Source organism: Belnapia mucosa (assembly GCF_016775475.1).
Taxonomy (GTDB): domain Bacteria; phylum Pseudomonadota; class Alphaproteobacteria; order Acetobacterales; family Acetobacteraceae; genus Belnapia; species Belnapia mucosa.
On the sequence record NZ_JAEUXJ010000006.1, the window covers coordinates 55313 to 111172 of the forward strand.

Annotated in this window: 49 protein-coding genes (2 of these 49 only partly in view); 20 read left to right on the forward strand and 29 right to left on the reverse strand. The window is 70.4% G+C overall.

Annotated features, from left to right (window positions below; genetic code table 11):
• From mtaB to JMJ55_RS15630, 3 genes are all read right to left on the reverse strand, one after another.
• On the reverse strand, window positions 1–1234 hold the 5' portion of the coding sequence (gene mtaB, locus JMJ55_RS15620) for a tRNA (N(6)-L-threonylcarbamoyladenosine(37)-C(2))-methylthiotransferase MtaB (RefSeq protein ID WP_328702663.1). 5 nt of this gene lie to the left of the window's left edge; only the first 1234 of its 1239 coding nucleotides appear in the window; its start codon is at window positions 1232–1234; the stop codon falls past the left edge of the window.
• Window positions 1231–2040 (reverse strand): diaminopimelate epimerase, encoded by an 810-nt coding sequence (gene dapF / locus JMJ55_RS15625; protein ID WP_202826510.1) that lies wholly within the window; start codon window positions 2038–2040, stop codon window positions 1231–1233. Before dapF ends, mtaB begins: the two co-directional genes overlap by 4 nt.
• Window positions 2041–2197: 157 nt before the next feature.
• Window positions 2198–3796: a helicase HerA-like domain-containing protein gene (locus JMJ55_RS15630; RefSeq protein WP_202826511.1), complete on the reverse strand. Its 1599-nt coding sequence runs from the start codon at window positions 3794–3796 to the stop codon at window positions 2198–2200.
• Window positions 3797–3950: 154 nt separating this feature from the next.
• Here JMJ55_RS15630 and rpmI point away from each other — a divergent pair, with 154 nt between their 5' ends.
• The 6 genes from rpmI to JMJ55_RS15660 all read left to right on the forward strand — a co-directional run bounded on the left by rpmI (window position 3951) and on the right by JMJ55_RS15660 (window position 11141).
• A complete protein-coding gene (rpmI, locus tag JMJ55_RS15635) occupies window positions 3951–4157 on the forward strand; it encodes a 50S ribosomal protein L35 (RefSeq protein ID WP_043335968.1) in 207 nt (68 codons plus the stop codon).
• A gap of 13 nt (window positions 4158–4170) precedes the next feature.
• Window positions 4171–4548: a 50S ribosomal protein L20 gene (gene rplT, locus JMJ55_RS15640; protein WP_202826512.1), complete on the forward strand. Its 378-nt coding sequence runs from the start codon at window positions 4171–4173 to the stop codon at window positions 4546–4548.
• Window positions 4549–4627: 79 nt separating this feature from the next.
• Window positions 4628–5710 carry a phenylalanine--tRNA ligase subunit alpha gene (gene pheS, locus JMJ55_RS15645; protein WP_202826513.1) on the forward strand — a complete coding sequence of 361 codons (1083 nt, stop codon included), beginning with the start codon at window positions 4628–4630 and terminating at the stop codon, window positions 5708–5710.
• A 1-nt stretch (window position 5711) separates the two neighbouring features.
• A complete protein-coding gene (gene pheT / locus JMJ55_RS15650; RefSeq protein WP_202826514.1) occupies window positions 5712–8183 on the forward strand; it encodes a phenylalanine--tRNA ligase subunit beta in 2472 nt (823 codons plus the stop codon).
• A 97-nt stretch (window positions 8184–8280) separates the two neighbouring features.
• Window positions 8281–10086: a translation elongation factor 4 gene (gene lepA / locus JMJ55_RS15655; protein WP_202826515.1), complete on the forward strand. Its 1806-nt coding sequence runs from the start codon at window positions 8281–8283 to the stop codon at window positions 10084–10086.
• 80 nt (window positions 10087–10166) lie between these two features.
• On the forward strand, window positions 10167–11141 hold the full coding sequence (locus JMJ55_RS15660; RefSeq protein ID WP_328702664.1) for a tripartite tricarboxylate transporter substrate binding protein BugD: 975 nt from the start codon (window positions 10167–10169) through the stop codon (window positions 11139–11141).
• Here JMJ55_RS15660 and JMJ55_RS15665 read toward each other — a convergent pair.
• The gene (locus JMJ55_RS15665; RefSeq protein ID WP_202826516.1) at window positions 11138–12040 is read right to left on the reverse strand and encodes a LysR family transcriptional regulator; all 903 of its coding nucleotides are present in this window, start codon (window positions 12038–12040) and stop codon (window positions 11138–11140) included. The genes JMJ55_RS15660 and JMJ55_RS15665 overlap by 4 nt on opposite strands.
• Window positions 12041–12178: 138 nt before the next feature.
• Here JMJ55_RS15665 and JMJ55_RS15670 point away from each other — a divergent pair, with 138 nt between their 5' ends.
• Window positions 12179–13384: an MFS transporter gene (locus JMJ55_RS15670; RefSeq protein WP_202826517.1), complete on the forward strand. Its 1206-nt coding sequence runs from the start codon at window positions 12179–12181 to the stop codon at window positions 13382–13384.
• On the opposite strand, the gene JMJ55_RS15675 is transcribed toward JMJ55_RS15670, so the two are convergent.
• On the reverse strand, window positions 13381–14250 hold the full coding sequence (locus tag JMJ55_RS15675) for an HpcH/HpaI aldolase/citrate lyase family protein (protein WP_202826518.1): 870 nt from the start codon (window positions 14248–14250) through the stop codon (window positions 13381–13383). The two genes, JMJ55_RS15670 and JMJ55_RS15675, sit on opposite strands and share 4 nt — an antisense overlap.
• 282 nt (window positions 14251–14532) lie before the next feature.
• Window positions 14533–15642, reverse strand: a complete 1110-nt coding sequence (locus JMJ55_RS15680) for a hypothetical protein (protein ID WP_202826519.1) — start codon at window positions 15640–15642, stop codon at window positions 14533–14535.
• Window positions 15643–16331: 689 nt separating this feature from the next.
• Between JMJ55_RS15680 and JMJ55_RS15685 the strand changes: the two genes are divergently transcribed.
• Complete coding sequence (locus JMJ55_RS15685) at window positions 16332–16976, forward strand: GntR family transcriptional regulator (RefSeq protein WP_202826520.1); 645 nt, start codon at window positions 16332–16334, stop codon at window positions 16974–16976.
• Here the strand turns inward: JMJ55_RS15685 and JMJ55_RS15690 are convergent.
• Complete coding sequence (locus tag JMJ55_RS15690) at window positions 16973–17701, reverse strand: transporter substrate-binding domain-containing protein (protein ID WP_202826521.1); 729 nt, start codon at window positions 17699–17701, stop codon at window positions 16973–16975. The genes JMJ55_RS15685 and JMJ55_RS15690 overlap by 4 nt on opposite strands.
• A 94-nt stretch (window positions 17702–17795) precedes the next feature.
• Here JMJ55_RS15690 and tcuA point away from each other — a divergent pair, with 94 nt between their 5' ends.
• Complete coding sequence (gene tcuA / locus JMJ55_RS15695) at window positions 17796–19313, forward strand: FAD-dependent tricarballylate dehydrogenase TcuA (RefSeq protein ID WP_202826522.1); 1518 nt, start codon at window positions 17796–17798, stop codon at window positions 19311–19313.
• Here the strand turns inward: tcuA and JMJ55_RS15700 are convergent.
• Entirely contained in the window at window positions 19300–20274 is a 975-nt protein-coding gene (locus tag JMJ55_RS15700; RefSeq protein ID WP_202826523.1) for a Bug family tripartite tricarboxylate transporter substrate binding protein, read from the reverse strand. The two genes, tcuA and JMJ55_RS15700, sit on opposite strands and share 14 nt — an antisense overlap.
• Window positions 20275–20411: 137 nt before the next feature.
• On the opposite strand from JMJ55_RS15700, the gene JMJ55_RS15705 reads away from it, so the two are divergent.
• A complete protein-coding gene (locus JMJ55_RS15705; protein ID WP_202826524.1) occupies window positions 20412–21137 on the forward strand; it encodes a hypothetical protein in 726 nt (241 codons plus the stop codon).
• A gap of 6 nt (window positions 21138–21143) precedes the next feature.
• Here JMJ55_RS15705 and JMJ55_RS15710 read toward each other — a convergent pair whose 3' ends face one another.
• On the reverse strand, window positions 21144–21980 hold the full coding sequence (locus JMJ55_RS15710) for a flagellin (protein WP_202826525.1): 837 nt from the start codon (window positions 21978–21980) through the stop codon (window positions 21144–21146).
• A 176-nt stretch (window positions 21981–22156) separates the two neighbouring features.
• Here JMJ55_RS15710 and rfbC point away from each other — a divergent pair, with 176 nt between their 5' ends.
• The 4 genes from rfbC to JMJ55_RS15730 all read left to right on the forward strand — a co-directional run bounded on the left by rfbC (window position 22157) and on the right by JMJ55_RS15730 (window position 25410).
• Window positions 22157–22747 carry a dTDP-4-dehydrorhamnose 3,5-epimerase gene (gene rfbC, locus JMJ55_RS15715; protein ID WP_202826526.1) on the forward strand — a complete coding sequence of 197 codons (591 nt, stop codon included), beginning with the start codon at window positions 22157–22159 and terminating at the stop codon, window positions 22745–22747.
• Between the two features lie 85 nt (window positions 22748–22832).
• Complete coding sequence (gene kdsA / locus JMJ55_RS15720; RefSeq protein ID WP_202826527.1) at window positions 22833–23675, forward strand: 3-deoxy-8-phosphooctulonate synthase; 843 nt, start codon at window positions 22833–22835, stop codon at window positions 23673–23675.
• A complete protein-coding gene (locus tag JMJ55_RS15725; protein WP_202826528.1) occupies window positions 23672–24418 on the forward strand; it encodes a 3-deoxy-manno-octulosonate cytidylyltransferase in 747 nt (248 codons plus the stop codon). The genes kdsA and JMJ55_RS15725 overlap by 4 nt, the downstream gene beginning before the upstream one ends.
• Entirely contained in the window at window positions 24415–25410 is a 996-nt protein-coding gene (locus JMJ55_RS15730; RefSeq protein ID WP_202826529.1) for a KpsF/GutQ family sugar-phosphate isomerase, read from the forward strand. Before JMJ55_RS15725 ends, JMJ55_RS15730 begins: the two co-directional genes overlap by 4 nt.
• Here JMJ55_RS15730 and JMJ55_RS15735 read toward each other — a convergent pair.
• Both JMJ55_RS15735 and JMJ55_RS15740 read right to left on the reverse strand, forming a co-directional pair.
• Complete coding sequence (locus JMJ55_RS15735) at window positions 25328–26599, reverse strand: O-antigen ligase family protein (RefSeq protein WP_202826530.1); 1272 nt, start codon at window positions 26597–26599, stop codon at window positions 25328–25330. The genes JMJ55_RS15730 and JMJ55_RS15735 overlap by 83 nt on opposite strands.
• Complete coding sequence (locus JMJ55_RS15740) at window positions 26596–27990, reverse strand: aspartate aminotransferase family protein (protein ID WP_202826531.1); 1395 nt, start codon at window positions 27988–27990, stop codon at window positions 26596–26598. The genes JMJ55_RS15735 and JMJ55_RS15740 overlap by 4 nt, the downstream gene beginning before the upstream one ends.
• Before the next feature lie 102 nt (window positions 27991–28092).
• Between JMJ55_RS15740 and JMJ55_RS15745 the strand changes: the two genes are divergently transcribed.
• Window positions 28093–30402, forward strand: coding sequence for a molybdopterin-dependent oxidoreductase (locus tag JMJ55_RS15745; RefSeq protein ID WP_202826532.1), 2310 nt, complete (start codon window positions 28093–28095; stop codon window positions 30400–30402).
• Window positions 30399–31931 (forward strand): PhoX family protein, encoded by a 1533-nt coding sequence (locus JMJ55_RS15750; RefSeq protein ID WP_202826533.1) that lies wholly within the window; start codon window positions 30399–30401, stop codon window positions 31929–31931. The genes JMJ55_RS15745 and JMJ55_RS15750 overlap by 4 nt, the downstream gene beginning before the upstream one ends.
• Here the strand turns inward: JMJ55_RS15750 and JMJ55_RS15755 are convergent.
• The 9 genes from JMJ55_RS15755 to JMJ55_RS15795 all read right to left on the reverse strand — a co-directional run bounded on the left by JMJ55_RS15755 (window position 31928) and on the right by JMJ55_RS15795 (window position 40745).
• Entirely contained in the window at window positions 31928–32254 is a 327-nt protein-coding gene (locus JMJ55_RS15755; protein WP_202826534.1) for a hypothetical protein, read from the reverse strand. The genes JMJ55_RS15750 and JMJ55_RS15755 overlap by 4 nt on opposite strands.
• 150 nt (window positions 32255–32404) lie before the next feature.
• Window positions 32405–33220, reverse strand: a complete 816-nt coding sequence (locus tag JMJ55_RS15760) for an energy transducer TonB (RefSeq protein ID WP_202826535.1) — start codon at window positions 33218–33220, stop codon at window positions 32405–32407.
• Window positions 33217–33648: a biopolymer transporter ExbD gene (locus JMJ55_RS15765; RefSeq protein WP_202826536.1), complete on the reverse strand. Its 432-nt coding sequence runs from the start codon at window positions 33646–33648 to the stop codon at window positions 33217–33219. Before JMJ55_RS15765 ends, JMJ55_RS15760 begins: the two co-directional genes overlap by 4 nt.
• Window positions 33645–34355, reverse strand: coding sequence for a MotA/TolQ/ExbB proton channel family protein (locus tag JMJ55_RS15770; protein WP_202826537.1), 711 nt, complete (start codon window positions 34353–34355; stop codon window positions 33645–33647). Before JMJ55_RS15770 ends, JMJ55_RS15765 begins: the two co-directional genes overlap by 4 nt.
• Complete coding sequence (locus JMJ55_RS15775; RefSeq protein WP_202826538.1) at window positions 34352–35467, reverse strand: PepSY-associated TM helix domain-containing protein; 1116 nt, start codon at window positions 35465–35467, stop codon at window positions 34352–34354. The genes JMJ55_RS15770 and JMJ55_RS15775 overlap by 4 nt, the downstream gene beginning before the upstream one ends.
• Entirely contained in the window at window positions 35464–36147 is a 684-nt protein-coding gene (locus JMJ55_RS15780) for a Fe2+-dependent dioxygenase (protein WP_202826539.1), read from the reverse strand. Before JMJ55_RS15780 ends, JMJ55_RS15775 begins: the two co-directional genes overlap by 4 nt.
• 2 nt (window positions 36148–36149) lie before the next feature.
• On the reverse strand, window positions 36150–38282 hold the full coding sequence (locus tag JMJ55_RS15785) for a TonB-dependent receptor (protein WP_202826540.1): 2133 nt from the start codon (window positions 38280–38282) through the stop codon (window positions 36150–36152).
• A 77-nt stretch (window positions 38283–38359) separates the two neighbouring features.
• A complete protein-coding gene (locus tag JMJ55_RS15790) occupies window positions 38360–40024 on the reverse strand; it encodes a peptide ABC transporter substrate-binding protein (protein ID WP_328702666.1) in 1665 nt (554 codons plus the stop codon).
• A 4-nt stretch (window positions 40025–40028) separates the two neighbouring features.
• The gene (locus JMJ55_RS15795; RefSeq protein ID WP_202826541.1) at window positions 40029–40745 is read right to left on the reverse strand and encodes an orotate phosphoribosyltransferase; all 717 of its coding nucleotides are present in this window, start codon (window positions 40743–40745) and stop codon (window positions 40029–40031) included.
• A gap of 60 nt (window positions 40746–40805) precedes the next feature.
• On the opposite strand from JMJ55_RS15795, the gene JMJ55_RS15800 reads away from it, so the two are divergent.
• Window positions 40806–41771: a mitochondrial fission ELM1 family protein gene (locus JMJ55_RS15800; protein ID WP_202826542.1), complete on the forward strand. Its 966-nt coding sequence runs from the start codon at window positions 40806–40808 to the stop codon at window positions 41769–41771.
• A gap of 5 nt (window positions 41772–41776) precedes the next feature.
• Window positions 41777–42739, forward strand: coding sequence for a protein-methionine-sulfoxide reductase heme-binding subunit MsrQ (locus JMJ55_RS15805; protein WP_236033760.1), 963 nt, complete (start codon window positions 41777–41779; stop codon window positions 42737–42739).
• On the opposite strand, the gene JMJ55_RS15810 is transcribed toward JMJ55_RS15805, so the two are convergent.
• The gene (locus JMJ55_RS15810; RefSeq protein WP_202826543.1) at window positions 42642–43631 is read right to left on the reverse strand and encodes a phosphoribosylaminoimidazolesuccinocarboxamide synthase; all 990 of its coding nucleotides are present in this window, start codon (window positions 43629–43631) and stop codon (window positions 42642–42644) included. The two genes, JMJ55_RS15805 and JMJ55_RS15810, sit on opposite strands and share 98 nt — an antisense overlap.
• A gap of 97 nt (window positions 43632–43728) precedes the next feature.
• Between JMJ55_RS15810 and JMJ55_RS15815 the strand changes: the two genes are divergently transcribed.
• Window positions 43729–44805 (forward strand): tartrate dehydrogenase, encoded by a 1077-nt coding sequence (locus tag JMJ55_RS15815; RefSeq protein ID WP_202826544.1) that lies wholly within the window; start codon window positions 43729–43731, stop codon window positions 44803–44805.
• 160 nt (window positions 44806–44965) lie between these two features.
• Window positions 44966–45214, forward strand: a complete 249-nt coding sequence (locus JMJ55_RS15820) for a hypothetical protein (RefSeq protein WP_202826545.1) — start codon at window positions 44966–44968, stop codon at window positions 45212–45214.
• Window positions 45215–45217: 3 nt separating this feature from the next.
• Here JMJ55_RS15820 and cuyB read toward each other — a convergent pair whose 3' ends face one another.
• From cuyB to dprA, 8 genes are all read right to left on the reverse strand, one after another.
• Window positions 45218–45913, reverse strand: a complete 696-nt coding sequence (gene cuyB / locus JMJ55_RS15825) for a cysteate racemase (RefSeq protein WP_202826546.1) — start codon at window positions 45911–45913, stop codon at window positions 45218–45220.
• A 17-nt stretch (window positions 45914–45930) separates the two neighbouring features.
• The gene (locus tag JMJ55_RS15830; protein WP_236033761.1) at window positions 45931–46488 is read right to left on the reverse strand and encodes a hypothetical protein; all 558 of its coding nucleotides are present in this window, start codon (window positions 46486–46488) and stop codon (window positions 45931–45933) included.
• 266 nt (window positions 46489–46754) lie between these two features.
• Window positions 46755–48074: a citrate synthase gene (gene gltA, locus JMJ55_RS15835; RefSeq protein ID WP_202826548.1), complete on the reverse strand. Its 1320-nt coding sequence runs from the start codon at window positions 48072–48074 to the stop codon at window positions 46755–46757.
• Window positions 48075–48201: 127 nt separating this feature from the next.
• On the reverse strand, window positions 48202–48762 hold the full coding sequence (locus JMJ55_RS15840; RefSeq protein ID WP_202826549.1) for a thermonuclease family protein: 561 nt from the start codon (window positions 48760–48762) through the stop codon (window positions 48202–48204).
• Between the two features lie 44 nt (window positions 48763–48806).
• A complete protein-coding gene (locus JMJ55_RS15845; RefSeq protein WP_202826550.1) occupies window positions 48807–50234 on the reverse strand; it encodes a S41 family peptidase in 1428 nt (475 codons plus the stop codon).
• Between the two features lie 71 nt (window positions 50235–50305).
• A complete protein-coding gene (locus JMJ55_RS15850) occupies window positions 50306–52426 on the reverse strand; it encodes a ribonuclease R family protein (protein ID WP_202826551.1) in 2121 nt (706 codons plus the stop codon).
• On the reverse strand, window positions 52426–55203 hold the full coding sequence (gene topA, locus JMJ55_RS15855; protein ID WP_202826552.1) for a type I DNA topoisomerase: 2778 nt from the start codon (window positions 55201–55203) through the stop codon (window positions 52426–52428). The genes JMJ55_RS15850 and topA overlap by 1 nt, the downstream gene beginning before the upstream one ends.
• A 68-nt stretch (window positions 55204–55271) precedes the next feature.
• Window positions 55272–55860, reverse strand: partial view of a DNA-processing protein DprA gene (gene dprA / locus JMJ55_RS15860; protein WP_202826553.1) — the 3' portion only. The gene runs 515 nt beyond the window's last position; 589 of the gene's 1104 nt are visible here — the last part of the coding sequence; its start codon lies off the right edge, out of view; the stop codon is at window positions 55272–55274.

Sequence of the window (55860 nt, forward strand, 5' to 3'; positions counted from 1 at the left end):
CCGCCTCGGCCAGCAGGCCATTGGCATCGGCGCCGGTGACGCGGAGGCGCCGCAGTGCCCCCGGCTCGGCGCGGCCGCCGGTCAGGCGCAGCGGGGCGAAATGCGCGGTGTGGCCGCGATCCTCACGCTCGAACAGCACCGCTTCCTCCTGCCCCAGCCTGGCGGCGTAGAAGCGCGCCGCCCCTGCCGCACCCGCCGCCCGCAGCCGGGCGGCACGGATCTTCCGCACCGGCACCGGCACTTGCGGCATCCGGGCTGCCGGAGTCCCGGGACGCTCCGAATAGGGAAAGACATGCAGGAAGGCGAGTTCCATCTCCGCGACGCAATCGAGCATTTCGGCGAATTGCGCCTCGGTTTCGGTCGGGAAGCCGGCGATGAGGTCGGCGCCGAAGGCGATCTCCGGCCGCAGCGCCCGGGCGCGGCGGACCACCGCCAGCGCATCCGCCCGGAGATGGCGGCGCTTCATGCGCTTCAGGATCAGGTCGGCGCCATGCTGCATCGAGAGATGCAGATGCGGCATCAGCCGCGGCTCCTCGGCGATGAGGCGCCAGAGGTCGTCATCGATCTCGACCGGATCGAGGGAGGAGAGGCGGAGGCGCGGCAGCTCCGGCACCAGGGCCAGCAGGCGGCGGATCATCTGGCCGAGGCGGGGCTGGCCTGGGAGGTCCGGCCCGTAGCTGGTGATGTCGACGCCGGTGAGGACGACTTCCTTGTAGCCATGCGCGACGAGGGCCCGGACCTGCTCGACGATGGCGCCGATCGGGACGGAGCGGGAGGGGCCGCGGCCATAGGGGATGACGCAGAAGGTGCAGCGGTGGTCGCAGCCCTGCTGGACCTGGACGAAGGCGCGGGCGCGGCCGGCGAACTCCGTCACCAGATGGGCGGCGGTCTCGGTCGCGGCCATGATGTCCGTCACCGGGGCGGGCGGGGCATCAAGCGCCCAGGCCTCGGGCTTCAGCTTCTCCGCATTGCCGATGACGCGGGTAACGCCGGGCAGGCAGGCCCAATTCTCCGGCGCGATCTGGGCGGCGCACCCGGTGACGATGATCGGCGTGCCCGGGTTCTCGCGCGCGGCGCGGCGGATGGCCTGGCGGGCCTGGCGCTCGGCCTCGGCGGTGACGGCGCAGGTATTGACGATGATGCCGCGCTGCCCGGCCTTGCCGGCGAGGTCGCGCATCGCCTCCGACTCATAGGTGTTGAGGCGGCAGCCGAAGGTGAGGAGTTCGACAGTCACAGCGGCAGCGCGTCGAGGTCGATGGTGCCGGTGAAGGCGGTGGCGACGGGGCCGGTCATCAGCACATGGCCGTCCGCGCGCCATTCGATATGCAGGTCGCCGCCGGGCAAGGTCACGGTGGCGGCCCGGCCGGTGAGGCCGCGGCGGGCGGCATTCACCAGCGCGGCGCAGGCGCCGGAGCCGCAGGCCAGCGTCAGCCCGGCGCCGCGTTCCCAGACCGTGAGGCGGATATGCTCCGGGTTCAGCACCTGGACGAAGCCGATATTGGCCCGCTGCGGGAAGAGCGGGTCGTGCTCCAGCCGGGGGCCGAGCGTCCCGACCGGGATGGCGTCGAGATCGGGGACGAAGACCGTCGCATGGGGATTGCCCATGGAACAGGCGGCGGCGTCCTCCAGCGGCAGGTGGAGCGTATCCATGGCGCGGGCCAGCGGGACATCCTGCCAGCCGAGCCTGGCGGGGCCCATATCGGCCCGCCAGACCTCGCCGAGCCGCTCCACCGGCAGGTCGCCGCTGATGGTGCGGACCACCACGCGGTCGGCGCCGGTCTCCCCGGCGACGAGGGAGGCGATGCAGCGGGTGGCATTGCCGCAGGCGCCGGCCTCGGACCCGTCCGGGTTGCGGATGCGCATGAAGACATCGGCGCCGTCGGTGCCGGGCTCCAGCAGGATGAATTGGTCGCAGCCGATGCCCCGCCGCCGGTCGGCGATGGCGGCGGCGCGGGCGGGCGTGATCGGCAGCGCGGCCCGGCGGGCATCCAGCACGACGAAGTCGTTGCCGAGCCCGTGCATCTTGCGGAAGGAGGTCATGACGGGGGAGATATGCCCTGTCGGTGGCGCGGTTCCAACCCTGGGCGGGTTCGATCCGGCCAAACCTCCGCCCGAACGTCATGGCCGGGCTTGATTCGGCCATCCCGGCAGCGGCGCCGAGGTGCCCGGGTCAAGCCCGGGCACGACCTAGAGGCGGCTACCGCTTCAGGATGGAGCCCAGCACGCCGCGCAGCACGGCATTGCTGATCTGCCGCCCGACCGAGCTGCCGATGCTGCGGGCGGCGGATTTCGCCATGGATTCCGCCACGCCCTCTCGCTTGCCGCCGCGGCCGGTGAGGATGTCGCCCAGGATCTCGCCCATGCCACCACTGCCCTGCTGGCGGGGCGGGATCTGCGGGATCCGGCCGCCGCGGGCGGGGGCCGGGGCGGGCAGGGGCGGTAGGGAGGTGGCGCCACCCCAGGGATTGCTGTCGCGGGTCGGGGCCGGGCCGCTGCGCCAGGGGCCGGAGGCGGGGGCGGCGGTGGCGCGGCCCTGCAGCCGCTCATAGGCGGAGTCGCGGTCGATCGCCTGGTCGTAGCGGCCGGCGAGCGGGCTTGCCTTCAGCACCGCGGCGCGCTCCTCGGGCGTGATGGCGCCGATGCGGCCGCGGGGGGGAATGATGCGGGCGCGCTCCACCGGGCTCGGCGTGCCGTCCTCCTGCAGGGTGGAAACCAGCGCCTCGCCGACGCCGAGATGGGTGATCGCCTCCTCGACGCGGAGCTTCGGATTGGGGCGGAAGGTCTCGGCGGCGGCGCGGACGGCCTTCTGCTCGGCGGGGGTGAAGGCGCGGAGCGCGTGCTGGACCCGGTTGCCGAGCTGGCCGAGCACGGTCGCCGGGAGGTCGAGGGGGTTCTGCGTGACGAAATAGATGCCCACCCCCTTGGAGCGGATCAGCCGCACCACCGTCTCCACCTTCTCGACCAGCGCCTTCGGGGCGTCGCGGAACAAGAGGTGGGCCTCATCGAAGAAGAAGACGAGCTTCGGCTTCGGGAGGTCGCCGACCTCCGGCAGCTCCTCGAAGAGCTCGGAGAGCAGCCAGAGCAGGAAAGTGGCATAGAGGCGGGGGGAGGCGATCAGCTTGTCGGCGGCCAGCACGTTGATGGCGCCGCGGCCATCCGGCGTCAGCAGCATGAGGTCGGCCAGCGACAGCGCCGGCTCCCCGAAGAACTGCTCGCCGCCCGCCTGCTCCAGCATCAGCAACCGGCGCTGGATGGTGCCGATGGTCGCCTTGCTGACATTGCCATAGGTGGCGCCCAGCTCGCTGGCGCGCTCGGCGACATGCGTCAGGATGGCGCGGAGGTCCTTGAAGTCGAGCAGCAGCAGGCCTTCGTCATCGGCCAGCTTGAAGGCGATGGTGAGCACGCCCTCCTGCGTCTCGTTCAGCTCCAGCATGCGGGCCAGCAGCAGGGGCCCCATCTCGGCGACCGTCGCGCGCAGCGGCTGGCCCTGCTGGCCGAAAACGTCCCAGAGGATGGCGGGCGAGGGCTCATAGGCGAAATCCGCCTCGCCCAGCTCAAGCGCCCGCTGTTCCAGCTTCGGGTTGGGGCGGCCGGGCTGGGCGAGGCCGGCCAGGTCGCCCTTGATATCGGCGCAGAAGACCGGGACGCCGGCGCGGGAGAAGCCCTCGGCCAGGGTCTGCAGGGTGACGGTCTTGCCGGTGCCGGTGGCGCCGGCGACCAGCCCGTGGCGGTTCGCGCGGGAGAGGAGAAGGGTGCAGGGGCGCTCGCCGGCCCCGATCAGGATATGATCCGCCATGGACAGGTTATAGGGCAGGCGGCCGGCGCTTGCATCCCGGGCGGCGCGCCGCTATACGCCGCCCCTCTTTCCGCGCGACGGGCCTGGTGGGCATGCCCGTCCGCGGCTTCGCGCGCCCTCGCGGCGCGCATCCCGACCGGACAAGGAGGTCCAAATGCCCAAGATGAAGACGAAGTCTTCTGTGAAGAAGCGCTTCAAAGTGACGGCCACGGGCAAGGTGCTCGCCGGCCCCGGCAAGAAGCGGCACATGCTCCGCAACCGCTCCTCCAAGGTGAAGCGGCAGAACACCGGGACCCAGGTGCTGCGGCACCAGGACGGTCTGACGGTGATGCAATGGGCGCCCTATGGGCTGGTCCGGTAAGGGGGGCTGATCCATGGCACGCGTCAAGCGGGGCGTCACCGCGCACGCCCGTCACAAGAAGGTCCTCAAGCTCGCCAAGGGCTATGTCGGCCGGTCTTCCACGAATTTCCGTCCCGCGCTGGAGCGGGTCGAGAAGGCGCTGCAATACGCCTATCGCGACCGCCGCAACAAGAAGCGTGACTTCCGCGGCCTCTGGATCCAGCGGATCAACGCGGCGGTGCGCGAGCACGGGCTGACCTATTCCCAGTTCATCGCCGGCATCAAGGCGGCGGGGATCGAGCTCGACCGCAAGGTGATGGCGGCCATCGCCTTCGATGATCCGACGAGCTTTGCGGCGCTGGTCGAGAAGGCCCGCGCGGCGCGTCCGGCCCCGGCGACGCCGGCGGCCTGATTTCCTCCCCTCGGGGAGAATTTGCGCAAGGGGCCGCTCCCGGAAGGGTGCGGCCTTTTGTCTGTTTGGGACCTGACGCATGAGCGATGACCTCGAGACCCTTCGGGGCGAGACCGCCGAAGCCCTCGCCGCCGCCGCCGATCTCCGCGCCTGGGATGCGGTGCGGGTCGGCACGCTCGGCAAGAGCGGGCGGCTGACCGGGCTGCTGAAGGGGCTCGGCGCTGTGCCTGCCGAGGCACGCAAGGAGCGTGGGGCGGCGCTCAACCGGCTGAAGGCAGAGCTGGAATCGGCGATCGAGACGCGGCGCGCGGCGCTGGAGGCGGCGGCGCTGGAGGCGCGGCTGGCCGCCGAGCGGCTGGACGTGACCCTGCCGCCGCGGCCGCATCCGCCGGGCGGGGCTGGGGAGGGCGGCATCCACCCCATCAGCCGGACCATCGAGGAGCTGACGGCGATCTTCGGCGCCATGGGCTTCCGGGTGGCGGAGGGGCCGGATATCGAGAGCGACTGGCTGAATTTCTCGGCCCTCAACATCCCGGACCACCATCCGGCCCGGCAGGACCACGACACCTTCTACCTGCCCGCCGGTACCGATGGCCGGCGGCCGGTGCTGCGCACCCATACCTCGCCGGTGCAGGCGCGGACCATGCTCGGGCAGGAGCCGCCGATCCGCGTCATCGTCCCCGGCCGCACCTGGCGCGCCGACCATGACGCGACGCATAGCCCGATGTTCCACCAGGTGGAGGGGCTGGTGATCGATCGCGGGATCACCCTCGGCCATCTCAAGGGCTGCCTGATCGATTTCCTTCGCGCCTTCTTCGGCATCTCCGACCTGCCGGTGCGCTTCCGCGCCTCCTACTTCCCCTTCACCGAGCCCTCGATGGAGGTCGATATCGGCTGGAATCGGAAGACCGGCGAACTCGGCAAGGGCGGCGACTGGCTGGAGATCCTGGGGAGCGGGATGGTGCATCCGCGGGTCCTGGCCAATTGCGGCATCGATGCGCGGGAGTGGCAGGGCTTCGCTTTCGGCATGGGGATCGAGCGCATCACCATGCTGAAGCACGGCATGCCGGACCTGCGCCCCTTCTACGAGAGCGACCTGCGCTGGCTGCGCCACTACGCGGCCGACCCGCTCTCGCCCCCGTCCCTCACGGAGGGTGTGTGAGATGAAGTTCACCCTGTCCTGGCTGCGCGCGCATCTCGAGACCGAGGCGCCGCTGGCGGATATCCTCGCCACGCTGAACACCATCGGGCTCGAGGTCGAGGGGGTGGAGGATCGCGGCGCCGCGCTCGCCTCCTTCCGCATTGCCCATGTCGTCGAGGCCGTGCAGCACCCGAATGCGGACCGGCTTCGCGCGCTGAAGGTGGATACGGGCGACGGCAAGCTGCTCTCCGTCGTCTGCGGCGCGCCGAATGCGCGGGCGGGGATGAAGGGCGTCGTCGCGCTGCCGGGGGCCTTCATCCCGGGCACGGGGATCACGCTCAAGAAGGGCGAGATCCGCGGCGTCGCCTCCGAGGCGATGATGCTTTCGGCGCGCGAGATGGGGCTCGGCGACGACCATTCAGGGATCGTCGACCTGCCGGAGGATGCGCCACTCGGCGAGAGCTATGTGCGCTGGGCGGGGATGGACGACCCGATCATCGAGATCAGCGTCACGCCGAACCGGGGCGATGCGCTCTCCGTCCATGGCGTGGCGCGGGACTTGGCGGCGGCGGGGCTCGGGCGGCTGAAGCCGCTGGGCGAGCCGCGGATCGAGGGCGTCTATCCCTCGCCGCTGCGCTGGGAGATCGCCGATCCGCGCGCCTGCGACTATGTCATCGGCCGGGCCATCCGCGGGGTGCGGAACGGGCCTTCGCCGAAATGGCTGCAGGACCTGCTGGTGGCGATCGGGCTGCGGCCGATCAATGCCCTGGTCGATGTAACCAACCTCTACACCCATGGCCTCGGCCGCCCGCTGCATGTCTTCGACGTGGCGAAGGTGCGGGGCCGGATGCTGACGCTGCGGATGGCGCAGGAAGGCGAGAGCCTGGTCGCGCTGAACGGCAAGACCTATGCGCTGACGCCGGAGGATGGCGTGATCGCCGATGAGGCAGGGCCGGAATCCCTCGGCGGCATCATCGGCGGCGAGCATTCGGGCTGCGACGAGGGCACGACCGAGGTCTTCATCGAATGCGCCCTGTTCGACCCGGTGCGCATCGCGCTCTCCGGCCGGCGGCACGACATCCGCACCGATGCGCGGGCGCGGTTCGAGCGCGGCGTGGACCCGGCCCTGCCGGCGCATGCCCTCGACCTTGCCACCTGGACCATGCAGGAGCTCTGCGGCGGCGAGGCGAGCGAGGTCTCGGCGGCCGGTACGCCGCCGGCCTGGCAGCGCAGCGCGACGCTGCGCTTCGCGCGGCTGGCCGGCCTCGGTGGCGCCGAGGTGGCGCCGGATGAGGCGGTGGGCATCCTGGAACGCCTCGGCTTCACGGTGGAATCGCGGGATGCCGAGCGGGTGACGGTCGCGGTGCCGCCCTGGCGGAACGACATCGCGGCCAAGGGGGCGCTGGACCAGGCGCCCAGCCTGCCGGCCGAGCGCGCCCGCGCCGCGGCCGAGGGCTGCGCCGAGGTGGAGCCCGAGGCCGACCTGGTCGAGGAGGTGCTGCGCATCCGTGGGCTCGATCAGGTGCCGCCGGTCTCCCTGCCGGTCGCCGGGATCGTGCCGCCGCCGGCGCTGAGCCCGAAACAGGCCCGGGCGGCGCTGGCGCGGCGGGTGCTGGCGGCGCGGGGGATGCTGGACTGCGTCAGCTTCGGCTTCCTGGAGGCGAAGGTCGCGTCGCTCTTCGGGGAGACGCCGGCCGTGTTGCGGCTGGAGAACCCGATCGCCGCCGATCTCGACCAGATGCGCCCGACGCCGGTCGCTAGCCTGTTGCAGGCGGCGGCGCGCAACGCGGCGCGGGGATATCCGGATGTGGCGCTGGCCGAGCTGGGCGCCGCCTATTGCGATGCCTCGCCGGAGGGCCAGTTGCAGGTCGCCGCCGGCGTGCGGACCGGGCATACGCCGCGGCATTGGGCCGAGGCCTCGCGCGGCATCGATGCGATGGACGCGAAGGGGGATGCGCTGGCCGTGCTGGCGGCGCTCGGGGTGCCGATGGCGGCCGTGAGCGTCACCGCCGATGCGCCGGGCTTCTACCATCCCGGCCGGAGCGGCGTGCTGCGGCAGGGGCCGAAGACGGTGCTCGCCACTTTCGGGGAGATTCATCCCCGGGTCGCGGCGGCGCTCGACCTGACGGGGCCGGCGGTCGCCTTCGAGGTCTTCCTCGATGCCATCCCGGAGCCCAAGCGCCGCAAGAAGGGGGCGCCGGACCTGCCGGCCTTCCAGCCGGTGCGGCGGGACTTCGCCTTCCTCGTCGATGCCGGGGTTTCGGCCGAGGCGGTGCTGCGGGCGGCGCGCGGGGCGGACAAGGCGCTCATCGCCGAGGTGGTGCTGTTCGACCGCTATGCCGGGGAGAAGCTGCCGGAGGGGAAGGTGAGCCTCGCCATCCAGGCCGTGCTGCAGCCGCGCGAGGCGACGCTGACCGATGCCGAGATCGAGGCGGCGGCGGCGAAGATCGTGGCCGCGGTCGGCAAGGCGACGGGGGCCACCTTGCGCGGCTGAACCGGGGCCGGCCAATCCAGTGCTTTGACTTGGCCGGCTCCTGCCTTATCTGCAACTGCAAGAGGCCGGGCATCCCTGAACCGGCCGCCGGAATCCCATGCCCGATACTCCGCTCGCCCGTATCCGCAACTTCTCGATCATCGCCCATATCGACCACGGGAAGTCGACGCTCGCCGACCGGCTGATCCAGGCCACCGGCACCGTCACCGCGCGGGAGATGAAGGAACAGCTCCTCGACAACATGGAGCTGGAGCGGGAGCGGGGCATCACCATCAAGGCGCAGACCGTGCGCCTCGCCTACAAGGCGAAGGATGGGGAGACCTATATCCTCAACCTGATGGATACGCCCGGCCATGTGGACTTCGCCTATGAGGTCAGCCGGAGCCTCGCCGCCTGCGAAGGCTCGCTGCTCGTGGTCGATGCCTCGCAGGGCGTGGAGGCGCAGACCCTGGCGAATGTCTACCAGGCGATCGATGCCAACCACGAGATCGTGCCGGTCCTGAACAAGATTGACCTGCCGGCCGCCGAGCCCGAGCGGGTGAAGCAGCAGATCGAGGACGTCATCGGCATCGACGCCTCGGATGCGGTCGAGATCAGCGCCAAGACCGGCCTCAACATCGAGGGCGTGCTGGAGGCGATCGTGACGCGCCTGCCGCCGCCCACCGGCGATGCCGCGAAGACGACGACGGCGCTGCTGGTCGACAGCTGGTACGACGCCTATCTCGGCGTCGTCGTGCTGGTGCGGGTGAGGGACGGGCACCTGCGCAAGGGCCAGCGCATCCGCATGATGTCGAACGGCGCGGTGCATACCATCGAGCAGGTCGGCGTCTTCACCCCGAAGATGATCGCCGCCGAGAGCCTCGGGCCGGGCGAGATGGGCTATGTGACGGCGGCCATCAAGACGGTGGCGGACACCAATGTCGGCGACACCATCACCGATGACCGCAACCCGGCCGCCGAGGCGCTGCCGGGCTTCAAGCCGAGCATCCCGGTGGTGTGGTGCGGGCTCTACCCGGTCGATGCCGACGACTTCGAGAAGCTGCGCGAGAGCGTCGGCAAGCTGCGGCTGAACGACAGCAGCTTCCACTACGAGATGGAGACCTCGGCGGCGCTGGGCCTCGGCTATCGCTGCGGCTTCCTCGGCCTCCTGCACCTCGAGATCGTGCAGGAGCGGCTGTCGCGCGAGTTCGATCTCGACCTGATCGCGACCGCCCCCTCCGTCGTCTACAAGCTGAAGCGGACGAACGGGGAGGAGTTCGACCTGCACAATCCGGCCGACATGCCGGACCCGAGCGTGATCGCGGAAATCCAGGAGCCCTGGATCAAGGCGACCATCATGGTGCCGGATGAATATCTCGGGCCCGTGCTGACGCTCTGCAACGAGCGCCGTGGCCGGCAGGTGGAGCTGACCTATGTCGGCACCCGCGCCATGGCGGTCTACCGGTTGCCGCTGAACGAGGTGGTCTTCGATTTCTACGACCGGCTCAAATCGCTCAGCCGCGGCTATGCCAGCTTCGACTACCAGGTCGATGGCTACGAGGCCGGCGACCTGGTGAAGATCTCCATCCTGGTGAATGCCGAGCCGGTCGATGCGCTGTCCTTCATGGCGCATCGCAGCCAGGCCGACCGGCGCGGCCGGCAGATCTGCGAGCGGCTGAAGGAGCTGATCCCGCGCCAACTCTTCAAGATCCCGATCCAGGCGGCGATCGGCGGCCGGGTGATCGCGCGCGAAACCATCTCCGCCATGTCGAAGGACGTGACCGCGAAATGCTATGGCGGCGATATCAGCCGCAAGCGGAAGCTCCTCGACAAGCAGAAGGAGGGCAAGAAGCGCATGCGGCAGTTCGGCAAGGTCGAGATTCCGCAAAGCGCATTCATCGCCGCCCTCAAGATGGACGCCTGACGCAAATGGGGCTTGCTCTCTGACGGCGGGGTAATCTAAGCGGCGCGATTGGAACGTCGCCGCACCGGGAGGATCCCGCCTTGAACCATATTGCCCGCCGCGCCCTGATGGCGCTGTCGCTGCTTGCCGCCGGCCCGGCCGCGGCGCAGCAATTCCCCAGCCGCACCATCACCGTCATCGTCCCCTTCGCCGCCGGTGGGCCGACCGACACCGTCGCCCGGCTGGTGGCCGAGAGCATGGGCCGCGACCTCGGCCAGACCGTGGTGGTGGAGAATGCCGGCGGGGCCGGGGGCACGATCGGGTCCCAGCGCGTTGCCCAGGCGCGGCCGGATGGCCACACGCTGCTGCTGCATCATATCGGCATGGCGACGGCGCCGACGCTCTATCGCCGCCTCGCCTATGACCCGGTGGGCGGGTTCGAGCCGATCGGCCTCATCACCGAAGTGCCGATGACGCTGGTGGCGAAGAAGGATTTCCCGGCGAACAACCTCGCCGAGGCCATCGCCGTGATCCGGCGGGAGCGCGAGGGGCTGAACTACGCCAATGCCGGCATCGGCGCCGCCAGCCATCTCTGTGGCCTGCTGCTGATGAAGGCGGTGGATGCGCCGATGACGACGGTGCCCTTCCGCGGCACCGGCCCGGCGATGCAGGAAATCCTCTCCGGCCGCATCGACCTGATGTGCGACCAGACCACCAACACCACCGAGCAGATCAATTCCGGTGCGCTGAAGGTCTTCTCCGTCACCACCGAGAGCCGCATCCCGGCCCTGCCGAATGTGCCGACCTCGGCCGAGGCGGGGCTGCCGGAATTCCAGGTGAGCGTCTGGCACGGCCTCTATGCGCCGAAGGGCACGCCAGCGGCGGTGGTGCAGCGGCTGTCCCAGTCGCTGCAGGTGGCGCTCCGCGATGAACGGGTGGTGGCGCGCTTTGCCGAGCTCGGCACCACGCCGGTGGCGCAGGACCGGGCGACGCCGGAAGCGCACCGGACCTTCTGGCAGGCCGATATCGCCAAGTGGCGGCCGATCATCCAGGCGGCGGGGCAGTACGCGGACTAATCCTCGCCCCGGAGATAGGCCTGCATCCGGGGCAGCATGAAGTCGAGGAAGACGCGGACCCGCTGCGGCAGCAGCGGGCCGCCGAGGTGGAGGGCGTGGATCTCCTCCTCATCGCCAGTATCGGGGAAAAGCTCCACCAGCCGGCCGGCGGCGATGTCGTCACGGACATGAAAATCGGCGAGGCGAGCGAGGCCGACACCCGCGACCGCCAGGCGGCGGACCGTCTCGCCATTATTGGCGAGCAGCGTGCCGGTCACCAGCCGGCCGAGGATGCGGCCGCCCTCGCGGCTCGGCCAGACCGGGGCGCTGCGGCGGAAATTGAAGGCGAGGCAGTTATGCGCGCCGAGATCGGCGAGGTTCTCCGGCCTGCCGTGGCGCGCCAGATAGGCAGGTGAGGCGACGATCTTCCGCCGCGCCACCCCGATCCGCCGTGCGACGAGGCTGGAATCGGGCAGGGGGCCGATGCGGATGGCGACATCGGTGCGGTCCAGATAGAGGTCGACGATCTCGTCCGAGAGCGAGAGGTCGACGACGATCCGTGGATAGGCCTCCCAGAATGCCGGTAGCAGCGGCTCCAGCGCGAGGGTGCCGAAGGTGACGGAAGCGTTCACCCGGATCGTGCCGCCGGGATGGCCGGCGCCCTGCGCCAGCTCTCGCTCGAAGGCCTCGAGATCGGCCAGCAGCCCGCCGCCCCGTTCGTAGAGGAGCCGCCCTTCCTCCGTGAGCAGGAGGTGGCGCGTCGAGCGCTCGATCAGCTTCACGCCGAGCCGGGCCTCCATGCGGGCGATCAGCTTGCTGATTGTGGAAGGCGTCATCAGCAGCTGGCGGGCGGCCTCGGAGAAGCTGCCGGCTTCCACCACGCGCAGGAAGACCTGCAGCTCCCCGATCCGGTTGTCCATGCGCCGCTGTCCCTGCCGACCGGGGCGGAGCATGCGGCATCTGTGAAATGCATTCACGGCTGATGTGGCGGCGGGGCGGGTTATCCCGGGTGCTGCGCTGCACCATCCTCTGGGCAACGCTCACAGGAGACTTCCCTCATGTCCGTAACCGAAGCCGGCGCCGCGCCGCCGGACAGGAATTGGCGCGCCTCGACCTGGCCCCTGCTCGCGCTTGCCGTCGGTGCCTTCGGCATCGGCACCACCGAATTCGCCCCGATGGGGCTGCTGCCGGTCATCGCCACCGGGGTTGGCGTCTCCATCCCGACCGCCGGGCTGCTGGTCAGCGCCTATGCGGTCGGCGTCATGCTCGGCGCGCCGGTGATGACGCTGGCGCTCGGCCGGCTGCGCCGGCGCAATGCGCTGATCCTGCTGATGGGCATCTTCACCATCGGCAACCTGCTCTCGGCCATCGCGCCGGACTACTGGACGCTGCTGGCCGCGCGGATCGTCACCAGCATGAACCACGGCGCCTTCTTCGGCCTCGGCGCCACGGTGGCAGCGAGCGTGGTGCCGAAGGACCGGCAGGCGAGCGCGGTGGCGACGATGTTCATGGGCCTGACCATCGCCAATATCGGCGGCGTGCCGGCCGCGACCTGGCTCGGCCAGCACCTCGGCTGGCGCCTGTCCTTCGCCGGCACGGCGGGTTTGGGCATCCTCGCCATGGGCGCGCTCTTCCTCGCGCTGCCGCGGGGGGAGGTGGGACGGATGCCCGATATCCGGCGCGAACTCGGGGTGCTCCTCCGCCCCGCTGTGCTGCTGGCCATGGCGACGACGGTGATGGGCTCGGCGGCGATGTTCGCCCTCTATACCTATGTGGCGCCGGCGCTCGAGACCTTGGCCGGGGCCTCACCCGCTTTCGTCACCCTGGCGCTGGTGCTGATCGGCATCGGCTTCAGCATCGGCAACTGGCTCGGCGGGCGGCTGGCGGACTGGTCGCTGGATGGGGCGACCATGATCTTCCTCGGCGCCCTGGCCGCGATCATGGCGGTGCTGCCGCTGCTGCTGACGAGCCATCTGGGCGCGGCGATCGGCCTGCTAGCCTGGGGCACCGCGACCTTCGCCATCGTGCCGCCGGTGCAGATGCGGGTGATGCAGGCGGCGGCCGAGGCGCCGGGCCTGGCTTCCTCGGTCAATATCGGGGCCTTCAACCTCGGCAATGCGCTGGGGGCCGCGGTCGGCGGCGGGGTGATCTCGCTCGGCCTCGGCTATGGGGCGGTGGCCATGGCCGGCGCGGCGCTGGCCCTGGCCGGGCTGCTGCTGGTCCTCGCGGCCTCCGGCCGGCGCAAGGCGGCGGCGGTGGCCTAGGCGGAGCGGGCGCGGGCCAGCAGGCGCCGCGCCCGCTCCACCACCGGCTCGTCGATCATCTCGCCCTCGAAGGCGACGGCGCCGAGGCCCTCGGCCACCGCCGTCTCGAAGGCGGAAACCATGCGGTTGGCGCGGGCGATGGCCTCCAGGCTGTCGCCATATTCCTCATTGATGACCGGCACCTGGGAGGGGTGGACGCAACTCGCGCAGGCGAAGCCGAGCTTACGGGAGCGGCGGAGCATGGCGCGGTAGCCCTCCGGGTCGGACAGCCCGGCCACCGTGCCGATGAAGCCGAGCGGCAGGATGCCCGCCGCCCGGGCCGCCAGGACCGCCATCATCTTCGGCACATAGAGCGCATCGGGGGAGGGTTCGGCGCCGAGATCGGTCGCCAGATCCTCGCCCCCGGCGCCGAGCGCGACCAGGCGCGGATCGGCCTTGGCGATCGCCTCCATCGCGGACAGGGCCTCGGCGGTCTCGACCAGGCCGATGCAGCGGGTCCAGCCGAGCGGCACGCCATGCGCCGCCTCGCTTTCGGCGATCAGCTCGCTCAGCAGGCGGACATGCTCCGGCCCCATCAGCTTGGTCAGCACCAGCGCATCGGCGCCGGCGGCGATGGCGGCATCGATATCCTGCACCGCCATCCGCAGCGGGCGGTTGATGCGGACGCAGGCCTCGGACCCGCCCTGCTTCACCCGGGGGATGGCGCCGGCCAGCGCGGCGCGGGCAGCGGGCTTCTCGGCCGGCGCCACCGCATCCTCGAGGTCGAGGATGATCGCGTCCGCGCCGCGGGTATGGGCCTTGGCGATGAAGCTCTCCCGCGTCGCCGGGACATAGAGCAGGGACCGCCAGGTAGGGAGGGTGCGCATGCGCCGATGCTCCGCCGCTAGGGCCCGTTAGACAAGGCCGGAGGTTGAGGGCTGGCGAGGGATTTTTTGGCTCCTGGCAGATAGGTGGCGCAGCCGATGCTGATTGCATCGGCAAGCCGCCTGACGCAGCAGGGGGGAAAAGACCCGACGGGACCGACCCGACCGGCTTTGTCTGGCGCGTCGCCCCTCGCCACGACCAGACCACCGAAAGCTACTTTAGCTTTGCCACTCGATCCTCAATTCTTCTCTGGGTCAGGCTATCCGCGCGGCTTAGATCGGGACTTACTCGTCTTGGAAGCGAACTTCGAACTTCGGCGCAAGGACCCGAATAGTCCCAAATTCCAGACGGCCCTCCCGGCCTAATTGAATACGAATAAATCTTGTCGGATTTTCCAAATTTTCGTTAGATGCAGGCAGGAAACTGATCTTATCCAATGATTGTTCGATAATAATGTCTGTGTCGTGAATTTCTTTACCTTGACTATCAAGGAGTTCGATTTTTTTGACAAAATAGCCGGCCGCCAAATCTAACAAAACCCAAGGTTTATTTTCAGAACTGGTGCGAATGACAGGTTTGCCAACAACAGAGTCTGGGAGCTCGGCCCGACGCTGGTCAGTGGATGGGATTGCCCAACTGCTAACTTTAGGCACGAGGCTCGCCGCCACATTTCGCACGCGAGCCGTCTCTAACACGGGCCAATGCCGCGCGAAATTCCCACTCATACAACCTAGACCGAGACGTTCTATAGCGTCCAGCAACGCTGGAATCGCATGCCGCATCATGCGAACATCGAGATGACAACCATCACACAACGCGGATTCAACAGTTGCTCCCGATGAATCGACACATTCCTCGAAAATAGATGCAACTTCGACGCTTAGCCGTTTTGCAGCTTCGCGCTTAAGAGCCTCAGTGAAGCAGAAGGCTGCGTAGTTTCGCTCATACATACTCCCGATGGCTGGAAGGCGAGGATTAAAGCTAATCTTCCCGGTTTCTGGCGTCGAGGGCGGAGGCCCCCAGAGAACGATCGGTATCTCCCAATTGCTTTTTATCCAGTCGATGAATTCCATGTATCGAGCAATGGTCAAATCAACAGCTTGATCGATTGAAATTTTGTTGCTTAGCGCGCTTTTTACTACATGCACGCGGCAGTCGATTTCACCGAAACACAACACCAGGGCGGCATACTTACCCACATCCGCTTTCAATTTCGTTGTCAACGGCACGGCGTTTCGGCGATGCGGCTCGCCGTTTACAAAAAGCATGTGGGCAGTCGCTGGGCCGATATGCAAGACATCAACACCGACAAAAGCTGTGCCTTTGTTAGCTACGCCATTCCGGCCGCGCCAGAATGCAGAATGGCTGTCGCCAGCCACCAAAATACGCTTCATCTTAACCTCCATAACGCTGTAGTGTATGTTGCTAACTGGTAGAGGTCCCACTTTACCAATAAAACCTCCGCTTGAGAAGATTTGACTCAATGGCAATGTTCGAGATTTCGGATAGGTACCGCATTGATAACACTTGCTGCCGGGAGTGACGTTTGATTCGCGGTTCCTAATTGCGAGGATCCTGAAGGTGGCTCAGTTCTACCGCACGGACAGGGTGCCTGCGATCGTCTCGCCCTTGTTATTGAACAAGCTGCGCGGGACGGCCTGAACGAACGATCAGCCGGTGCTGGATGTGATGGTCTATGTGCTCGGTAGTAGCGGCAAGACTGACCTGTAGGCTGCAGATGAGCGACAACACGAGCATCTAGGCGCACCGCTGTGACCTCAAGAAAGCGCGGACTCGTTGAGAGACCCTCGGGTTCTCCCGGTGTGGCCTTACCAGTAAACTCCACCTCTGCCATAACCGCGCGGCCTGCCCATTTCGCTCTACGTGCCGGCCGAGCAGGAGGCCCACTGCTCGAACTGCGGGGCACCTAAGGAGATGCGCAACAGCAACCCGATCCGGCAGGACGCTCACGGCTGCAACGTTGTGTCCGAAGTCTGGCTTAGACCAGATGTCCGTCTGAGCGGGCCTTAGGCCCTGCCGGTCAATGCTTGCGGCACCGCTGCATGCGCGTGTATGCAGACGCATGCCCCGCCCTGCCGGAAGCCTCGCCGACCAGGCCTATGAGCGGTTCCGCGAGGGGCTGCGGAGCGGCGCCCTCCAGCCCGGCCAGCGGGTGCTGGAGGTGGAGCTGGCCGAGAGCCTCGGCATGAGCCGCACCCCGGTGCGGGAGGCGATCCGCCGCCTGCAATCCGATGGCCTGATCGCCCATCTGCCCGGCCGCGGCCTCTGCGTCGCGCATTATGACCATGCCGAGGTAGACGAGCTCTATGGCATGCGGGAGGCGCTCGAAGGCACCGCGGCGCGGCTGGCGGCGCAGCATGCCGGGCGGCCCGACATCATGCTGCTGCAGCGGCTGATGGAGGAGGAGGCGCGCATCCCGCTCGAGGCGGTGGCGGAGCACAACCGCCGCTTCCACCGCGCGCTGCACCAGGCGGCGCATAACCGCTACCTGCTGCGGGCGCTCTCCTCGATCAACGACGCGCTGCTTCTGCTGGGGCCGACGACGCTGGCACAGCCCGGCCGCGTCGCGGCGGCGCGGGAGGAGCATGGGCGGATCGTCGCCGCCATCGCAGCGCGGGATGCCGCCTCGGCCGAGGCGGCGGCGCGGTCCCACATCGCCGCCGCGCATGCCGCGCGGCTGGCGATGGCGGCGGCGGAGCCGGTCTAGGCCGCGGCCGGCGCGACAGAGAGGCCGCGGACCTTGTGCTGCTCGATCAATCGCGCGACCAGGCCGCTCGCCTTCGCCTCCTCGACGAAGTCGCGCAGGAAGGCCGCGCCGGCCGTCTTGGCGCGGGCGGTGCCGATCGCCTGCTGCACGGCGGTGAACTGGCCATCCAGGATGCGCGCGCCGGGCAGGGCTTCGACATCCGTCAGCAGGCGCGGGCGGAGGCCGGCCAGCACCTCCAGCCCCTCCGCCTTGAAGAGGTCGAGCGCCCCGTCCAGGCTCTCGGCCCGGATCAGCGTTGCCTGGTGGATGTTCCGCTCCAGCCAGAGGTCATAGGCGGCGCGGGCGGTGACCGCGATGCGGATGCCCGGCCGGTCGACTTCCGCGATGCTCCGGATCGGGGAGCCGGCGGGGACGAGGTAGGTCGCCTCGATCTCGGCATAGGCGGCGGTGAAGGCGATCTTCTCGGCCCGCTGCGGCTCGGCGCCGATCAGGCCGATATCCCAGGCATCCTGGTCCACCGCATCGGCCAGCAGGCCAGGCTTCGGGAAGGGCACGTAGCGCACCGGCACGCCGAGCCGGTCGGCGATGGCGCGGGCCATGCCAGGGGAGACGCCCTCCGGCTCGCCCGCCGCGGTGCGTCCGGTGACCAGCAGGAAATTGCTGAGATTGATGCCGGCGCGCAACACGCCGGTCGGCGCCAGCTCGGCGATGACCTCGGGCGACATGGTCGATTCCTCCTCTCGGTTCGGCCGTAGCCTGGGCTGGACTGGCAGCGCCGTCCATGTATACATCCGTGCACATACGCGAGGGGACCCCGTCATGTCCGAAGAATTCGACGTCATCGTGGTCGGCGGCGGCAATGCCGCCTTCTGCGCCGCGCTCTCCGCCCAGGAACAGGGCGCGCGCGTGGTGGTGCTGGAGCGGGCGCCGGAGGATGAGGCGGGCGGCAATACCCGCTTCACCGCGGGCAACATTCGCTTCGCCTATCGCGGGGTCGAGGATCTGAAGGCGATCATGCCGGACCTCACCGAGGCCGAGATCGCCATCACCGATTTCGGCACCTATACCGAGGACCAGTTCTTCGACGACATGTTCCGCGTCACCCGGAACCGCACCGACCCGGACCTCTGCGAGATCCTGGTCCGCCGCAGCTTCGAGACGATGAAGTGGATGCATGGCAAGGGCGTGAAATTCGCCCCGATCTGGGGCCAGCAGGCCTTCAAGATCGACGGCAAGTTCAAGTTCTGGGGCGGGCTGACCGTCTGCGCCTGGGGCGGCGGCCCTGGCCTGGTGCAGGCGGAGACGGAAGCCGCGAAGAAGCGCGGCATCGAGATCCGCTACGCCACGCGGGCGCAGAAGATCCTCTATGACGGCTTCAAGGTGGAAGGCGTGCAGGTGAAGTCACCCGGCCGCATCTACGACATCAAGGCGCCGAGCGTGATCCTGGCCGCGGGCGGCTTCCAGGGCGATGCCGAGATGCGAACCCGCTATCTCGGCGCCGGCTGGGAACTGGCCAAGGTGCGCGGCACCCGCTTCAACACCGGCGACGGCATCAAGATGGCGCTGGAGATCGGCGCCTCGCCCTTCGGCAACTACTCCGGCTGCCATGCGGTGCAGTGGGATTTCAACGCGCCGGAATATGGCGACCTCGCGGTCGGCGACGCCTTCCAGAAGCACAGCTACCCGTGGAGCGTGCTGATCAACGCGAACGGCAAGCGCTTCCTCGATGAGGGCGCCGATTTCCGCAACTACACCTATGCCAAATATGGCCGCGTGGTGCTGGAGCAGCCGGGCAATTTCGCCTGGCAGGTCTTCGACCGGAAGGTGGAGAAGCAGCTGCGCGACGAATACCGGATCAAGCAGGTCACCAAGGTGAAGGCGGACACGCTGGAGGAGCTGGCGGCGAAGTTGGAAGGCGTGGACGCCAAGGGCTTCCTCGAGGAGATCCGCGCCTACAATGCCGCGGTGCGGCAGGACATCCCCTTCAACCCGAACATCAAGGACGGGCGCTGCACCGAGGGGCTGGCGGTGAACAAGTCCAACTGGGCGAACACCATCGATGAGGGGCCCTTCGAGGCCTATCAGGTCGGCTGCGGCATTACTTTCACCTTCGGCGGCCTCCGCATCGATACCGAGGCGCGGGTGCTGGATGCCGACCAGCAGCCGATCACCGGCCTCTATGCGGCCGGGGAACTGGTGGGCGGGATCTTCTACTTCAACTATCCGGGCGGCTCGGGCCTCATCAACGGCTCGGTCTTCGGCAAGCTGGCGGGGGTCACCGCCGTCGCCGACCAGAAGACCAATGCCGGCGGATTGGGGGCGCCTATTCCGGCTTGACGCCGGCCGCCTGCACCACTGGCGCCCAGCGGTCATATTCCTGGGCGACGAAGCGGTCGGTTTCGGCCGGGTCCATCCAGATCGGCTCGCTGGCCATCTCGGTCAGGCGGGCGCGGATGGCGGGTAGGCCGAGGATCTCGCGCAGCGCCCCGGCCAGCCGGTCCATGGCCGGCCGGGGCGTGCCGCGCGGGGCGAAGAGGCCGGTCCAGGACCGGACGGAGTAGTCCGGCACGCCGCCCTCCTGGATGGTCGGGATATCCGGCCGGCTGGCGATGCGACGATCGGTCCCGACCGCCAGCATCACCGCCTGCCCGGCATCGGCCGGGCCCACCACCGTCGGCAGGTTCAGGAAGACGATCGGCACCGTGCCGGCGACGAGGTCGGTGATGGCCTGGCCGCCGCCGCGATAGGGCACATGGGTCAGGTCGAGTCCCGTGCGCAGCCGGAACAGCTCCCCCGCCAGATGGTTGGAGGAGCCGACGCCGGAGGAGCCGAAGCTCATCCCGCCCGGTGTCGCCTTTGCCTTGGCAATCAGCTCCGGGACGGTGCGCACGCCGAGGCCCTTCGTCGCCGCCAGGACATTCGGCACATCGACCAGCATGGCGACGGCCTGCAACGCCTCGCGCGGGTCATAGGCCAGGTCGCGGGCGATCAGCGGGTGGAAGACATGGTTGGAGGCGGAGGAGACCAGCAGGGTCTGCCCATCCGGCCGGGCGCGGGCAACCGCGGACATGCCGACGCTGCCGCCGCCGCCGGGTCGATTCTCGACGATGAAGGGCTGACCGAAGCGTGCCTCGAGCTGCGGCGCGAGAAGCCGGGCGGCGACATCGTTCGATCCGCCCGGTGCCCATGGGACGATCAGCGTGACCGGACGGCTGGGCCAGGCATCCTGCGCCGCGGCGTCGGCAGCCAGCAGCAGGGCAGGGGCCGCGAGCAGGCTGCGGCGGCGGGGGTGCAGCATGGAGTTTCCTTCCCGACAGGTCTTGCTGCCCTTCTAGATCGGTCCGCCCCTGGGCGGGAGGGACCCGCAGGGCGTGAATTCCGCTGCGTGAAGGTCCTACCTCCGGTAAAGGAAAGGTGAGGTCGGAGCGGGGTGGGATGCGAGTGCGGGCAGGCGGCTGGGTGGCGACGGTTCTGGTGCTGGCGGGCTGCGGCTCGGTGCAGTCCTCGGGGATTCTCGCCATGGGCGACGGCACGCACCGCATCACGGTGACGGGGCGCGACCTGGGCGAGGCGACCCGGAAGGCGCTGGCCGACGCGTCCGGCTTCTGCACGGCCCAGGGGGCGGAGGCGCAGCTGGTCCAGCGGCAGATCGACCGCGCCGCCTATGACCTGATGTTCCGCTGCGTGCCCGGCGGGGCCGGCCGCTTCGCCAGTGGGGCGCGCGGCAGCGGGCCGATCATCAGCAGCCAGGCCTTCAAGCCGGGCGGACGGCCGATGGTCCCGACCGCCGAGGCACCCCCGGCCCGGATCGGTGGGCTCCCGGCGCAGCCGCCGACGCTGGCGGCGCTTGCTGCCCTGCCTGGACCTTCCCCGATGGAGACACCGCGCAGCCCGGTTCTGCCTCCGGCCGCGACCCTGCCGCCCATGGCGCCGGTGCGGGCGCCCGAGACCGGGCCGGTCTTCGCGCCGCTGTCCCAGGCGGCGCTGGCCCCGGTGCCGGAGCCGCTGCGCGGGCCGGTACCGCGATCCTATGAAAGCCTGCCGCCGGTCACGGGCCAGCCGGGCGGGCCGCCGCAGCGGCCGCTGATACCCCTGGCGCCGGTGGCCGATTCGGCCAGTTCCGTGCCGCCTGCCGGCTTCTGGCAGGTGCGGCGCAATTAGATCAGGTCAGCCGCGGAACAGGCTGACGAGCGACTGCGGCGCCTGGTTGGCGATGCCGAGTGCCTGGGTGCCGAGCTGCTGGCGGATCTGCAGGGCCTGGAGGCGCGCGCTTTCCTTCGCCATATCAGTATCGATCAGCGCCCCGAGGCCGCTCTGCTGCGCGTCGAGGATCGACTTGTTGTAGTTGATCTGGCTGTCGATGTAGTTCGAGTAGCTGCCGAAATTATTGAGCTCGGTCAGGGTGTTGGTGATGGCCTTGCCGACCGCCCCGGTCTTGGTCAGCGCCGAGGAGGCATCGCCCCGGGTCCAGGTGCTGGCGCCGGAGACGCTGTTGAAGATGTTGGTCAGCGCCTTGTAGCCGCTGAAGGTGTAGTAGGTGCCGGTGCCGTTGGTGACGACCTGAACCGCGAGGGTGCTGGGGTCGTCGAGGACGTTCAGCCCGTTATAGCTGGCGTCCTTGATGAAGCTCTTGATGTTGTTGGTCAGTTCGCCGGCCTGGGACTGGTACTGGCTGCGCTGCTCGGCGGTGATCGTGCCATCGGCCAGCTTCACGGTGACGGCCTGGAGCTTGGTGAGGGCGGAGGAGACATTCTCCAGCGCCGCATTCGAGACATCGAGCAGGCCTTTGACGCCGCCGAGCTGCTCATTGGCCGAGGTGGTGGCGGCGACGGCGCCGCGGATGCGCTCGGCGACCGCGTAGGCCGCGCCATCATCCTTCGCATCGGCGACGCGATAGCCGGTCGAGATGCGCTTCTGGGTTGCTGCCAGCTCATCGCCGGTGCGGTTCAGCGATTGCAGCGCCACCATGGCGCCGACATTGGTGTTCACGGAATTCAGCGGCATCGGGCTTTTCCCTTGGCTGGCGACCGCGATTCTCGGGCCGGTTGGCGGCATGATTCCAGGCCCGGGTAAAGAAGCGGTGAAATCCAGGACGCCACCGCGATCTTTCCGGTGAATCCTTGACGCGCCCTCGCCGCGGCGGCAGTGCTGCGGCCGCCGCCGCGCCAGAGCTCAGGACGATGCCGATTCACGATCAAAGCCGCGTTGCGGGCAATTTCACGCTTCGGACTTTCGGCCTTCCCGGCCCGGTGCTGGTCGGCTTTCGCCGCTTCGGCGACCATCGCGGCTTCTTCCAGGAGACCTACAGCGCGCGCGACTTCGCCGCGCTCGGCATTACGGATGTCTTCGTGCAGGACAACCACTCGCTCTCGGCCCAGGTCGGGACGGTGCGGGGGATGCATTTCCAGCTGCCGCCGCATCCGCAGGCGAAGCTGGTGCGGGTGCTGCGCGGCGCCGTGCTCGATGTCGTGGTCGACCTGCGCCGCTCCTCGCCGAGCTTCGGCCAGCATGTCGCGGTGGAGCTCTCGGCCGCGAATGGCCAGCAGCTCTATGTCCCGGTCGGCTTCGCGCATGGCTTCTGCACGCTCGAGCCGGATACTGAGGTGGCCTACAAGGTCACCGACTATTACGCCCCGGATTGCGATCGTGGCATCGCCTGGGACGATCCCGACCTCGCCCTGCCCTGGCCCTTCGAGCCGGGCGCGGTGCATCTCTCCGACAAGGACCGGCGCGCGCCGCGGCTGCGCGACCTCCCCGCCCTGTTCGACTAGAAGTGCCTGATAGGCCGGGCGGCTTGATCCCGGGAGGCGGAATGCGGGATACCGGCCCCGTACTGCCAGCAGGGAACCGCGCCGCATGTCCGCCCCCGATCCGGTCGTCTCGATCGGCCAGGTCCGTTTCGGCAACCACCTGCCGCTCGCCGTCATCGCCGGGCCCTGCCAGCTCGAAAGCCGGGCGCATGGGCTGGAGATGGCGGCGGCGCTGCGCGAGATCGCGGCCGGGCTCGGCTTCGGCCTGGTCTTCAAGGCGAGCTTCGACAAGGCCAACCGCACCAGCGCCAGCGGCGCGCGCGGGATGGGCATGGCCCAGTCGCTGCCGGTCTTCGCCGAGATCCGCGAGAGCCTGCGCCTGCCGGTGCTGACCGATGTGCATGAGCCGGATCAATGCGCGCCCGTCGCCGAGGCGGTGGATGTATTGCAGATCCCGGCCTTCCTCTGCCGCCAGACCGACCTGCTGCTGGCCGCCGCCGCCACCGGCCGGGTGGTCAACGTCAAGAAGGGCCAATTCCTGGCGCCCTGGGACATGAAGAACGTCATCGCCAAGGTGACCGGCGCCGGCAATCCGCGGGTGCTGGCGACCGAGCGCGGCGCTTCCTTCGGCTACAACACCTTGGTCTCCGACATGCGGGCGCTGCCGATCATGGCGGCGATGGGCGCGCCGGTGATCTTCGACGCTACCCATTCGGTGCAGCAGCCGGGCGGGCAGGGGACCTCCTCGGGCGGGCAGCGGGAATTCGTCCCCGTCCTGGCCCGCGCAGCGGTCGCGGTCGGCGTCGCCGGGGTCTTCATCGAGACGCATCCCGATCCCGACCATGCGCCCTCCGACGGGCCGAACATGGTGCCGCTGCGGGATTTCCCCCGCCTGATCGAGACGTTGATGGCCTTCGACCACCTCGCCAAGCAGCACCTCCCGGCATGAACCCCATCGTCCTGATTCCCGCCCGGCTCGCCGCGACGCGGCTGCCGGACAAGCCGCTCGCGGATATCCATGGTGTGCCGATGATTGCCCATGTCCTGCGCCGGGCGCAGGAGGCGGATATCGGCCCGGTCGCGGTGGCGACCGATACACCCGCCATTGCCGAGGCGGTGGAGGCGGCCGGCGGCCGCGCGGTGATGACGCGGGCTGACCACCCCTCCGGCTCCGACCGGATCCATGAGGCGCTGGGCCTGCTCGACCCGGAGGGGCGGCATGACCTCATCCTCAATGTCCAGGGCGACCTGCCGACCCTCGACCCGGCGGCGATCCGCGCCGCGGCGGCGCTGATGGCGGCGGAGGAAGTGGCCCTCGGCACGCTGGTCGCCGAGATCGTGCGGGAGGAGGAGCGGACGGCCTCCCAGGTGGTGAAGATGGTGGGCTCGCCGCTCGGCGGCGGGCGGCACCGGGCGCTCTATTTCACCCGGGCGACGGCGCCCTGGGGGGAGGGGCCGCTCTACCACCATATCGGCCTCTATGCCTGGCGGCGCGCGGCGCTGGCCGCCTTCGTCGCCCTGCCGCCCTCGCCGTTGGAACGGCGGGAGAAGCTGGAGCAGCTCCGCGCGTTGGAGGCGGGGATGCGGGTCGATGCGCAGGAGGTGGCGGTGGTGCCCCTCGGCGTCGATACGCCAGAGGATCTGGAGCGTGCCCGCGCCATGCTGGCGCCCCCCAGGCGGGCTTTTCCATGAGCGCGGCAGTGCGGCACGCCCCCGACCCGGCGCTGATCCGCGCCACCATCGCCCGCACCGTGGCGGTGGAGCGCGAGGGCATGGCGGCATTGGCCGCGGCGCTGGACGGGCCGCTCGGCGCGGCAGTGGCCCAGGCGGTGGAGACCATCCATGCCGCCCGCGGCCGCGTCGTCGTCAGCGGCATGGGCAAGAGCGGCCATGTCGGGCGGAAGATCGCGGCGACCCTGGCCTCGACCGGCACGCCCGCGCTCTTCCTCCACCCCGCCGAGGCCAGCCATGGCGATCTCGGCATGCTGACGGCCGAGGATGTGGTCCTCGCGCTTTCCTGGTCGGGCGACACGGCGGAGCTGCGCGACATCATCCATTACTGCCGCCGCTTCGGGGTGACCCTGATCGGCCTGACCGGCCGGGCCGAGAGCGCCCTCGGCCGCGCCGCCGACATTCCGCTGGTCCTGCCGCCGGTGACCGAGGCCTGCCCGCATGGCCTCGCGCCCACCAGCTCGACCCTGGTGCAGATGGCGCTCGGCGATGCGCTGGCCATGGCGCTGCTGGAGCGGCGGGGCTTCACCCCGGCCGAATTCCATCGCTTCCATCCGGGTGGCAAGCTCGGTGCCCAGCTGCTCACGGTGGGGGAGGTGATGGCGAAGGCCCCCGGCCTGCCGCTGGTGCGCGAGGATGCGACCATGGGCGAGGCCATCATCGCCATGACCGGCCATAGCCTCGGCTGCGTCATCGCGGTGGATGCGGCCGGCGAGGTGGCCGGGATCGTCACCGATGGCGACCTGCGGCGGCATATGCATCCCGGCGTCCTGACGGATCCGGTGCGCGCGGTGATGACCCGCAGCCCGCGTCACACCGTGCCGGAGGAGATCGCCAGCGCCGCGCTGGCCGAGATGAATGCGCGGCGGATCAATGTCCTGGTGGTGCAGGAGGGGCGGCGGCCGGTGGGGCTGCTGCATGTGCAGCAGCTGCTCTCGGCCGGGGTGGTCTGACCGGCAGGGCGGCGGCCGCGGCCACTGCCAGCAGCTCCGCCCCCACCCACCATTCCTGCCAGGCGCCGAAGCTCAGCATCGCCGTCACTGCGCCTGCCGCCAGCATGGCCAGCGCGACGGCATGGCGGCAGGCCAGCGCCAGCAGCGCCGCCAGCACCGCCGCGATGGCGACGCCAGGCCAGCCGAGCTCCAGCCGCAATTGCAGCGCGCCGTTATGCGGATGCAGCGGCAGCAGCTCGGCCGTCGCCAGCCAGGGGGCGCTGGCGGGACCGGTGAGGCCGAAGCGGGCCAGCGCCTCCGGGCTCGGATGGTCGCGATGGCCGGGGATGCTCCGGCTCGCCTCCATCCCCCAGCCGAGGATCGGGCGTTCGGCGATGCGGTGGATGACAAAATCCCAGATCAGCAGCCGATGCGCTGCCGAGGGCGGGATGCCGGCCGCCGGGACGCCGCGCGCCAGCAGCGGGCCGAGGACGGCCGGCATGACCACGATCGCCACCGCCAGGACGGCACCGAGCAGGCTGGCGGTGCGCCGCTGCATCAGCGCGCCGCCCAGGCCCGCCAACACCCCGGCGCCGAGGGCGAGCTTGGCGGATTCCCCCGGCAGCAGCACCAGCACCACCGCGCCAAGCCCCAGCACCAGCGCGCGCAGCCACCAGGCGAGCGGCGCCGCGGCCACCAGCGGCAGCCAGAGCGCCATGGCGGAGGCAGCCGGCTTCAGCCCGAAGACGAGCTGGGGCGGAATCTCCCGCAGCCCGCGCACTGCGGCGCGGATCGCATTGCCGCTGGCGGCATCCAGCCCGGCCAGCGCGATGCCAGCCGCAAGCCCGCCGGTCGCCACAAGCAGCAGGCGCTGCCGCTCGGCCTCCTCCGCCTCGGCCACCGCACGGGCGGCGGCGGCACCGAGGGCGACGAAGCCGCCCAATTGCAGCGAGGTGCCGAGCGCCCGCCACGGCTCCGGCGCCCAGAGCGCCGTCACCGCGCCCCAGGCAAAGAGGCCGATTGCCAGCCAGGCCGGTATCCCGCGCGGCCAGGGCCAGGCGCCATGCCGCAGGCGATGCGCCAGAATGCAAAGCGCCAGCGCCACCACTGCGATGGGCGCCAGCGCCTTCGATTGCAGCACCCCCGCCGCCGGGCCGATCGCAAGGGCGACGGCGATCGGCAGCGAGGGCGACCAGTCCCGACGGATCAAACGGCGGCGATGCTCTCGCGCCGCACCTGCACCATGACCTCGTCGAGCGACTTGGCGACACGGTTCAGCATCTCGTCCACCTCCTCCTCGGTGATGATGAGAGGCGGGGAGAAGCCGATGCTGTCATTGGTCATGGCGCGCAGGATGACGCCGTTCTCCTCGCCGAGCTTGGTGAGGCGCCCGCCGACCTTCTGGCCCGGGTCGAAATTCGTCTTCGTCGCCTTGTCCGCCACCAGCTCGATCGCGCCGATCAGGCCGGTGCCGCGCACCTCGCCGACGAGCGGATGATCGGCGAAGCGGGCGCGGAGCTGCGCCTGCATATGCGCGCCCACCCGCTTCACATGGCCGCCGATGTCCATTTCGTCATAGATCTTCAGCGTCTCGATCGCGACGGCGGCCGGCACCGGATGGCCGGAATAGGTGAAGCCATGGCCCCAGGTGCCGACCGAGGAGGAGCCCTCGGCGATGCCCTGGAAGACCTGCTCGCTCACCATCACCGCCGAGATCGGCAGGTAGGAGGCGCTGAGCGCCTTGGCGCAGACCAGGATGTCCGGCTGGATGCCGAGGGTCTGGCTGCCCCAGTAGCTGCCGGTGCGCCAGAAGCCGCAGATCACCTCGTCGGCGACGAAGAGCACGTCGTATTTCTTCAGGACCGCCTGGATCTTCGGGAAGTAGCCGGCGGGCGGCAGGATGACGCCGCCGGCGCCCATGATCGGCTCGGCCCAGAAGGCGGCGACCGTCTCCGGCCCTTCGGCCAGGATCTTCTGCTCCAGCTCCTCGGCGAGGCGGGTGGCGAAATCCTCCTCCGACTCGCCGGGCTGGGCGTTGTGGTAGTGGTGCGGCGTCGAGATGTGGTGGAAGCCCGAGAGCGGCAGGTCGAACAGCTTGTGGTTGGCCGGCAGGCCCGTCAGCGAAGCGGCGGCGAGGGTGATGCCGTGATAGCCCTTCAGCCGGGCGATGATCTTCTTCTTCTCCGGCCGCCCGATGGCGTTGTTCATGTACCAGATCATCTTGATCGCGCTGTCATTCGCCTCCGACCCGGAATTGGCGAAGAACACCTTGCTCATCGGCGAAGGGGCGCGCTCGATCAGCATCTCGCTGAGGTCGATGAGCGGCTCATGCGATTTGGCGGTGAAGGCGTGGTAGAAGGGCAGCTTCCGCATCTGGTCGGCGGCGGCCTGCACCAGGCGCTCATTGTCGAAGCCGAGGCTCGCGCACCAGAGGCCGGCGACGCTCTCGATATATTCCTTCCCCTGTTCGTCGAAGACGCGGACGCCCTTGCCGCGGCTGATCACCAGCGGGCCGTTCTGCAGATGCGCCTTGTGGTCGGTATAGGGGTGCAGCGCATAGGCGATGTCGCGAGCGGCATTGGAATTGCGGGGCGGGGTCATGGCGGTGGCCTTCCTGACGGATGTGCGAGTGTAGCCAGGGTTTGACCGCCAACCCAAGAGCCCCCGGTGGACAGGCATCGCCCGGGGCGCGAAACAAGGGTCATGACCGAGATCAAGCCGCATGCCTCGCATTGGGGTTACTTCGATGCCGTGGTCGAGGGTGGCCGCGTCACCGGCGTGCGCCCCTTCGGCCCGGACCCTTTCCCCGGCAGCCTGATCGAGGCGGTGCCGGATGTCGTCCATGCCCCCTGTCGCATCGACCGGCCCTATATCCGGAAGGGCTGGCTGGAAGGCCGGCGGCGCGGCCACCTGCGCGGCGGCGACCCCTTCGTCCCGGTCTCCTGGGACGCGGTGACGCGCATCCTCGCCGAGGAGACGGCGCGGGTCCGGGCGGAGCATGGCGCGACCTCGATCTTCGGCGGCTCCTATGGCTGGTCCTCGGCGGGGCGCTACCACCATGCGAAGACGCAGCTGCAGCGTTTCCTCGGCCTCGGCGGCGGCTTCACCTCCTCGGTCCATGCCTATTCCTATGCCGCGGCCCAGGCGCTGCTGCCGCATATCCTTGGCACGAATGAGGTGCTGCTGGGCCGCACCACGGATTGGGCGGCGATCGCACGGCATGCGCGGCTGATGCTCTGCTTCGGGGGGCTGGCCGCGAAGAACGGCATGGTCGCCTCGGGCGGGCAGGGGCGGCATGAGTACATCCCGCTGATGCGGCAGGCCGCCGAGGCCGGGGTGCGCTTCGTCAATATCTCCCCCTTCCGCGGCGATACCGAAGCCGAATTGGCCGCCGAATGGATTCCGATCCGGCCGGGGACGGATACCGCGCTGCTGCTGGCGATGGCGCATGCGCTGGTCGAGGCGGGGCAGGAGGATCGCGGCTTCCTCGCTACCCATTGCACGGGTTGGGACAGGCTGCGGGCCACTATCCTCGGCGAGGCGGATGGTCAGGCGAAGACGCCCGATTGGGCCGCGCCCATCACCGGCATCCCGGCGGAGACGATCCGCCGGCTGGCGCGCGACTGTGCGGCGCAGCCCACCATGCTGACCGCCGCCTGGTCGCTGCAACGTGCCGATTACGGCGAGCAGCCCTATTGGATGCTGGTGGCGCTGGCCGCCATGCTGGGGGCCATCGGCAAGCCCGGCCAGGGCGTCGCCTTCGGCTATGGCAGCATCGGCGGCATGGGCGTGCCGCGGCGGGAGCTGCCGGCGGTCTCCTCGCCCGGCATCCGCAACCCGGCTGGCCTCGCCATCCCCGTGGCGCGGGTGACGGAGCTGCTGGAACGGCCCGGCGAGGTGCTCCAGTTCAACGGCCAGGACATCACCCTGCCCGACATCCGCATGATCTGGTGGGCCGGCGGCAATCCCTTCCATCACCACCAGGACCTGCCGCGGCTGCAGCGCGCCTGGGCGCGGGCCGAGACCATCGTGGTGCAGGAACCGTGGTGGACCGCGCTCGCCCGCCAGGCCGATATCGTCCTGCCCGCGACCACGACGCTGGAGCGGAACGACATCGCCAGCAGCAGCCGCGACCGCTTCGTCCGCGCCATGCACCAGGCGATCCCGCCCCAGGGCCAGGCGCGCAACGACGCCGACATGCTCGCCGATATCGCCGATGCCCTCGGCTACCGCGACCGCTTCACCGAACAGCGGGATGAGGGCGCCTGGCTGCGCCACCTCTACGGCCAGTGGCGGATCGCCTGCGGCCGGCTCGGCTTCGAGGCACCCGATTTCGACCGCTTCTGGGCCGAAGGCCATGTCGAGGCGCCGCCCATCGCGCCGGGCGAGGAATACACGCAATTCGCCGAATTCCGTGCCGATCCCGAGGGCGAGCCGCTGAACACGCCCTCCGGCAAGGTCGAGCTGTTCAGCAAGACCATCGCCAGCTTCGGCTATGACGATTGCCCCGGCCATCCCGTCTGGCGGGAGCCGCGGGAATGGCTCGGGGCGCCGGCCGCGGCGCGCTTCCCGCTGCACCTCCTCTCCTTCCAGCCGGCGACCCGGCTGCACGGCCAGCTCGATCCCGGCCGCGTCGCCGCGGCGGGCAAGATCCAGGGGCGGGAGCCGATCCATCTGAGCCCGGAAGATGCCGCCGCCCGCGGCTTGCGGGAGGGCGATATCGTCCGTGTCTTCAACGACCGCGGCGCCTGCCTCGGCGGCGTCCGGATCAAGGAGGGGATGCTGCCCGGTGTCGCCGCCATGGCGACCGGGGCCTGGTACGATCCGCTGGTGCCGGGCGACCCGGATGCACTCTGCGTCCATGGCAACCCGAATGTGCTGACGGCGGATATCGGCACCTCCCGGCTCGGCCAGGGCCCTTCGGCGCAATCCTGCCTGGTCCAGGTCGAGCGATGGGAAGGGAAGCTGCCGCCGGTGACCGTCCACCAGCCGCCGCCTGTGGTGCCGGCATGATCGGGCGCCGCAGCCTTCTCGCCGCCGGCGCCGCGGCCATGGCCGCGCCGGCCCTGGCCCAGCCGCGGCCAAACGAGCTCGCGCCGCTCGCCCTGCCGGTGAAGCAGGACGATACGGTGGCCCGTGGCTACCGTCGCGACGTGATGATGCGCTGGGGCGACCGCGTCACCTTCGATGCGCCGCGCTGGATGCCGCGCACGCCCGATCCGGATGCCGCCGGGGCGCAATTCGGCTGGGATGCGCGCGTCGTCGGGATCGCCGTGCCGCAGCAGCCGGCCGCCGATGGCATCGCCCGTGCGGTGCTGGCGGTGACGCATCCCACCGTTGATCCCGCCATGGCCTTCCCCGGCGGGCAGGACCTGCCGGCGGCGGCGGCGGCGATGCAGGGCGCCTCGCTGCTGAACCTGGAAAAGCAGGGCGGCCGCTGGGTGGTGGTGGATGGCGGCTATCAGAGCCGGCGGCTCGGCGGTTCCACCCTCTGCCGCCTCTCGGGCGGCGCCGGGGTGCGCGGGCTGCTCGGCCTTTCGGGCGGCTGCGTCACGCCCTGGGGCACGCTGCTGCTGGCCGAGGGCGATCCGGCTCCATGGCAGGCACGGCTGGGCGGGCTCGATCCGGCCTTTGCCGATGGGGGTGGCTTCGGCTTCGTCGCCGAGCTCAACCCCTTCGACCCGCAATCCGTCCCGGCGAAACGCCGCGCGCTCGGCCGCCTGGCCCATGGCGATGTGGCGGCGACGCTGAGCCGGGACGGGCGGGCCGTGGTCTATATGACCGACCGGCGGATCGGCGGCTTCGTCTTCCGCTTCGTCTCGGCCGGACCGGCCGCGGGCGAGGATGCGTTGGAGACGGGGCGGCTCTTCGTCGCCCGGTTGGAGGGCGACCGGCTCAGCTGGCTGCCGCTGCCGGAGGGGGCGCCGCCGCTCTCCGGCGCCCAGGCCGCGGGCGGCAGCCCCTTCGACACGCCCTCCGGCCTCGGGCTGGATCCGATGGGGCCGCGGCTGCTGCTGGCCTGCCATGGCAGCCCGGCACGGCCCTCGGGCCATGTCCTCGAATTCTCCGCCGATGGGGGCGATGACGGGGCCGAGGGCGCCTCGGCCCGGCTGCTCTTCGCCGCTGGCGACCCGCGCGGGCCGCAGGCGCGCTATGGTGGCCTCGGCCTGCCGCCGGGCAGTGCCTGGCCGGAGAATCCGCACACCGTCGCAGTGGATGCGCTAGGCCGGGCCTGGATCGGCACCGATCGGGGCGGGCGCATCGGGCCGCAGGCCGAGGGTCTCTATTGCTGCGACCTCGCCGGGCCGGCGCGTGGCGTGCCGGTGCCGATCTATGGCGCGCCGCGCGGGGCCTCGGTCGGTGGTGCGGCGCTGACGCCGGATGGGGAGACGCTCTTCACCGGCATCCGCCACCCCGGCGCCGAGCCGGGGGCGAGCTTCGAGCGGCCCGGCACGCGCTGGCCGGAATTCCAGCCCGGCGTGCCGCCGCGCAGCGTGCTGGCGGCGTTGGTGCGGGTCGGTGGCGGGCCCGTGGGCGGCTAAAGCCGGGAGAGGAGACCGATCGCGCGGTTGATGGCGGTGGTGGCCTCCGCCGTCTCGGCCCGCGCCATCTGCTCGCGCGCCGCCGTCACCGCTTCCAGCGCCCGGGCGAGCGTCGGATGCGGCCCGACGGCGATGCCGTCATGGCAGCGCAACTCCAGCTCGGCATTCTCGAGATCGACCCGGGCGGCCTCGAGGCTCTGCTGCTCCAGCGCCTCGCCCGCCGCGCGCAGCGCGTCGATCACCGGCGTCATCTCCAGCCCGGCGGCGGTCGGTTCGTCGAGCGACTGGGAGGTCAGGCGCTCGACGCGGATCACGGGGGACATATCGCCTGGAGGTCCTTCTGCGGGGGCCATCGTCCGACCCTCAGCGCAGAAGAATGCAACGGGACGCCTTGGCGTTGCGAGGCGCGGCGATGACATCGGCGCCACCGCCCGGCACCGCCGGATGACGCCATGGCAATCCCGGCATCCGGCTCACCGTAAGGTGAAGCGGACCGGGACCGTCAGCTCCACCGGATCCCCCGCCAGGTCGGCCGGCGGTGCCGGCAGCGGGGAGGCCTGCTGGATCATCGTCTGCACCGCCTGGTCGAGAGCGGCGTCGCCGGCGCTGCGCTCGATCCGGTAGCCGACGACCGTGCCGTCGCGCCGCATGCGGAAGCGCAGCAGCGCGACGCCCTGGGCGCGGCGCCAGCGAGCCTCCTCCGGGTAGCGGCGATGCCGCTCCAGCGCCTGCATGAGCAGCGAGGCATAGTTCGGCGAGGGCGCGGCGGAGACCGGGGCCGGCGTCGGGGCGGGCGAGGGCGCGGCCGGGCTCGGCGCGGCGGGTGAAGCTTCGGCCATGCTGGGAACCACCGGCCGCGGCGGCTGCGGCCGGCGCGGCGGCGCGACCGGGCGGGGCACCGGCTGCGGCGGAGGCGGGGGCGGCGGCAGCGGCAGTTCCGCGACCTCCTCCACGGGGGGGGGCGGTTCCGGCGGCGGAGGCTCGGGCGGCGCCATCGCCTGGGGCGGCTCCGGGACGGGCTCCGGGGGTGCCTCGGCGAGCGGCGGCGGGGGCGGCTCGGGCGGCGGGGCTGGCTCGGGCGGCGCCTCGGCCAGCACCGGCGCCGGCGGCTCGGCGACGGGTTCCGGCGTCGGCTCGGCAGGTGCGGCGGGGGCCGGCATTTCCAGCAGCATCACCGGCAGCACCGCCTCCGCCTCGCGCGGCAGCCCATGCAGCAGCGCCCCCGCGGCCGCGGCATGCAGGCCGGCGGAGGCGACCCAGGCGAGGCGCCGGGCGCCTTGGAGCTTCATGGCGCCCGTGGCGGCGCGGGCTGCGAGACCAGCGCCACCCGCGCGATCCCCGCCCGCTGCACCAGCCCCATCACCCGCAGCACCTCGCCATAATCGAGCCCGGCATCGGCCCGGAGATGCAGCGCGCGTTCCGGGGCTTCCTCATGCAGGGCGCGCAGCCGCGGCTCCAGCGCCGGCTCTTCGACCGGATCGGGGCCGAGAAAGAGCCCGCCTTCGCGGGTCAGGCTGAGCTCCAGCGGCGGCTGCGGCGGCGTCAGCGGCGCGGCGGCGGTGCGCGGCAGGTCCAGCGCGACGCCGGTGGTCAGCATCGGCGCCGTCACCATGAAGATGACCAGCAGCACCAGCATCACATCGACCAGCGGAGTGACATTGATCTCGGCGACCGGCGAGCCTTCCTCATCGCCGTCGCCCGGCATCCGCATGCTCATGCCGGGGCCTCCGCGCTGCGGCGGGCCGCGCCGGCGATGGCGGGGCGGCGGGCGAGGCGGCTGGCCAGGGCGCTGACGGCGCCGATCGCCTCCTGCCGGATGCGGGCGAGGCGGGTGGCGAAGCGGTTATAGGCAATCACCGCCGGGATGGCGGCGACGAGGCCGATGGCGGTGGCGAACAGTGCCTCCGCGATGCCCGGCGCCACGGTGGCGAGGCCGGTATCCTGCCGCGCGGCGATGCCGAAGAAGCTGTGCATGATGCCCCAGACCGTGCCGAACAGCCCGACGAAGGGGCTGACCGAGCCGATGGTGGCCAGCAGCGGCAGGCCCGGCTCGGCGCGGCGGAGGGTGGCAGTGACGGCGGCGCGCATGCTGCGCTCCAGCCGGTCGCGGAACTCGCCGGCGGATTCCGCCGTGTCGCGCCCCTCGCGCCATTCCGGCAGGCCGGCACGCAGCACGGCGGCGGACAGGCTGTCGCGCGCCGCATCGCCCTCGGGCGGCACGACGGCGCCGGCGGCAGCCAGGGCGGCGAGGCCCTGCGCCTCGCGCGCCAGGCGGCCGAGCAGCAGCGACTTCTCGATGATGATGGCCCAGCAGGCGAAGGAGGCGAGCAGCAGCAGGGCCATCACCCCTTGCACCACCGGATCGGCATTGAGGATCAGCCCGGCGACGGACAGGTCGGCGGCAGGCGGGGCGGCGGGGTTCATGCAGTCCTCCCTTGCGGAACGGCGAGGCGGCGGCGGTTGCGGCGGCGCAGCAGCCAGGCGGCGAGCCCGGTGACGAAAAGCACCGGCATGGCGATGCCCGAGGCGAAGACCAGCAGCCGGCCGGGCCAGCCGAGCAGCGCGCCGCCATGCAGCCAGCGCTGCATGGCAAGAATCTCCTCGCTGAGGCTGCGGGTACGCGGCCCGCGCTCCTCCGTCACCGCCCCGGTCCAGGGATCGATCGTGACGAAGCTGCGGGCGCGCACCTCGGCGCTGCCATCGGCGGGGCGGAGCGTGACCTGCCAGGCCTGGCGGCCACGCGAAGGAAGCAGCAGCCCAGTCGCCACCTGACCCGGCAGATGCGCCAGCGCGGCGGTGACGGCGGCATCGGCATTGACCGTCATCGGATCGCGCCGCGGTGGGGCAGGGGAGGGCTGCGCCGGCGCCGCGACTCCAAGGAGCGGGCGGAACCAGCCAGGGAAGACGATGGCGGTGCCGGAGAGGGCGACGACGGCCAGCACCACCGCCATCCAGATGCCGATGACGCGATGCAGGTCGAGGTTGAGCACCACCGTCGGGCGCCGCCGCACCGTGACCAGCGCCGCGCCGAGCGAGCCCCCGCGCGGCCACCAGAGCCAGATGCCGGAGAGCGCAAACAACAGCAGCAGCACGCCGAGCCAGCCCACCGCCTCATGCCCGCCCCAGTCGCGCAGCAGCAGCGCTTCATGCAGCTGCCGCGTCACGCCGATGAAGCTGCCGCGACCGTCGCGCTCGCCGAGCAGCGTGCCGGTCGCGGGATCGAGATAGGCATTCGGCCCCGGCGGCGTGCCGCGCATCCGGGGCGGGGAGACGACCCAGACCGGCCAGACATCGTCGGGCGGGCGGATGCTGCCGGGGGTGCGGCCGGTCGCCTGCTCGGCCAGCTTCAGGATGGCGGCGTAGTTGAGATCCGGGTTCGCCGGCCCGCTCGGGCGGAAGAGCTGCGGGTTCAGCGCCGCGTCGATCTCCCGCTGGAAGGAGAGGATGCTGCCGGTCACGCCGAGCAGCAGCAGCACCAGGCCGAGGGTAAGGCCGAGCCAGCGATGGCCGAGAAGCAGCGCGCGGCGGATGGTCATGCGTCGGCCCAGCGCCGCAGAAGGTTGTGGTACACGGCGGTGAGCTCCGTCGGCGAGGCATGGCCGGAGGGCAGGTCGGCACGGGCGCGGTTGATCGCCATGTCGAGATCGAAGAGAAGGGCGCGCTGGCCGGCATCGCGCACCATGCTCTGCACCCAGAAGAAGCTGGCGAGGCGGGCGCCGCTGGTGACGGGGGCGACGCGGTGCAGGCTGGTCGCGGGATAGATCACCGCATCGCCGGCCGGCAGCTTCACCCGCTCGGCGCCGTAGCTGTGCTCGATCAGCAGCTCCCCGCCCTCATAGCTCTCGGGCTCGCTGAGGAAGAGGGTGCAGGAGACATCGGTGCGGATGCGGGAGGCGGTGCCGGTGATCTGGCGGATCGCATTGTCCACATGCGCGCCGAAGGCCATGCCCCCTTCGTAGCGGTTGAAGAGCGGCGGGAAGACCCGCTGCGGCAGCACCGCCGAGATAAAGAGCGGGTTCCGCTCCAGCGCGCCGAGCACGAGGTCGCCGAGGGCGCGATGCTCGGCGCAACCCTCGGGGATTTGCAGATTGTCCTTGACCTGCGCGGATTGATGGCCGGCGGTGACGCGGCCATCCACCCAGGGGGCGCGCGCCAGCAATGCGCGCGCCTCGGCAAGCTTGTCGGCCGATAGCAGGCCTTCGATCCGCAGCAGCACGGCTAGTACCGTGCCGCGAGGCTGAGGATGAAGGTGCGCCCGGCGCCCGGGGTGATGTTCCCCGCATAGACGCCCTCATAGAACCGCTTGTCGGTGAGGTTCAGTGCGTTGAGCCGGAGCTGGAGCTGGTCGGTGATGCCCCAGGCGACGGCGGCGTCGTAGCGCATATAGGCGGGCGCGATGACGGTGTTGGCATTGTTGCCGTAGCGCTTGTCGATATAGCTGAAGCCGCCGCCGAGCTGCACGCCATAGGGCAGATCGTAGCTGGTCCAGAAGGTCGCGGTGTGGCGCGGCGTGTTCAGCAGCTCCTTCCCCACCTCGGTCGGTGTGCCGGAGCGGGTGATCTGCGAGTCGAGATAGGTGTAGCCGGTGATGACGTTCCAGTTCCGCGTGATGCGGCCGGCCGCCGAAATCTCGAACCCGTCCGAGCGCTGCTCGCCATTCAGCACGTTCAGCGTGCCGTTGGCGGGATCCGGCGTGCGGGCATTGGTCTTCTCGATCCGGAAGACGGCGCCGCGGATCGAGAGGTCCTGCGTCACGTCCCAGCTCGCCCCGATCTCGAAGGAGCGGTTCTTCTCCGGCGCCAGGGTGGCGGTATTGGCGGCCAGCGTCAGCGCCTCGGCGCTTGGATTGAAGGAGGTGCCGGCGGAGAAATAGGTCCGCACCGTGCTGAGCGGCTTGAAGACCAGCGCGCCGCGCCAGCTGAACATGTCGTCGGTGCGGTTCAGCTTCGTCGTGATGCCGGTCGCGCCGGCCAGGCTGTTGAAATCCGCCTCGAACCGGTCGTAGCGGCCGCCGAGCAGCACCTCGAAATACTCGCCGATGCGGATCTGGTCGGCGAGGAAGAGGCCGAGCGTATGCGCCGTGGTGTCCGCATCGGTGTTGACCGAGAGCGTCTGGTCGAAGGCCTGGAAGTAATTCGGGTTGAACAGCGTGGCGTTGGGGCGGTTGTTGCTGGTGAAGCGGGTGAGCTGCGAGGTCTCGCGGCCCAGCTCGATGCCGGTGACGATCTGGTGGCGCAGCGGGCCGGTATTGGCGACGGCACGCAGCTCGGTCTGGTTCTGCAGGATGGTGTCGGTGCCGCGCCGCACCTGGGGCTGGCGGTTCACCAGCACGGTCGAGAGATTGGTCGTGGGCGTGATGGTCGTGAGCAGCCGCGGCGCGGTCGCGTTGATGTTGCGGTCGTAATTGCCGTAGCGGAAGGTGTTGCGGAGGTTGATGCCGTCGGCGAAGCGGTGCTGCGCCGTCAGCGTCATCACATTGGTCTCGGTGCGTTCGCGGTCCACGCCGGCGAGGCCATAGAAGGTGTTGTAGGAGACCGGCGCCGGGCGGCCACGCACGATGGGCACGCCGAAATCGGGAACATTGTCCTCCGACTGGTGCAGGAAGTGCAGCGAGACCTGGGTATTCGTCCCGAGGCCCCAGGTGACCGAGGGTGCTACGCCCCAGCGCTCATTCGTCACATGGTTGCGGCCCGCGATATCCTGCCGCGTCGCCATCGCGTTCAGCCGCACCCCGACCGTGCCGGAATACATGCCGATATCGGAGGTGGCGCGCAGGCCGAAGGGCGAGAAGCCGCTCAGCGTCAGCTCGCCGAAATTGCGCGCCTGCGGCATGCGCGTGCTGAGGTTGATCGCGCCGCCGGTGGAGCCGCGGCCGAAGATGATGGCGGAGGGGCCCTTCAGCACCTCGACGCTGTCGAGGAAGAAGGGGTCGCGGGTGTATTGCGCCGAGTCGCGGATGCCGTCGATGAAGAAGTCGTTGCGAGCGCTGAAGCCGCGCAGCGTCAGGTTGTCGCCGGAGAAGCCGCCCTCGCCGGCGGCGAGGCTGATGCCGGTGACGTTGCGCAGCGCCTCGCGCAGCGAGGTGGCGCCCCGCTCCTCGATCAGCTCGCGCGGCACGACGGTGATGCTCTGCGGCGCCTCGCGCACCGAGGTGGGCAGGCGGACCACCGGGGTGTCGTCGGCGCGGTAGCGGGGCGGGTTCTGGCCCTGGACATTCATCTCCGGCAGGGCGATCGCGCCAGCATCCGGCGGTCCCCCCTGCGCCAGCGCGCCCGGCGCGGCGGCCAGCAGGCCGACGCCCGCGAGGCCTAGGCTCGGCTGGAGGTTGGGAAGCGGGGCGCGGAGCGACATGCGAAGGGGATCCCGGTTGCGACCTGGGTGACTTAGCGCAACTGAGAATGACTCGCAATATCACGCCATGACGAAAGCTATCGCGCCCGCCATTCTTCCGCCCAGAGGGTGCTCGGGTTGAGATGGCCGGTCGGCCGCACGCCTTCCAGCCAGCGCGGCCAGACATGCGCATCGGCGCGAAACCAGAGCGGCAGCTCCGGCAGATCCTCGGCAAACATCCGCTGGAACTGCGACCAGAGGGCGCGGCGCCGCTCCCGGTCCAGCTCGCGCGGCAGGGCTTCCAGCAGCGCATCCATGGCCGGATTGCGGTAGCCACCGTAATTCTGGCCCGACCAGTTGCTGGCCTCGGAGGGGATCTCCTCGGAGTGCAGGGTGGTGCGGGGCACGTTCTCCGGCGCACTGATCCAGGCATAGAGCACGGCGCCCTGGAAGCGGCGGCGGGAGAGGGTCTCGCCGAACAGCACCCGCGGCGGCTCGTTGCGGATTCGCGCCTCCACGCCCGCCCCGCGCCACATGCCCTGGATGACCTGGAGGACCGCTTCCCGGCCGCGATTGCCGGCGGTGGTCATCAGCTCGACCGAAAGGCGCTCTCCGACCGCATTGCGGCGGATGCCGTCCGGGCCGGGCCGCCAGCCGGCTTCATCGAGCAGGGCGGCGGCGCGGGCGGGATCGTGCGGCCAGCGCAGCGCGTCCGGGTCGTGCATGACATCCAGCGGATTCACCCCGGTATCGGCCACCGGCTGCCGGCCGTCGAACAGGCGCTGCACGATCTGGCCACGGTCGATCGCCAGCAGCAGCGCCTGGCGCACCCGCCGGTCGGAGAGGATCGGGTTGTCGAGGCGAAGGCCGAGATGCTCGTAGACCAGGCCCGGCTTGTATTCGAAGCGGAAGCGGCTGCCGGTGCGGCGCTCCAGCGCCGCGGCCTGTTCCAGCGGCAGGCCGAGCTCGCCCGCGACCATGTCGACCTGGCCGGCGAGGAGCTGCGCCTCCATCGCCGCGGTATTCTCGATGGTGCGGATCTGGATGCGGCGGAAGGCGGGGACGGGGCCGGCCCAGGCCTCGTTCCGCTCCAGCGTGACGCCGGCGCCGGGCTGCACGGCGGCGATGCGCCAGGGCCCGGACCATAGGCCGGGATTGGTGGTCTCGGTATCGTAGGCGGTGCGGTTGCGGTAGGCGCGCGGATCGGCCTGCCAGCGGGCACGCTCGATATGCGCGGGCAGCGGCTGGAAGTCGCCGGCCGAGTTGTATTCGAAGGTGACCTTGTCGTAGCGCAGGGTGACCGTGCGCTGGTCCTCGACGATCAGCTCATAGGCCGAGCGGTAGAAATCCGCCGGGCCGATGCCGGTCGCGGGCTCGCGCCCCGCCTCCCAGGCAAAGCGCAGATCCTCGGCCGAGACGGGGCGGCCATCGCCCCAGCGGGCATCGGCGCGCAGCCGGTAAGTGACGCGGATGCCGGGCTTGCCATCCGGCGTTGTCTCCCGCACCGCGCCGCCATTCTCGAGCGTCGGCAGGCTCTCGCAGGCAAGGCAGGTGAGGCGCCATGTGGCGTCATAGGCGGTGATCGGGCGGCGGGCGAAGCCGAGGACATAGGACTTCGCCGCCATCGCCTCGAAATTCGGGTGGAAGGTGCCCGGATACTGGCTGATGCCGATGGTCAGCGTTTCGCGCGGCTGGGCAAGGGCGGGCGCCGCCAGGGCCAGCAGGCCGGCCCCGGCAGCCGCGGCGAGGCGGCGCATCGGCATGCCGCTACTCCTCCTTCGCCTTGGCCTCCGCCGCCGAGCCGATGCCGCCATGCGCCTTCGACCAGCCCACCGGGTCTTCCAGGAATTTCCGCACCTCCTTCAGCGCGGACTCGCTGAAATAGGGCCGCTCGCGGCAGACCTCGAGCACGTCCCACCAGGTGCAGAGATGATGCAGCGAGAGGTTCATCCCCTTCATCGTCTCGAAGCTGCCGGGGAAGACGCCGTAGAAGAAGACGACGAAGGTGTGGTCGCAGACCGCGCCGGCATCGCGCAGCGCCTGGGCGAACCGGATCTTGGAGGCGCCGTCGGTGGTCAGGTCTTCGACGAGGAGGGTGTTCTTGCCCTCGGGCACGTCGCCCTCGATCTGGGCGTTGCGGCCGAAGCCCTTCGGCTTTTTCCGCACATAGGCCATGGGCGCCATCATCCGGTCGGCGATCCAGGCGGCGAAGGGGATGCCGGCCGTCTCGCCGCCCGCGACCGCATCAATCGACTCGTAGCCGATATGCCGGCCGATCTTCTCCACCGCCAGGTCGCAGATGCGGTTCCGGGCGCGGGGGAAGTAGATGATCTTGCGGCAGTCGATATAGACGGGGCTCTTCCAGCCGCTGGTGAAGGTATAGGGCTCCTCGGGGCGGAAATTCACCGCCTTGATCTCCAGCAGGATGCGCGCCGTCGTCAGCGCGGCGTCCCGGTCCCAGTCGGAAGCGTGTTGCATGGCCATGATGCTTTCCCCTGCCGGCGGCGTTCGGCTCATCCGTAACCGCGGCGCGGGGCGGCGTCCATGACCCAGGACCCCCTGGGGCCGCCCGTCTGGGTGCTGGCCGACCCACGTGCCGGGACCGCGGCCCAGGCGCTTGGCATCGCGGAGCGGCTGGGGGTGGAGTTCCGGGTGATCGGGCTACAATGGGGAACGCTGGCCCGGCTGCCGATCGCCTGGCCGAGCCTCGCCGGTCTGACGGCGGCGGTGCGGGCCGAAGTGCGGCCGCCCTGGCCGCGGCTGACCCTCTCGGCCGGGCGGCGCTCGGCGCCGGTGGCGCGCTGGCTAGGCCGGCAAGGGGCGCGGACGGTGCATTGCATGCGCCCGGGATTCGGCGCCGCCGAATTCGACCTGCTGGTGATCGGCGCGCATGATCGGCCGCAACCGGCGCCGAACCTGCTGGAAATCTTGGGCGCCTGCCACCGCATGTCTCCGGCGCGGCTGGCCGCGGCGCGGGCGGAATGGGCCGCGCTCGCCGGCATGCCATCCCCGCGCGTCGCGCTGCTGGTCGGCGGGCCGGTGCGGGCAGAGGGGATGCGGTCGGAGACCGCCGCCGATATCGGCCGGCAGGTGGCCGGGATGGCAGGCAGCGTGCTGGCGACGACCAGCCGCCGCACCGGCGCGGCAGCAAGCGAGGCACTCTCGGCGGCGCTCGCCGAGCGGCCGCACCGGCTGTTCCGCTGGGGGGAGGGGGGGGCCAACCCCTATGCCGGCTTCCTCGCCTGGGCGGATGCGGTGGTGGTGACCGGCGACAGCGTCTCCATGCTGTCCGAGGCGCTGGCGACCGCGGCGCCGGTCTTCATCGCCGATCCGGGTGGGCTCGGCCCGCGGCATGGGCGGCTGCGGGACAGCCTGGTCGCCGCCGGGCAGGCGCGGATGCTGGGGGAGGGGATGTTCGGGCGGAGCCCGCTCGACGAGAGCGCCCGGGTCGCCGCGGCCATCCGCGCACGCGGTTGGGGGGTTACCGAGCCGGGGGCTGGAGCGAAATAAGGAGCATGATGCAGGCCATCCTCCGCACCGCCTTCCCGCCCGCCCTGCCCAAGCGCGGCGCGCGTCCCTTTCCCTGGCCCTGGCGGGACCGCGCCGGACGGTTCTCCGCGCTGCGGGCCGTGACCCTCGCCCTGATCCTGGCGCCCGGCGCCTGGCTGCTGGTGACCGCGCTGACCGAGGGGCTGGGGCCGGAGCCGGCCAAGGCGGCGCTGCGCGAGATCGGCCTTTGGACCATCCGGCTGCTGCTGGTGACGCTGGCGGTGACGCCGCTGGGCCGCATCCTGGCGGCACCGCGGGTGCTGGGCCTGCGGCGGATGCTGGGGCTGGCGACGCTGGCCTATGCGCTGCTGCACCTGCTGCTCTATGCGGTGGACCAAAATTTCGGTCTGCCCCGCATCGCCTCCGAGATCGCGCTGCGCTTCTACCTGACGATCGGCTTCGTGGCGCTGCTCGGCCTCGCGGTGCTCGGCTGGACCTCGACCGATGGCTGGATGCGGCAGCTCGGGCTGCGCTGGAAGCGGCTGCACTTCCTTATTTTCCCGATCGCCGCGCTCGGGGTGTTCCACTTTTTCCTGCAATCGAAGTCGCAGTTGTGGGAGGCGGTGCTGGCGGCCGGGCTGCTCGCTTGGCTGGTGTTATGGCGGCTGCTGCCGGCGGGGGCGCGGCTGCACCCGGTCGCGCTGATGCTGCTGGCCCCGGCCAGCGGGCTGGCCGCCGCCGGGGTGGAATATGCCTGGTATGCGTTGGCGACGAGCCTGCCGGCCAGTCGCATCCTCGCCGCCAATCTGGATATCGCCTTCGGGCTGCGGCCGGCGGTCTGGGCGGCGGTGGCCGCCGTGGTGCCGCCGCTGCTGGCCCTGCCGGGCTGGATCAGGGCGCGGCAGAGCCGAAGAACGGCGCCAGGTTCCGCCGCACCCGGTCCAGAACCGGCTCATTCGCCGGCGGCAGCGGGAAATCCTGGCCGGTGATGGTCTCGAAGACGCTGATATAGATGCGCGCGGCCTCGAGCACGATTTCGGTCGGGATCTCCGGCAACTCATCCTTGTAGGGGTCGCAGCGGGCGGTGACCCAGCGGCGGATGAAGTCCTTGTCGAAGCTCTCCGGCGCCTCGCCCGCCTCGAAGCGCGCGGGGTAGCTGCCGGCGAACCAGTAGCGGCTGGAATCCGGCGTATGGATCTCGTCGGCGAGAATGATCCGGCCTGCCTCGTCGAAGCCGAATTCGTATTTGGTGTCGACCAGGATCAGGCCCTGCCGCGCCGCCAGCTCCCGCCCGCGGGCGAAGAGGTCGAGGGCCAGCGCCGAGACCTCGGCCCATTGCGCTTCGGTCAGCAGCCCGCCTTCAATGATGCGCTCCGGCGTCAGTTCCTCGTCATGGCCGGCATCGAAGGCCTTGGTGGTCGGCGTGAGGATGGTCTGCGGCAGCTTCTGATTGCCGCGCAGCCCGTCCGGGAAGCGGTGGCCATACATCTCCCGCCGCCCCGCCTTGTACATCGACAGGATGGAGGTCGAGGTGGTGCCGGCCATGTAGTCCCGCACCACCACCTCGACCGGCATGATGCGGAGGCTCTGGCAGAGCAGGACATTGGGGTCCGGATAGGCGATGACGTGGTTCGGGCAGATGTCCCCCGTGCGGTCGAACCAGAAGCGGGCGATCTGGGTCAGCACCTGGCCCTTCAGCGGCACGGCGGTGATGGCGCGGTCGAAGGCCGAAAGCCGGTCGGTGGCGATGATCAGCCGGCGGCCATCGGGCAGGCTGTAATTCTCCCGCACCTTGCCGCGATAGTGGTTCGGCAGTTCCGGGATGGCGGCGTCGCGCAGGACGAAGCCGGCAAAGGGGGCGAGGTCGGCGGTGCTGATCATCCGGCGGGTGGTCCTTGCAGCGAGGCGGCGATCCTATAGCCCATCCGGTTGAGCCGCGCCGCCCTCTGCGCCATGGTGCCGGCGAGGAGATCGCCGCATGAGCACCCGCAAGAAATACCGCATCGCCGTCATCCCCGGCGATGGCATCGGCAAGGAGACGACGCCCGAGGGGCTCCGGGTGCTGGACGCCGCCGCCCGCCGCTTCGGCTTCGACCTGGAGCTGACCCATTACGACTGGTCCTGCGAGACCTATGCCCAGACTGGCAAGATGATGCCGGATGACGGGCTGGAGCAGCTGAGGCAGTCGGACAGCGTCTTCCTCGGCGCGGTCGGCTGGCCGGGGGTGCCGGACCATGTCTCGCTCTGGGGCCTGCTGATTCCGATCCGCCGGGGCTTCGACCAGTATGTGAATCTCCGGCCCTGCAAGCTGCTGCCGGGGGCAACGACGCCGCTGGCGAATCGCGGCCCGAAGGACATCGATTTCTACGTGGTGCGGGAGAATACCGAGGGCGAGTACAGCTCGGTCGGCGGTCGGATGTTCCCAGGCACGGACCGGGAGTTCGTCTCCCAGCAGAGCATTCTGACCCGCATCGGCTGCGACCGGGTGATGAAATACGCCTTCGAGCTGGCGATGACCCGGCCGCGCAAGAAGGTGACCAGCGCCACCAAGTCGAACGGCATCACCTTCACCATGCCCTATTGGGACGAGCGCTTCGCCGAGATGGCGAAGAACTACCCGGGCGTGACGACCGACCAGTTCCATATCGACATCCTCTGCGCCCATTTCGTGCAGCACCCGGACTGGTTCGACGTGGTGGTCGGCTCCAACCTGTTCGGCGACATCCTTTCCGATCTTGGCCCGGCAGTGGCCGGCTCCATCGGCATCGCGGCTTCTGCCAATATCAATCCGGAGAAGGCGTTCCCGAGCATGTTCGAGCCGGTGCATGGCTCGGCCCCCGACATCGCCGGCAAGTGGATCGCCAACCCGATCGGGCAGATCTGGTCGGGCGCGATGATGCTGGAGCATCTCGGCGAGAAGGCTGCGGCGGATGCCATCGTGCAGACCATCGAGCGGATGCTGGGCGAGGGCGGGCCGCGGACCCGCGACATGGGCGGCCAGGCCGGCACGGTCGATGTCGGCAAGGCGCTGGCGGAGGCGGTCGGGAAAGCCTGACCAGTCATTCCGGCTGTTGCACGGAAGTGTCATCCATCGACCGGCTCGATCAAACCTGACGAGCCGGCCGATCAGCCCTTGAAGGAACGGTAATGCGCCGCTAGCATGAAGTTCTGTTGCGAGTGATTCTCAACTCGCTTGCGACCGGAGGATGCCTTTGATGGGTGGTGTGGTCATCGACTTCAACCTGATCGGCCGGCGTTGCGAGCGGGCCGTGGTGACTGCCTATCGCGAGTTGCGGGAAACCGGGAACGACGACCTGTCCTCCTTCCGCGCCTGCACCACACTGTATCGCGTGCATCATCCGGAAGCGTCGGTGCAGGAAGCCCGGCGGCTGGTGGCCGAATGGATCGACCACCATGTGGTGCGCGGCGATAACGGCCCGACCGACGGCTGCGACTGCGACTGAGTATCAGGAGCGGGCCCAGCGGATCGCGGCCCGCGCCAAGGCATCGATGCTGTCCGCCACCGGGAAGGGCAGAGCCGGCCCCGCCGCCACGCCGAGCGGGATTTCCGTGCAGCCCAGCACCACCGCCCGGGCGCCACGCGCCACCAGGCGCCGCGCCGCCTCCGCCAGTGGCGCATAGGCCTCCGCCACCCGGTTCGCCTTCACCAGCGCGATCGCCGGCGTGACCAGCGCCTCCATCTCCCCAGGCTCCGGCACCAGGCAATCCCAGCCACGCCGCTCCAGCCCCTGCTGATAGAGCCGCATCGCCAGCGTCGCCGCGGTGCCCATCACGCCGACCGGTCTCTCTGCCACGCCCAGCCGGGCGAGCTCATCCCCCGTCGCCTCGACGATATGCAGGATCGGCAGGCGGGTCGCCGCCTGCATCCCCTCGTACCAGCCATGGGCGGTGTTGCAGGGGATGGCGACGGCGCCGCAACCGGCCGCTTCCAGCCCATGGATGCCGCGGAGCAGGGCAGGGAGGGGATCCTCCCCGCCGCCGAGCCGCGCCGCGGTGCGATCGGGCACCCGCGGATCGGACCAGAGCACCGCGGGGATATGCTCCTGGTCCCGCTCCGCCGGGGTCAGCAGGGTGAGGCGGAGCATGAAATGGGCGCTGGCCAGGGGCCCCATCCCGCCGAGGACGCCGAGAATCTTCGTCATCCCGGTATCATGCCCGATCAGGGCAGGCGCATGAAGTTCGCCGTGGCGCTGGCGCGCGCGATCAGCGCCCGCATATCCGGATTCTCATGCCCGCGCTCGGCGGTCAGCGCCTCCATCGGGCAGTAGAATTCATGCGGCTGGGCGATCTGGTTGCGGGCGAAGCCCTCGTAATGCCGCATCTTCAGGCCGAACAGGACCCGGACATCCCGCACCGGCAGGATCAGCGGCCCGGTCGGTTCCTCCTTCAGCATCCGGATCAGCCGCCAGCGCGGCGTCTGGTCGTTCGGCTGAGCGGGGCCGAGCAGCCAGTCCAGCGGGCAATGTGCCATCAGCGAGGAGGTGGTCGGCGCGAAGCGGGACCGCTTGTCGAGCAGGTTCTGCAGCGAAGAACAGGCCTCGATGCAGAGGATGTCGACATAGGGGTCCACCGGTTCCGGCGAGAAATGCAGCCAGAGCCCGTCCGGCAGGGTCCGCAACCGGTTGGAGCCTGGCAGCTTGAGGAAGGGCTGGTTGGTGGCCGCCGGATCACCCGGCCGGCCCCGTAGCCAGGTGCCGGGCTGCTTCGGGCTGGGCATGACGCCAGGGGGCCGTTGCGGCCATTTTTTGAGCTGTGTGCGCACCTGCCGATCCAGGGAGTGCGGCATGGCCTGTGCAGTCTCGCTCATTGGAGGAGTCCTGATCCCGTTTTGCAACCTGATGGGATCAAGACCCTATTCGATACGAATTAGCAAGATTAACTCGTAACGATATGGTAATTTACATCTCCCTGTGGGGCTGTCGCGACAACGCCGGCCGGGGTCTCCCCCGACCGGCGCTGCCAGCATGCAGATGACTTCGCCAATCAGTCGCGGCGGGAGACCGGCACATAGTCGCGCGTCCCGGCACCGCTATAGATCTGCCGCGGCCGGCCGATGCGCTGGGCGGGATCCTCGATCAGCTCCTTCCACTGGCTGATCCAGCCGACCGTCCGCGCCACCGCGAAGAGCACGGTGAACATATGGGTCGGGATGCCCATCGCCTTCAGGATGATGCCCGAATAGAAATCGACGTTCGGATAGAGCTTGCGGGAGACGAAGTAGTCGTCCTCCAGCGCGATCCGCTCCATCTCCATCGCCATGTCGAGCAGCGGCTCGTCCTTGATGCCGAGCTCGGCGAGCACCTCGTGGCAGGTGTCCTTCATGATCTTCGCGCGCGGATCGAAGTTCTTGTAGACCCGATGACCGAAGCCCATGAGCTTGGTGTGAGCGTTCTTGTCCTTCACTTGCCGGATGAACTCAGGGATGTTCTCCGGCTTGCCGATCTCGCCGAGCATCTTCAGCACCGCCTCGTTGGCGCCGCCATGCGCCGGGCCCCAGAGCGCGGCGATGCCGGCGGCGATGCAGGCGAAGGGGTTGGCGCCGGTGGAGCCCGCCAGGCGCACCGTGCTGGTCGAGGCGTTCTGCTCGTGATCCGCATGCAGCACCAGGATGCGGTCCATGGCGCGCGACAGGATCGGGTTGTTGACATAGGGCTCCGCCGGGACGGCGTTGAGCATGTAGAGGAAATTCTCCGCGTAATTCAGGTCGTTGCGCGGATACATGAAGGGCTGGCCGATGGAATACTTATAGGCCCAGGCGGCAATCGTCGGCACCTTGGCGATCAGGCGGAAGGCCGCGATCTCGCGTTGGCGCGCATCGTTGATATCAAGATTGTCGTGATAGAAGGCGGCCAGCGCCCCGACCACGCCGCAGAGGATCGCCATCGGATGGGCGTCGCGGCGGAAGCCGTCGAAGAAGCGCCGCAGCTGCTCATGCAGCATGGTGTGGCGCGTCACATTGGTGCGGAATTCCGCCAGCTGCTTGGCATTCGGCAGCTCGCCCTCGAGCAGCAGATAGGCGACCTCGGTGAAATCGGACTGCTCGGCCAGCTGCTCGATCGGATAGCCGCGATAGAGCAGCACCCCCGCATCGCCGTCGATATAGGTGATCTTGCTCTCGCAGGAGGCGGTGGCGCCGTAGCCCGGATCGAAGGTGAAGATGCCGAGCTCGCCATAGAGCTTGCGGATATCGACCGTCTCCGGGCCGAGCGTGCCCGAGAGCAGCGGCAGGGTGGTGCTGCGGTTGCTGCCGTCCAGCGTGACCGTGACGGTCGGTTTCGCCCCGCCGGGTGCCGTGCTGCTCATGGGCCTGTGTCCTCGGATGTTGCGGCGCCGCCTGGTCGCGGGGCCGGATGGTGCAGTGCAGAATATCGGCTGGTCGCGCGGCTTGGCAACGCGGGGCCATACAAAAGGAGAACTTGCGCACTTCCCATTATGGAGCGCGACGCCAGGCCTCCGGTGGCGTAGCCCCGCCCGACCAGAGGCCGCGGCCCGCTTCCCGCGCCCCTGCTTCCAGCGCAGCGAGGGCCGGCCGGTTCGGTGCGGCGAGCGCCCAGCCGGCGGCGACCAGGGCTGGGCCCAGCTCCGTCCCCTCGGCCTCGCATTGCCCCATCGCCCGGCCCAGCCGGTCGCGGCCCTGGATGCGGCAGCCGATCTCGCGCCCCTGGACCAGGCGGGCGAGCGTCTCGGCCGCGGCCCCGGCGCAATCCATAATGATGCCGGCGGCCGTGCGGCAGCGGGCGGTGCCACGCTCCGGCACGACCAGCCCATCGAGCCGCACCACCCGGTCCCCGAGGCGCAGTGCGTCGCCATCCAGCACGCTGACCTCGGCGGCCGGGGCCGACCAGTTCTGTTCCGGGACGGCGGAGCCGAGCAGCGCCCTGGGCGGCGCCCCGGCGAGCAACGCCGCCAGGCCGAGTCCGGCGCAGCCGATGGCAATGGTGCCCCACCGGCGGGGCTGGGGAGCGGGTCGGAAGATGCGTCGGCGGCGCATGGGGCAGCCCTACCGCCTTCGCGCCGATCCCGCAACAATTCCGCTCAGCGCGCGAGCGCCGCCTCGTAGAGATCGCTCTCCTGGATCAGCTGCCGGGCCAGGGTTGCATCCAGCGGCCGGCCCTCGGCGGGGGGGCAGGTGTCGCGCAGCGCCGCCAACTCGCTCGCCGGCACCGGGGCCCGTGCCGCCCGCTGCCGGGCTAGGGCCGCAGCCATGGGCGGGTTGCCCGCACGCAGCCGCGCCAGCTCACCCGCCACCGCTTCGGCGCCGAGGCTGGTGCAGAGGGCGGGCAGCACGCCGAGATCCTGCAGCGGCCAACCGCGCGGGGCGAGCACGCGGGACCAGGTCACCAGCAGCTCCCCGCCATTTGGCAGCGGCACCACCACCTGGACCAGCCCCTTGCCGGTGGTGGCGCTGCCGACCACCACGCCCCGGCCGCGATCCGCCAGCGCCGCCGCCACGATCTCGGCCGCCGAGGCGGTGCGGCCATCGACCAGCACCACCAGCGGCGCGCCCTCGGCCCGGTCGCCAAGCGTCGCCCGGTAGATGCGCGCGGCATCCGGATGGCGGCCGGCGGTCTGGGCGACGATCCCCTCCTCGAGGAAGGCGCCCGCCACCGCCACCGCCTGTCCGAGCAGCCCGCCGCGATTGCCGCGCAGGTCCAGCACCACGCCGCGCGGGCGGTTGGCGCGCGGGCCTTCCGGGCGGAAGCCATCGGCCAGGGCCGACGTCACCAGCCGGTCCGTCGCCGTGGAGAAATTCTGGAGCCGGATCCAGAGGATATCCTCCTGCCGCTCGGCATGGACCGTCTCCGGCGGCAGCAGGCTGCGCAGCAACCGGACCTGGAAGCGGCGCCGGCCGCGCTGGAGGCGGATCGCCACCTCGGTCCCGGCCGGGCCTTCCAGCAACAGTGCGGCGGTGGCGAGATCATCGGCCGAAATCGGCTGGCCATCGATCGCCAGCACCCGGTCGCCGGGCCGCAGCCCCGCCTCCACCGCCGGGCCGCCGGGCCCGACCGTCGCCAGAATCACCTCGCCGCCCCGGCCCGCGGCGAGGCGGAGGCCGAGCCCGACCTGGCCGACCCGCCTCCCGCGCGCCGCCTCGGCCTCCTCCGGAGTCAGGTAGCGGCTATAGGGGTCGAGGTGGTTGAACAGCTCCTCGAAGCCGCTGCGCAGCATCCGCTCCGGCCCGGCCCGGCGGAGCAGGGGCGAGACCTCCCAGGCGGCGGCGTAGAGGGCGGCGAGGCCGACCGCCAGCGGCTGCGCCGCCGCATCCGGCGCCGTCGCGGGGGGCATCGGGCGGGCCGCGAGCAGCCGGTCGCCGGCGCTGAGCAGCAGCGTGCCCGATCGCAGCTCCCCCTTCAGCGCTGGCTCCAGCACCTCCAGCCCGCGCAGCGTCCAGAGGCCGAGATCGCCGGGGGCGGCGCGTTCGATATGCCGCTCCAGCACGGCGCCGAGGGCGACGGTCAGCACCGCCTGGACCGGCTCGCGCGGGAAGGGCTCCTGCGCCGCCGCCAGCCCGGGCAGCAGCAGCAGGAGGACGATCAGCGCCGCCTGCGCCCAGCGGAGCGTGAAGCGGGAACGCCCTGCATGAGATGGAAGACCAGCCCGCCGGTGCGCGGCGCTGCCTCGGCCAGACGTGCCTCGACCGCCTGGCCCAAGGCAAAGCGAAGCCCTGTCCTCTGGCCCGCCAAGGCGTGCCGCGGCAAATCCTGCAACCATCGGTCGTCCGGCAGGGACGCGAGAGGAACAATTCCCGTCGCGCCATTCGCCTCCACGGTGACGAACAGGCCGAAGCGTGTCACCCCGGAAATATGGGCGGGGAACACGTCTCCGATACGATGTGCCATATAGGCCGCAAGATAGCGCTCCACCGCATCCCGCTCGGCCGTGGCGGCGCGGCGTTCGGTGGCGGTGATGTGCTCGCCCGTCTCGACGAAGCGGCCCGCCTCCTCCTCGGTGAGGCCATCGGGGCCGAGGCGGAGGCCGCGGATCAGGGCCCGATGGACCAGCAGGTCGGCATAGCGGCGGATCGGGCTGGTGAAATGGGCGTAGCGCGGCAGGGCCAGGCCGAAATGGCCGTTATTGTCCGGCGCATAGGCGGCCTGGGACTGGCTCCGCAGCAGCGTCTCGTTCACCAGCCGCTCCTCCGGCGTGCCGCGGACGCGCTCCAGCACGGCGGCGAAATCGCCGGGGCGGACCCGGTCGCCGGGGGGCAGGGCGATGTCGAAACTGGCGAGGAAGGTCCTGAGCCCCTCCAGCTTCTCATCCGAGGGGCGGTCATGGATGCGGTACAGGCAGGGCTGGCCGAGCCGCTCCAGCTCCTCCGCCGCGCAGACATTGGCGGCGACCATGAATTCCTCGATCAGCCGATGCGCCGTGAGCCGGGCGCGCGGCTCCACCGATAGCACCCCACCGGCCTGATCCAGCACCACGCGGCGCTCCGGCAGGTCGAGATCGAGGGTGCCGCGGCGGTCGCGGGCGGATTGCAGCGCGGCATAGGCGCCGAGCAGGGCCTCGCGCGTGCCGGCCGGGTCCTCGCCCGCCTCGAATCCCTCATAGGTCAGGCGGGCGGCGCTCCGCATGATGCCTCGCCCGAAGCGGTGGCTGGTCTTGGTCCCGGCGGCATCGATGCTGACCTCGGCGAAGAGGCAGCCGCGCTCCTCGCCGGGCTTCAGGCTGCACCAGCCATTGGACAGCGCCTCCGGCAGCATCGGCACGACGCGGTCGGGGAAATAGACGCTGTTGCCGCGCAGCCAGGCCTCGCGGTCGAGCGCGCTGCCCGAGCGGACGTAATGCGCCACATCGGCGATGGCGACGAGGAGGCGCCAGCCGCCCTCCGCCGGCTCGGCCCAGACCGCATCGTCGAAGTCGCGCGCATCCTCGCCATCGATGGTGACGAGGGGGATGGCGCGCAGATCCTGCCGGCCCTCGGGCGCAACGCCGCGGGCGGCCTCGGCTTCGGCCAGCGCCCGGTCTGGCATCGCATGCGGGATGCCATGCACATGGATGCAGAGCAGCGAGACCGAGCGCGGCTCCCCCATCCGGCCGAGCCGTTCGACGATGCGGGCGGGGCGGAGGCCGAGCGGCCGGCCGGGGAGCGGCTCCGCCAGGACCAGCTCGCCATGCTCGGCCCCGCCCTCGGCGCCCGGCGGCACTTCCCAATCGGAGCGGTGCCGGCGGTCTACTGGCTTGATGCGCCCGTCCTCAAAGATGCCGAGCAGCCGGCCCGGGGCGCTGCCGATGCGCTTGACCGTGCTGCCGTCGTAGCGTCCGCGCCCGGCCGGCTTCAGGCGTGCCAGCACCCGCTCGCCAGGGGCCAGGGCCGGCTGGCCGGCGCGTTCGGGGCGCATATAGATCAGGGGCATCGCGCCCTGTTCCGGCTTCCAGCCGAGCGGGCGGGCCAGAGGATCGCCATCCGGATCGGTGCCGAAGACCTCAACCACCGCCATCTCTGGCAGCCGGCCGGGGGCGGCGAGGCCGCGGCGGCCGGCGGGCATGGCGCCGCCTTCGGCCAGCACATCCCGCAGCAGGGCGCGGAGCGCCGGGCGCTGGTCGGAGGAGAGGCCGAAATGCCGGCTGATCTCCGTCTTGCCGACCTTGCCCGGCGCGGCCTCGATGAAGCGGCGCAGCTCCTCCTTGGAGGGGAGGGGGCGCTCCGTCATCAGGCCTTGGCGGCCGGCTTCCGGGCCGGGGCCTTGCGCGTGGCCGGCTTGGCCTTGGCCGCAGGCTTCTTCGCTGCCGCGGCGGCCGGCTTGCGCACGGCGGGTTTCGCCGCGGCCGCGGCCTTGCGGGGCGCGGGCCTGGACGGCTTGGCCTCGGCCTCGGCCGCGCCATTCGCCTTGGCGGCCGGTTTTGCCGCCTTGCCCTTGCCCTTGGCGCCCTTGCCCTTCGGCACCAGCTCCTTGCCCTTCTCGGCCAGCAGGGCGACGGTTTCCTCCAGCGTCGCATCCTCCATGACGAGGTTGCGCGGCAGGTTGGCCACCATCTTGCCGTGCTGGGCATAGGGGCCGAAGCGACCCTTGCGGATCTCGACCGGGGCGCCGTCCTTTGGATGCGGCCCGACGAAGCGGACTTTTGCCCTGGCTTTTGCCAGCAGCTCCATCGCCCGGTTCATGCCGAGCGAGAGCACGTCATCCCCCGGCTCCAGCGACTGGAAGATGGAGCCCACCTTGATATAGGGCCCGAAGCGGCCGAGCCCGGCCTGGATCTCCTCGCCGCTCTCGGGGTCCCGCCCGATGACGCGGGGCAGGGAGAGCAGCTTCAGGGCGCGGTCCAGGTCGAGCGTATCCGCATCCATGTCGCGCGTCAGGCTGGCGCGGCGCGGCTTGGTCGGCTTGCCCTTCTCATCCGTCCCGCCCTCGCCGAGCTGGACATAGACGCCATAGGGGCCGCGGCGGACCGTCACCTGCTCGCCCGTCGCCGGGTCACGGCCGAGCTCGCGCGGGCCCTCGGTCAGGCCCGTCGCACCCTCGCCATCGGCGCCAGGGGCGATCAGCGGCCGGGTGTAGCGGCATTCCGGATAGTTGGAGCAGCCGATGAAGGCGCCGGTCCGGCCGAGCCGGAGGCCGAGCCGCCCGCCGGAGCAGGCCGGGCAGACGCGCGGGTCGGTGCCGTCGCCGCGCTCGGGGAAGAAATGCGGGCCGAGCTCGGCATCCAGCGCGTCGATGACGTCGCTGATCTTGAGCTCCTTGGTCGCGTCCACCGCGCGGCGGAAATCGTCCCAGAAGGCGTGCATGACCGCGCGCCAGTCGATCTTGCCGCCGGAGATGTCGTCCAGCTGCTCCTCGAGCCCGGCGGTGAAGCCGGTATCGACATAGCGCTCAAAGAAATGGACCAGGAAGGTGGTGACGAGGCGGCCGCGATCCTCCGGGATAAAGCGGCGCTTCTCCAGCTTCACATAATCCCGGTCCTGCAGGGTCTGCAGGATCGAGGCATAGGTGGAGGGGCGGCCGATGCCGAGCTCCTCCATCTTCTTCACCAGGCTCGCCTCGGAATAGCGTGGCGGCGGCTGGGTGAAGTGCTGGCTGGCCATGACCTCGCCGCGCTTCAGCGGATCGCGCTCCCGCATCGGCGGCAGGGTCCGGCTTTCCTCATCCTCCTGCGCGCCGGTGACAAGGCCGGCGCGGGCATCGGCGGCGCGGTCGTCCTCATCCTCGCGGTAGAGCTTCAGGAAGCCGTCGAAGGCGATGACGGAGCCGGTGGCGCGCAGCACCGTCCGCTTCGCCGGGTCGGCGATCTCGACCGTGGTCTGGTCCAGCTCGGCCGACTGCATCTGGCTGGCGACGGCGCGCTTCCAGACCAGCTCATAGAGCTTGCGCTGCCGGTCATCGAGGAAGCGGGCGACGCGGTCGGGCGTGTTGCGCACATCGGTCGGGCGGATCGCCTCATGCGCCTCCTGGGCGTTCTTCGCCTTGGAGGAATATTCGCGCGGTGCGCCGGGCAGGTAGTCCGGGCCGAATTCACCCTTCACATGGTCGCGGATGGCGGTGATCGCCTCGCGCGCCATCTGCACGCCATCGGTCCGCATATAGGTGATGAGGCCGACCGTCTCGCCCTGGATATCGACGCCTTCATAGAGCTGCTGGGCGGTGCGCATGGTCTGCTGCGCGCCCATGCCGAGTTTGCGGCTCGCCTCCTGCTGGAGCGTCGAGGTGGTGAAGGGCGGCGGCGGATTGCGGCGGACGCGGCGCTTCTCGACCGAGAGGACGGAGAAGGTCCCGGCCTCCACCGCCGCCTTGGCGCGCATCGCGCTCGCCTCGTCCGGCAGGTCGAACTGGTCGAGCTTCTTGCCGTCGAGATGCGTGAGCCGCGCGGTGAAGGGCGCGCCCTGCGGCGTGGTGAAGCGGCCCTCGACGGTCCAGTATTCGCGGGCCTTGAAGGCCTCGATCTCCGCCTCGCGCTCGCAGATGAGGCGAAGGGCCACCGACTGCACCCGGCCGGCCGAGCGGCTGCCGGGCAGCTTCCGCCAGAGCACGGGCGAGAGGGTGAAGCCGACCAGGTAGTCGAGCGCGCGGCGCGCCAGATAGGCATCGATCAGCGGCGCATCGAGGTCGCGCGGATGGGCGATCGCGTGCTGGATGGCGCGCTTGGTGATCTCGTTGAAGGTGATGCGCCGGACCTCGACGCCCTTCAGCGCCCCCTTCCGCGCCAGCATGTCCTTCACATGCCAGGAGATCGCCTCGCCCTCGCGGTCCGGGTCGGTGGCGAGGAAGAGGCGGCGGGCGCCCTTCAGGGCGCGGGCGATCTCATTGACCTGGCGCTCGCCGCGATCCTCAGACTCCCAGTCCATGGCGAAGTCTTCCTCCGGCCGGACAGAGCCGTCCTTCGGGGGCAGGTCGCGGACATGGCCGAAGCTGGCGAGGACCTTGTAGTCCCCCCCGAGGTATTTGTTGATCGTCTTGGCCTTGGCGGGCGATTCGACAACGACGACGTCCGTCATGGACTCCAGATCCCTCGGCCTTCGCGGCCGGGCATAAAGGCCGGTCCCGGCCATCCTGTCGCGCCAAATCAGGCCTGGCCGGTGAGGGCCACGCGGTTTCCCGGCAGCGTCTCGACCCGCCCGGCCAGTTCGAGATCGAGAAGGATCGCCTGGACCGCGGAGGGCGAGAGGTGGCAGCGCCGCACCACCTCGTCAACCGCAATGGGGGCGGTTCCAAGCAATTCAAGAACTTGTCCAGCCTCGCCCTTGGGCTCGGCGGGCTCCGGCGCCGGCTCCGCTGCCGCTTCGGCGATCAGGCGGGGGGCAAAGAGGGGGGCGGGGCGAGGGCTCTCGGGCAGGTGTTCCAGCACATCGGCCGCCGATTCGGTCAGATGCGCGCCCTGGCGGATGAGGTCGTTGGACCCCCGCGCGCGCGGGTCGATCGGGCTGCCGGGGACGGCGAAGAGCTCCCGCCCCGCCTCCAGCGCCATCCGGGCGGTTATGAGGCTGCCGGACCGCGGCGCCGCCTCGATCACCACCACGCCGAGGGCGAGGCTGGCGACGATGCGGTTCCGCTTGGGGAAATGCCGGGCGAGGGGGGCGGTGCCGAGCGGCGCCTCGGCCAGCACCGCCCCGCCTTCGGCCGCGATGCGGGCCTGCAAGCCGGCATGGTCGGGC

Excerpts from the sequence above, each read along its gene's own strand:
- dapF (WP_202826510.1), bottom strand. The coding sequence starts at position 2,040 with ATGACCTCCTTCCGCAAGATGCACGGGCTCGGCAACGACTTCGTCGTG.
- JMJ55_RS15630 (WP_202826511.1), bottom strand. The coding sequence starts at position 3,796 with ATGGCGGATCATATCCTGATCGGGGCCGGCGAGCGCCCCTGCACCCTT.
- rpmI (WP_043335968.1), top strand. The coding sequence starts at position 3,951 with ATGCCCAAGATGAAGACGAAGTCTTCTGTGAAGAAGCGCTTCAAAGTG.
- rplT (WP_202826512.1), top strand. The coding sequence starts at position 4,171 with ATGGCACGCGTCAAGCGGGGCGTCACCGCGCACGCCCGTCACAAGAAG.
- pheS (WP_202826513.1), top strand. The coding sequence starts at position 4,628 with ATGAGCGATGACCTCGAGACCCTTCGGGGCGAGACCGCCGAAGCCCTC.
- pheT (WP_202826514.1), top strand. The coding sequence starts at position 5,712 with ATGAAGTTCACCCTGTCCTGGCTGCGCGCGCATCTCGAGACCGAGGCG.
- lepA (WP_202826515.1), top strand. The coding sequence starts at position 8,281 with ATGCCCGATACTCCGCTCGCCCGTATCCGCAACTTCTCGATCATCGCC.
- JMJ55_RS15665 (WP_202826516.1), bottom strand. The coding sequence starts at position 12,040 with ATGGACAACCGGATCGGGGAGCTGCAGGTCTTCCTGCGCGTGGTGGAA.
- JMJ55_RS15670 (WP_202826517.1), top strand. The coding sequence starts at position 12,179 with ATGTCCGTAACCGAAGCCGGCGCCGCGCCGCCGGACAGGAATTGGCGC.
- JMJ55_RS15675 (WP_202826518.1), bottom strand. The coding sequence starts at position 14,250 with ATGCGCACCCTCCCTACCTGGCGGTCCCTGCTCTATGTCCCGGCGACG.
- JMJ55_RS15680 (WP_202826519.1), bottom strand. The coding sequence starts at position 15,642 with ATGAAGCGTATTTTGGTGGCTGGCGACAGCCATTCTGCATTCTGGCGC.
- JMJ55_RS15685 (WP_202826520.1), top strand. The coding sequence starts at position 16,332 with ATGCCCCGCCCTGCCGGAAGCCTCGCCGACCAGGCCTATGAGCGGTTC.
- JMJ55_RS15690 (WP_202826521.1), bottom strand. The coding sequence starts at position 17,701 with ATGTCGCCCGAGGTCATCGCCGAGCTGGCGCCGACCGGCGTGTTGCGC.
- tcuA (WP_202826522.1), top strand. The coding sequence starts at position 17,796 with ATGTCCGAAGAATTCGACGTCATCGTGGTCGGCGGCGGCAATGCCGCC.
- JMJ55_RS15700 (WP_202826523.1), bottom strand. The coding sequence starts at position 20,274 with ATGCTGCACCCCCGCCGCCGCAGCCTGCTCGCGGCCCCTGCCCTGCTG.
- JMJ55_RS15705 (WP_202826524.1), top strand. The coding sequence starts at position 20,412 with ATGCGAGTGCGGGCAGGCGGCTGGGTGGCGACGGTTCTGGTGCTGGCG.
- JMJ55_RS15710 (WP_202826525.1), bottom strand. The coding sequence starts at position 21,980 with ATGCCGCTGAATTCCGTGAACACCAATGTCGGCGCCATGGTGGCGCTG.
- rfbC (WP_202826526.1), top strand. The coding sequence starts at position 22,157 with ATGCCGATTCACGATCAAAGCCGCGTTGCGGGCAATTTCACGCTTCGG.
- kdsA (WP_202826527.1), top strand. The coding sequence starts at position 22,833 with ATGTCCGCCCCCGATCCGGTCGTCTCGATCGGCCAGGTCCGTTTCGGC.
- JMJ55_RS15725 (WP_202826528.1), top strand. The coding sequence starts at position 23,672 with ATGAACCCCATCGTCCTGATTCCCGCCCGGCTCGCCGCGACGCGGCTG.
- JMJ55_RS15730 (WP_202826529.1), top strand. The coding sequence starts at position 24,415 with ATGAGCGCGGCAGTGCGGCACGCCCCCGACCCGGCGCTGATCCGCGCC.
- JMJ55_RS15740 (WP_202826531.1), bottom strand. The coding sequence starts at position 27,990 with ATGACCCCGCCCCGCAATTCCAATGCCGCTCGCGACATCGCCTATGCG.
- JMJ55_RS15745 (WP_202826532.1), top strand. The coding sequence starts at position 28,093 with ATGACCGAGATCAAGCCGCATGCCTCGCATTGGGGTTACTTCGATGCC.
- JMJ55_RS15750 (WP_202826533.1), top strand. The coding sequence starts at position 30,399 with ATGATCGGGCGCCGCAGCCTTCTCGCCGCCGGCGCCGCGGCCATGGCC.
- JMJ55_RS15755 (WP_202826534.1), bottom strand. The coding sequence starts at position 32,254 with ATGTCCCCCGTGATCCGCGTCGAGCGCCTGACCTCCCAGTCGCTCGAC.
- JMJ55_RS15760 (WP_202826535.1), bottom strand. The coding sequence starts at position 33,220 with ATGAAGCTCCAAGGCGCCCGGCGCCTCGCCTGGGTCGCCTCCGCCGGC.
- JMJ55_RS15765 (WP_202826536.1), bottom strand. The coding sequence starts at position 33,648 with ATGAGCATGCGGATGCCGGGCGACGGCGATGAGGAAGGCTCGCCGGTC.
- JMJ55_RS15770 (WP_202826537.1), bottom strand. The coding sequence starts at position 34,355 with ATGAACCCCGCCGCCCCGCCTGCCGCCGACCTGTCCGTCGCCGGGCTG.
- JMJ55_RS15775 (WP_202826538.1), bottom strand. The coding sequence starts at position 35,467 with ATGACCATCCGCCGCGCGCTGCTTCTCGGCCATCGCTGGCTCGGCCTT.
- JMJ55_RS15785 (WP_202826540.1), bottom strand. The coding sequence starts at position 38,282 with ATGTCGCTCCGCGCCCCGCTTCCCAACCTCCAGCCGAGCCTAGGCCTC.
- JMJ55_RS15790 (WP_328702666.1), bottom strand. The coding sequence starts at position 40,024 with ATGCCGATGCGCCGCCTCGCCGCGGCTGCCGGGGCCGGCCTGCTGGCC.
- JMJ55_RS15795 (WP_202826541.1), bottom strand. The coding sequence starts at position 40,745 with ATGGCCATGCAACACGCTTCCGACTGGGACCGGGACGCCGCGCTGACG.
- JMJ55_RS15800 (WP_202826542.1), top strand. The coding sequence starts at position 40,806 with ATGACCCAGGACCCCCTGGGGCCGCCCGTCTGGGTGCTGGCCGACCCA.
- JMJ55_RS15805 (WP_236033760.1), top strand. The coding sequence starts at position 41,777 with ATGATGCAGGCCATCCTCCGCACCGCCTTCCCGCCCGCCCTGCCCAAG.
- JMJ55_RS15810 (WP_202826543.1), bottom strand. The coding sequence starts at position 43,631 with ATGATCAGCACCGCCGACCTCGCCCCCTTTGCCGGCTTCGTCCTGCGC.
- JMJ55_RS15815 (WP_202826544.1), top strand. The coding sequence starts at position 43,729 with ATGAGCACCCGCAAGAAATACCGCATCGCCGTCATCCCCGGCGATGGC.
- JMJ55_RS15820 (WP_202826545.1), top strand. The coding sequence starts at position 44,966 with ATGGGTGGTGTGGTCATCGACTTCAACCTGATCGGCCGGCGTTGCGAG.
- cuyB (WP_202826546.1), bottom strand. The coding sequence starts at position 45,913 with ATGACGAAGATTCTCGGCGTCCTCGGCGGGATGGGGCCCCTGGCCAGC.
- JMJ55_RS15830 (WP_236033761.1), bottom strand. The coding sequence starts at position 46,488 with ATGCCCAGCCCGAAGCAGCCCGGCACCTGGCTACGGGGCCGGCCGGGT.
- gltA (WP_202826548.1), bottom strand. The coding sequence starts at position 48,074 with ATGAGCAGCACGGCACCCGGCGGGGCGAAACCGACCGTCACGGTCACG.
- JMJ55_RS15840 (WP_202826549.1), bottom strand. The coding sequence starts at position 48,762 with ATGCGCCGCCGACGCATCTTCCGACCCGCTCCCCAGCCCCGCCGGTGG.
- JMJ55_RS15850 (WP_202826551.1), bottom strand. The coding sequence starts at position 52,426 with ATGACGGAGCGCCCCCTCCCCTCCAAGGAGGAGCTGCGCCGCTTCATC.
- topA (WP_202826552.1), bottom strand. The coding sequence starts at position 55,203 with ATGACGGACGTCGTCGTTGTCGAATCGCCCGCCAAGGCCAAGACGATC.